At 48.4% G+C, this 57671-nt stretch carries 54 protein-coding genes and 1 pseudogene (2 of these 55 only partly in view); 29 read left to right on the top strand and 26 right to left on the bottom strand.

Annotated elements, in window-relative coordinates:
- The 10 genes from O3681_RS09970 to nagZ all read left to right on the top strand — a co-directional run.
- Positions 1-314: the 3' portion of an efflux RND transporter periplasmic adaptor subunit gene (locus tag O3681_RS09970; protein ID WP_107724159.1), read on the top strand. Its footprint begins 868 nt before the window's first position; the window shows 314 of its 1182 coding nt (coding positions 869-1182); its start codon lies beyond the left edge, outside the window; the stop codon is at positions 312-314.
- Positions 315-395: 81 nt separating this feature from the next.
- Positions 396-2333 (top strand): MacB family efflux pump subunit, encoded by a 1938-nt coding sequence (locus O3681_RS09965; RefSeq protein ID WP_371459872.1) that lies wholly within the window; start codon positions 396-398, stop codon positions 2331-2333.
- Positions 2334-2396: 63 nt separating this feature from the next.
- Positions 2397-3779, top strand: coding sequence for a TolC family protein (locus tag O3681_RS09960; protein ID WP_107724174.1), 1383 nt, complete (start codon positions 2397-2399; stop codon positions 3777-3779).
- A 112-nt stretch (positions 3780-3891) separates the two neighbouring features.
- A complete protein-coding gene (locus O3681_RS09955; RefSeq protein WP_107724157.1) occupies positions 3892-4758 on the top strand; it encodes a DUF808 domain-containing protein in 867 nt (288 codons plus the stop codon).
- Between the two features lie 55 nt (positions 4759-4813).
- Complete coding sequence (gene lnt / locus O3681_RS09950) at positions 4814-6361, top strand: apolipoprotein N-acyltransferase (RefSeq protein WP_371459871.1); 1548 nt, start codon at positions 4814-4816, stop codon at positions 6359-6361.
- 282 nt (positions 6362-6643) lie between these two features.
- On the top strand, positions 6644-7507 hold the full coding sequence (rpoH, locus tag O3681_RS09945) for an RNA polymerase sigma factor RpoH (protein WP_004519690.1): 864 nt from the start codon (positions 6644-6646) through the stop codon (positions 7505-7507).
- 148 nt (positions 7508-7655) lie between these two features.
- Positions 7656-8909 (top strand): glutamyl-tRNA reductase, encoded by a 1254-nt coding sequence (gene hemA / locus O3681_RS09940; RefSeq protein WP_003684306.1) that lies wholly within the window; start codon positions 7656-7658, stop codon positions 8907-8909.
- Between the two features lie 245 nt (positions 8910-9154).
- Positions 9155-10654 carry a DegQ family serine endoprotease gene (locus O3681_RS09935; RefSeq protein ID WP_049331212.1) on the top strand — a complete coding sequence of 500 codons (1500 nt, stop codon included), beginning with the start codon at positions 9155-9157 and terminating at the stop codon, positions 10652-10654.
- Between the two features lie 133 nt (positions 10655-10787).
- Positions 10788-12308 carry a Na+/H+ antiporter NhaC family protein gene (locus tag O3681_RS09930; RefSeq protein WP_371459870.1) on the top strand — a complete coding sequence of 507 codons (1521 nt, stop codon included), beginning with the start codon at positions 10788-10790 and terminating at the stop codon, positions 12306-12308.
- Between the two features lie 99 nt (positions 12309-12407).
- Positions 12408-13493, top strand: a complete 1086-nt coding sequence (gene nagZ, locus O3681_RS09925; RefSeq protein WP_371459869.1) for a beta-N-acetylhexosaminidase — start codon at positions 12408-12410, stop codon at positions 13491-13493.
- 78 nt (positions 13494-13571) lie between these two features.
- Here nagZ and O3681_RS09920 read toward each other — a convergent pair whose 3' ends face one another.
- Positions 13572-14318: an amino acid ABC transporter permease gene (locus O3681_RS09920; protein WP_295864283.1), complete on the bottom strand. Its 747-nt coding sequence runs from the start codon at positions 14316-14318 to the stop codon at positions 13572-13574.
- A gap of 326 nt (positions 14319-14644) precedes the next feature.
- Between O3681_RS09920 and yegQ the strand changes: the two genes are divergently transcribed.
- The gene (yegQ, locus tag O3681_RS09915; RefSeq protein ID WP_371459868.1) at positions 14645-16000 is read left to right on the top strand and encodes a tRNA 5-hydroxyuridine modification protein YegQ; all 1356 of its coding nucleotides are present in this window, start codon (positions 14645-14647) and stop codon (positions 15998-16000) included.
- 63 nt (positions 16001-16063) lie between these two features.
- Here the strand turns inward: yegQ and hemC are convergent, their stop codons facing one another.
- Positions 16064-16999: a hydroxymethylbilane synthase gene (hemC, locus tag O3681_RS09910; protein ID WP_371459867.1), complete on the bottom strand. Its 936-nt coding sequence runs from the start codon at positions 16997-16999 to the stop codon at positions 16064-16066.
- Positions 17000-17117: 118 nt separating this feature from the next.
- Here hemC and ybeY point away from each other — a divergent pair, with 118 nt between their 5' ends.
- From ybeY to O3681_RS09885, 5 genes are all read left to right on the top strand, one after another.
- Complete coding sequence (ybeY, locus tag O3681_RS09905) at positions 17118-17633, top strand: rRNA maturation RNase YbeY (protein WP_070826620.1); 516 nt, start codon at positions 17118-17120, stop codon at positions 17631-17633.
- A gap of 1 nt (position 17634) precedes the next feature.
- Positions 17635-18477 (top strand): HlyC/CorC family transporter, encoded by an 843-nt coding sequence (locus tag O3681_RS09900; RefSeq protein WP_371459866.1) that lies wholly within the window; start codon positions 17635-17637, stop codon positions 18475-18477.
- Positions 18474-19211, top strand: coding sequence for a methionine ABC transporter ATP-binding protein (locus tag O3681_RS09895; RefSeq protein ID WP_004519679.1), 738 nt, complete (start codon positions 18474-18476; stop codon positions 19209-19211). The genes O3681_RS09900 and O3681_RS09895 overlap by 4 nt, the downstream gene beginning before the upstream one ends.
- A 1-nt stretch (position 19212) precedes the next feature.
- Positions 19213-19899, top strand: a complete 687-nt coding sequence (locus O3681_RS09890) for a methionine ABC transporter permease (protein ID WP_371459865.1) — start codon at positions 19213-19215, stop codon at positions 19897-19899.
- A gap of 196 nt (positions 19900-20095) precedes the next feature.
- Positions 20096-21007 (top strand): MetQ/NlpA family ABC transporter substrate-binding protein, encoded by a 912-nt coding sequence (locus tag O3681_RS09885; RefSeq protein ID WP_070589559.1) that lies wholly within the window; start codon positions 20096-20098, stop codon positions 21005-21007.
- Positions 21008-21602: 595 nt separating this feature from the next.
- Here the strand turns inward: O3681_RS09885 and O3681_RS09880 are convergent.
- The 10 genes from O3681_RS09880 to O3681_RS09835 form a co-directional block, all read right to left on the bottom strand.
- Positions 21603-22622: an FAD:protein FMN transferase gene (locus O3681_RS09880; RefSeq protein ID WP_371459864.1), complete on the bottom strand. Its 1020-nt coding sequence runs from the start codon at positions 22620-22622 to the stop codon at positions 21603-21605.
- 118 nt (positions 22623-22740) lie between these two features.
- Complete coding sequence (locus O3681_RS09875; RefSeq protein WP_070695420.1) at positions 22741-23235, bottom strand: nitrous oxide reductase accessory protein NosL; 495 nt, start codon at positions 23233-23235, stop codon at positions 22741-22743.
- Positions 23232-24062, bottom strand: coding sequence for an ABC transporter permease (locus O3681_RS09870; protein WP_371459863.1), 831 nt, complete (start codon positions 24060-24062; stop codon positions 23232-23234). The genes O3681_RS09875 and O3681_RS09870 overlap by 4 nt, the downstream gene beginning before the upstream one ends.
- The gene (locus tag O3681_RS09865) at positions 24059-24958 is read right to left on the bottom strand and encodes an ABC transporter ATP-binding protein (RefSeq protein ID WP_371459862.1); all 900 of its coding nucleotides are present in this window, start codon (positions 24956-24958) and stop codon (positions 24059-24061) included. The genes O3681_RS09870 and O3681_RS09865 overlap by 4 nt, the downstream gene beginning before the upstream one ends.
- Before the next feature lie 56 nt (positions 24959-25014).
- Positions 25015-26394 carry a nitrous oxide reductase family maturation protein NosD gene (locus O3681_RS09860; protein WP_371459861.1) on the bottom strand — a complete coding sequence of 460 codons (1380 nt, stop codon included), beginning with the start codon at positions 26392-26394 and terminating at the stop codon, positions 25015-25017.
- A 198-nt stretch (positions 26395-26592) separates the two neighbouring features.
- Positions 26593-28560: a TAT-dependent nitrous-oxide reductase gene (gene nosZ / locus O3681_RS09855; RefSeq protein WP_036493194.1), complete on the bottom strand. Its 1968-nt coding sequence runs from the start codon at positions 28558-28560 to the stop codon at positions 26593-26595.
- 109 nt (positions 28561-28669) lie between these two features.
- Positions 28670-30964, bottom strand: coding sequence for a 4Fe-4S binding protein (locus O3681_RS09850; protein WP_371459860.1), 2295 nt, complete (start codon positions 30962-30964; stop codon positions 28670-28672).
- Between the two features lie 468 nt (positions 30965-31432).
- Positions 31433-32494: a trimeric porin PorB gene (porB, locus tag O3681_RS09845; RefSeq protein WP_107724144.1), complete on the bottom strand. Its 1062-nt coding sequence runs from the start codon at positions 32492-32494 to the stop codon at positions 31433-31435.
- A 313-nt stretch (positions 32495-32807) separates the two neighbouring features.
- The gene (gene truA / locus O3681_RS09840; protein WP_107724143.1) at positions 32808-33653 is read right to left on the bottom strand and encodes a tRNA pseudouridine(38-40) synthase TruA; all 846 of its coding nucleotides are present in this window, start codon (positions 33651-33653) and stop codon (positions 32808-32810) included.
- 227 nt (positions 33654-33880) lie between these two features.
- A complete protein-coding gene (locus O3681_RS09835) occupies positions 33881-35857 on the bottom strand; it encodes a FimV/HubP family polar landmark protein (RefSeq protein WP_371459859.1) in 1977 nt (658 codons plus the stop codon).
- A 353-nt stretch (positions 35858-36210) separates the two neighbouring features.
- Here O3681_RS09835 and O3681_RS09830 point away from each other — a divergent pair, with 353 nt between their 5' ends.
- From O3681_RS09830 to dtd, 6 genes are all read left to right on the top strand, one after another.
- Positions 36211-36744 carry a septation protein A gene (locus tag O3681_RS09830; protein WP_371459858.1) on the top strand — a complete coding sequence of 178 codons (534 nt, stop codon included), beginning with the start codon at positions 36211-36213 and terminating at the stop codon, positions 36742-36744.
- A complete protein-coding gene (locus O3681_RS09825) occupies positions 36744-37034 on the top strand; it encodes a YciI family protein (protein ID WP_004519663.1) in 291 nt (96 codons plus the stop codon). The genes O3681_RS09830 and O3681_RS09825 overlap by 1 nt, the downstream gene beginning before the upstream one ends.
- Positions 37031-37303, top strand: coding sequence for a BolA family transcriptional regulator (locus tag O3681_RS09820; RefSeq protein WP_070460214.1), 273 nt, complete (start codon positions 37031-37033; stop codon positions 37301-37303). Before O3681_RS09825 ends, O3681_RS09820 begins: the two co-directional genes overlap by 4 nt.
- Positions 37304-37372: 69 nt before the next feature.
- The gene (locus O3681_RS09815; protein ID WP_371459857.1) at positions 37373-38245 is read left to right on the top strand and encodes a peptidylprolyl isomerase; all 873 of its coding nucleotides are present in this window, start codon (positions 37373-37375) and stop codon (positions 38243-38245) included.
- A gap of 44 nt (positions 38246-38289) precedes the next feature.
- Positions 38290-39054, top strand: a complete 765-nt coding sequence (locus O3681_RS09810; RefSeq protein WP_371459856.1) for a peptidyl-prolyl cis-trans isomerase — start codon at positions 38290-38292, stop codon at positions 39052-39054.
- A gap of 98 nt (positions 39055-39152) precedes the next feature.
- Positions 39153-39614, top strand: a complete 462-nt coding sequence (dtd, locus tag O3681_RS09805) for a D-aminoacyl-tRNA deacylase (RefSeq protein WP_314597364.1) — start codon at positions 39153-39155, stop codon at positions 39612-39614.
- A 59-nt stretch (positions 39615-39673) separates the two neighbouring features.
- Here the strand turns inward: dtd and O3681_RS09800 are convergent.
- The 14 genes and pseudogenes from O3681_RS09800 to hisC all read right to left on the bottom strand — a co-directional run bounded on the left by O3681_RS09800 (position 39674) and on the right by hisC (position 50162).
- Positions 39674-40192 (bottom strand): annotated as a pseudogene (locus O3681_RS09800) (gluconokinase, GntK/IdnK-type).
- A 90-nt stretch (positions 40193-40282) separates the two neighbouring features.
- Positions 40283-41695: a GntP family permease gene (locus tag O3681_RS09795; protein ID WP_371459855.1), complete on the bottom strand. Its 1413-nt coding sequence runs from the start codon at positions 41693-41695 to the stop codon at positions 40283-40285.
- A gap of 527 nt (positions 41696-42222) precedes the next feature.
- Complete coding sequence (tatC, locus tag O3681_RS09790; protein ID WP_049331173.1) at positions 42223-42999, bottom strand: twin-arginine translocase subunit TatC; 777 nt, start codon at positions 42997-42999, stop codon at positions 42223-42225.
- 15 nt (positions 43000-43014) lie between these two features.
- Entirely contained in the window at positions 43015-43677 is a 663-nt protein-coding gene (gene tatB, locus O3681_RS09785; protein WP_371459854.1) for a Sec-independent protein translocase protein TatB, read from the bottom strand.
- Positions 43678-43680: 3 nt separating this feature from the next.
- Positions 43681-43884, bottom strand: a complete 204-nt coding sequence (gene tatA, locus O3681_RS09780) for a Sec-independent protein translocase subunit TatA (protein WP_003679438.1) — start codon at positions 43882-43884, stop codon at positions 43681-43683.
- Between the two features lie 41 nt (positions 43885-43925).
- Complete coding sequence (locus O3681_RS09775) at positions 43926-44249, bottom strand: histidine triad nucleotide-binding protein (protein ID WP_049329536.1); 324 nt, start codon at positions 44247-44249, stop codon at positions 43926-43928.
- A 117-nt stretch (positions 44250-44366) separates the two neighbouring features.
- Positions 44367-44690, bottom strand: a complete 324-nt coding sequence (locus O3681_RS09770) for a phosphoribosyl-ATP diphosphatase (protein ID WP_003679440.1) — start codon at positions 44688-44690, stop codon at positions 44367-44369.
- A 32-nt stretch (positions 44691-44722) separates the two neighbouring features.
- Positions 44723-45130: a phosphoribosyl-AMP cyclohydrolase gene (hisI, locus tag O3681_RS09765; RefSeq protein ID WP_371459853.1), complete on the bottom strand. Its 408-nt coding sequence runs from the start codon at positions 45128-45130 to the stop codon at positions 44723-44725.
- A gap of 44 nt (positions 45131-45174) precedes the next feature.
- A complete protein-coding gene (hisF, locus tag O3681_RS09760; RefSeq protein WP_371459852.1) occupies positions 45175-45942 on the bottom strand; it encodes an imidazole glycerol phosphate synthase subunit HisF in 768 nt (255 codons plus the stop codon).
- A 40-nt stretch (positions 45943-45982) separates the two neighbouring features.
- Complete coding sequence (locus O3681_RS09755; protein ID WP_070460191.1) at positions 45983-46300, bottom strand: multidrug transporter MatE; 318 nt, start codon at positions 46298-46300, stop codon at positions 45983-45985.
- Positions 46301-46477: 177 nt separating this feature from the next.
- Positions 46478-47215: a 1-(5-phosphoribosyl)-5-[(5-phosphoribosylamino)methylideneamino]imidazole-4-carboxamide isomerase gene (gene hisA / locus O3681_RS09750; protein WP_371459851.1), complete on the bottom strand. Its 738-nt coding sequence runs from the start codon at positions 47213-47215 to the stop codon at positions 46478-46480.
- A gap of 73 nt (positions 47216-47288) precedes the next feature.
- On the bottom strand, positions 47289-47933 hold the full coding sequence (gene hisH, locus O3681_RS09745; protein WP_371459850.1) for an imidazole glycerol phosphate synthase subunit HisH: 645 nt from the start codon (positions 47931-47933) through the stop codon (positions 47289-47291).
- A gap of 167 nt (positions 47934-48100) precedes the next feature.
- Entirely contained in the window at positions 48101-49057 is a 957-nt protein-coding gene (gene hisB, locus O3681_RS09740) for an imidazoleglycerol-phosphate dehydratase HisB (protein ID WP_371459849.1), read from the bottom strand.
- Between the two features lie 19 nt (positions 49058-49076).
- On the bottom strand, positions 49077-50162 hold the full coding sequence (gene hisC, locus O3681_RS09735; protein ID WP_371459848.1) for a histidinol-phosphate transaminase: 1086 nt from the start codon (positions 50160-50162) through the stop codon (positions 49077-49079).
- 218 nt (positions 50163-50380) lie between these two features.
- Between hisC and O3681_RS09730 the strand changes: the two genes are divergently transcribed.
- From O3681_RS09730 to rimM, 7 genes are all read left to right on the top strand, one after another.
- The gene (locus tag O3681_RS09730) at positions 50381-50737 is read left to right on the top strand and encodes a DUF2069 domain-containing protein (RefSeq protein ID WP_049336736.1); all 357 of its coding nucleotides are present in this window, start codon (positions 50381-50383) and stop codon (positions 50735-50737) included.
- Entirely contained in the window at positions 50734-52566 is a 1833-nt protein-coding gene (locus tag O3681_RS09725) for a Wzy polymerase domain-containing protein (RefSeq protein ID WP_371459847.1), read from the top strand. The genes O3681_RS09730 and O3681_RS09725 overlap by 4 nt, the downstream gene beginning before the upstream one ends.
- A 207-nt stretch (positions 52567-52773) precedes the next feature.
- Positions 52774-53451, top strand: coding sequence for a two-component system response regulator MisR (misR, locus tag O3681_RS09720; protein WP_371459846.1), 678 nt, complete (start codon positions 52774-52776; stop codon positions 53449-53451).
- Positions 53452-53466: 15 nt separating this feature from the next.
- The gene (locus tag O3681_RS09715; protein ID WP_371459845.1) at positions 53467-54864 is read left to right on the top strand and encodes an ATP-binding protein; all 1398 of its coding nucleotides are present in this window, start codon (positions 53467-53469) and stop codon (positions 54862-54864) included.
- A 55-nt stretch (positions 54865-54919) separates the two neighbouring features.
- Positions 54920-57310 carry a bifunctional acetate--CoA ligase family protein/GNAT family N-acetyltransferase gene (locus O3681_RS09710; RefSeq protein ID WP_107724129.1) on the top strand — a complete coding sequence of 797 codons (2391 nt, stop codon included), beginning with the start codon at positions 54920-54922 and terminating at the stop codon, positions 57308-57310.
- 75 nt (positions 57311-57385) lie between these two features.
- A complete protein-coding gene (rpsP, locus tag O3681_RS09705; RefSeq protein ID WP_003684452.1) occupies positions 57386-57634 on the top strand; it encodes a 30S ribosomal protein S16 in 249 nt (82 codons plus the stop codon).
- A 15-nt stretch (positions 57635-57649) separates the two neighbouring features.
- Positions 57650-57671: the start of a ribosome maturation factor RimM gene (rimM, locus tag O3681_RS09700; RefSeq protein ID WP_036493152.1), read on the top strand. Its footprint extends 488 nt past the window's final position; 22 of the gene's 510 nt are visible here — the first part of the coding sequence; the start codon lies at positions 57650-57652; its stop codon lies beyond the right edge, outside the window.

Here is a 57671-nt window from a genome sequence, read left to right as displayed (position 1 = left end):
TGCCGAATCCCGAAGGCAAACTTTCCATCGGTATGACCACTCAAAACACGATCGAAATCAACGGCGTGAAGAATGTTTTACTGGTACCGACGCTGACCGTGAAAAAACATAACGGCAAATCCTATGTCAGCATTTTGGGCGCAGACAATAAAGCGGTAGAACGCGAAGTGACCGTCGGCTTGAAAGACAACATGAATACTGAAATCAAAAGCGGCTTGAAAGAAGGCGAAAAAGTGATCGTTTCTGAAATGAGCGCAGATGAAAAGAATAAGAGCAGTGAACGCGCGATGATGGGCGGCGGCCCTCCTCGCTGATTGATTAAGGCCGTCTGAAAGGTTTGGCTGTGTTTCAGACGGCCTTAGTTCCTGTATTTCTATTTTTCGCCCGGAAAGATTATGAGTTTAATCGAATGTAAGAATATCAACCGTTTTTTCGGTAGCGGTGAAAACCGTGTGCACGTATTGAAAGATGTCAGCCTTTCTATTGAAAAAGGCGACTTTGTGGCGATTATCGGCCAGTCCGGTTCAGGCAAATCGACGCTGATGAATATCTTGGGCTGTCTGGATACCGCCACTTCCGGCTCTTATCAAATCGACGGCATCGAAACATCGCAAATGCAGCCAGATGAGCTGGCGGCTTTGCGCCGTGAGCGTTTCGGCTTTATTTTCCAGCGTTACAACCTGTTAAGCTCGCTGACCGCCCGAGACAACGTCGCCCTGCCTGCCGTATATATGGGCATGGACAGCAAAGAGCGCGCGGAACGTGCGGAAAAACTGTTGGGCGATTTGGGTTTGCAAAATAAAGAAGGCAACAAACCCAGCGAACTTTCCGGCGGTCAGCAACAACGCGTTTCGATTGCGCGCGCGTTGATGAACGGCGGCGAAATCATCTTTGCCGACGAGCCGACCGGCGCATTGGATACCGCCAGCGGTAAAAACGTGATGGAAATCATCCACAAGCTGCACGAAGACGGGCATACCGTGATTATGGTCACCCACGATCCGGGCATTGCGGCAAACGCAAACCGCGTCATCGAAATCCGCGACGGTCAGATTATTTCCGACACGTCTAAAAATCCGGATATTCCGCCAAGCAAAGTGGAGAGGATTAAAGAAAAAGCTTCTTGGTCGTTTTATTACGATCAATTTATGGAAGCATTCAAAATGTCGGTACAGGCGATTATGGCGCACAAAATGCGTTCGCTGCTGACCATGCTGGGTATTATCATCGGTATCGCTTCGGTGGTATCGGTAGTAGCCTTAGGTAATGGCTCGCAACAAAAAATCTTGGAAGACATCAACTCGATGGGCACAAACACCATCAGTATCTTCCCCGGCCGTGGTTTTGGCGACCGTAGAAGCGGACGGATCAAGACACTGACGATTAATGACGCAAAAGCCATCAGCCAACAAAGCTACGTCGCCTCTGCCACCCCTCAAACCAACTCCAGCGGCACCTTGACCTACCGCAACACCGACCTGACTGCCTCGCTTTACGGCGTAGGCGAACAATATTTCGACGTGCGCGGTTTAAAATTGGAAGAAGGCCGTCTGTTTGATGATGACGATGTAAAAACCGATGCACAAGTCGTCATCATCGACCAAAACACCAAAACCAAACTCTTCGGCGAAGGCGTCAATCCTTTAGGCAAAACCATCCTTTTCAAAAAACGTCCGCTAACCGTCATCGGCATTATGAAAAAGGATGACAACTCATTCGGCAATTCCGACTCGCTGATGCTTTGGTCGCCTTATACAACGGTCATGCACCAAATTACCGGCGAGAGCTATACCAACTCCATCGTTGTCAAAATCAAAGACGATGCCAACACGCAAGTTGCCGAAAAAAGCCTGACCGAGCTGCTGAAAGCACGCCACGGTACAGAAGACTTCTTTATGAACAACAGCGACAGCATCAAAGAAATGGTTGAAAGCACAACCGGCACCATGACGCTGCTGATTTCTTCCATCGCGGTCATCTCTTTGGTGGTCGGCGGTATCGGCGTGATGAACATCATGTTGGTCTCCGTTACCGAGCGCACCAAAGAAATCGGCGTCCGTATGGCAATCGGCGCACGCCGCAACAATATTTTGCAACAGTTTCTGATTGAGGCCGTTTTAATCTGTATCATCGGCGGCCTGTCAGGCGTATTGTTGTCCGCAAGCATCAGCTTGGTATTCAACTACTTTGTTACCGACTTCCCGATGAGCATTTCCATGACTTCCGTCATCGGCGCGGTGGTCTGCTCCACCGCCATCGGTGTCGCGTTCGGCTTTATGCCTGCCAACAAAGCTTCCAAGCTCAACCCGATTGATGCGCTGGCTCAGGATTGATTATATTTCAGACGGCCTATTATTTTAGGACCGTCTGAAATGCTGTTACCCGAAAGATTTTTTATGAAGACGAAACCTTTTTCCCAAGCAGCCTTATCATTGGCTATTGCCCTTGCCCTAAGTGCGTGCGCCGCGTCTAAAGCCAACCCGAACCTTACGCTGGAAGCAACCGGCCAAGTCATGAGCGCGGCGGAAACTGCCGAACGCTACAATGTAAACGGCAACTGGTGGGAAATCTACCAAAGCCCGCAACTCAATGCTCTGATGGAGCAGGCGTTGGCCAACAATGTCGATTTGAAACAGGCGGCCATCAGCGTCAACAAGGCTTTGTACCAAGCCAATATTTTGGGCGCGGATTTGGTGCCTTCGTTCAGCGGATCGTTGGGCGCGAACGCTTCTAAAAACCTGAAAACCGGCAGCCACGGCAATACCTTCAGCAGCCAGCTTGGCTTGAGCTACGAATTGGATTTATGGCGTAAACTCAGTGCCACTGCCGATGCTCAGGTATGGGAATATCAAGCCACGCATGAAGACATGGCCAACACACGCCTGACTTTGATTAATAATGTCGCCGATGCGTATTTCAATATCGCCTACCTGAACGAAGCCATCGAGTTGGCAAAAAAATCGCTGAAGCAATATCAGGAAATCAACCGCATTGCGAATGCCAAATTCCGCTACGGCCGTGCCGACTCCAGCCAGCCGACCCAAGCCAAACAGTCATTGCTGAGCGCGGAAAACAACCTGTTGTCTTTGCAAAACAATTTGGATACGCAAAAACAGGTTTTGCGTAATTTGTTGAATTTAAGGCCGTCTGAAAACATGGCCGCCGATCCGGCACAATTCCGCCTGTTGCCGGTCAAAGGCGTGAACTTGGATGTACCGATTACCGTTTTGGCCAACCGCCCCGACCTGCGCGCCGCCGAATACCGCCTGCAAGCGTCGCAACAATTGGTCAACGCGCAAAAACGCAGTTGGTATCCGTCGATTACTTTGGGCGCAAGTTTGAGTACGTCTTCCGATAAAGCGAAAAGCACGTTCAATATCCCCATGTTAGGCGGATCGGCCACCATCAATCTGCCTTTCCTTAATTGGCAGACCATGAAATGGAAAGACAAAACCGTACAAGCGGAGATGGACAGTGCCAAGCTGAATTTTGAAAAAGCCCTGACCACCGCGCTCAACGAGGTCAACACCAACTACCTTGCCTACAAAAACGCGCAGGCCAGCCTTGCCAATCAAGAACAACGTTATCAGTTGGACAAGAAAAACAGCCATTACTATCAAGTACGCTACCAACACGGTAAAAACGAACTGAAAGACTGGCTGGAGGCTTTGAATTCGGAATATAGCTCGGCTCAAAACCTGCTGAACCAACGCTATGAAGCCTTAAAATACGAAAATATGGTGTATAAAGCCATGGCAGGACGTTATACGCCGAAATAGCATTTTCAGACGGCCTTTGGTTAATTTCCGTCAACGGCCGTCTGAAAAACATTCAAGCAACTGAATTTTCATATATAATCGCGCGTTTATTTGATTTTATCCGGACAACATTATGGCCTTCGCCTCTCTCTTTACGCTTTTGGACGACATTACCGCCGTTTTGGACGACGTAGCGATGATGACCAAAGTCGCCGCAAAAAAAACCGCCGGCGTGGTCGGTGACGATTTGGCGCTCAACGCCAATCAGGTAACCGGCGTATCCGCCGAGCGCGAATTGCCGATTATTTGGGCGGTGGCAAAAGGCTCTCTGGTCAATAAGCTGATTCTGGTGCCGCTTGCACTGTTGCTTTCCGCTTTCCTGCCAGCGCTGATTACGCCCTTGCTGATGATAGGCGGTGTGTATTTGTGTTTTGAAGGCGTGGAAAAACTGTTGCACAAATTTCTACACCGCAATGAACACGAAGACGGACACGATACCGAACCTGAAGTCACAGACGAAAAAACAAAAGTGAAAGGCGCGGTCCGTACAGATTTCATCCTCTCAGCTGAAATCATCATTATTGCGCTGGGCGTTGTTGAAAAATATGACCTGATGACGCGTTCTTTGGTTATGGCCGCCATCGGTGTCGGCATGACGGCATTGGTCTATGGTTTGGTCGGCATTATCGTCAAACTTGACGACCTCGGCATGATGTTGATGCGCCAAAAAAGCGTTGCTGTGCAAGGTATCGGACGCGGTTTAATTTCATTTATGCCTTGGTTTATGCGCGGCTTGAGCATTGTCGGCACGCTGGCGATGTTCTTGGTCGGCGGCGGACTGATCGCCCACAACCTTGGCTTTTTGCACGATTTCCTCCATGCGCAGCATTGGGACAGCGGCATGATGGAACATATCGCCAATCTGGTGGTCGGAGTAGCCGCCGGCGCATTGGCTTGCGCAATCGTCCTGCCTGCAATGAAATTGTTTCAAAAAGACTGATTTTGTTTCCCTACCGTCTGAAAACTTTTCAGACGGCCTCAATACCATTTAAAGCATGAATATTTTCCGTAAACTCGAACAATATTGGCAACATCCGCTGCTTTACTGGCCGCTGGTCATCTTGATTGCCGCCGCGACACCGTTCACTTTCGCCCCGTATTATCATTTTTGGCTGATGCCGCTGTTGTTTGGCGCACTGATACGCCTGATTGAGTTACGTCCGCGCTTTGCCGTCATGACAGCCTATCTGTTCGGATTAATCGGTTATACGGCGCAGTTTTATTGGATACACACTGCCTTGCATGATGTTTCGGGTTTGCCGGATTCATACGCCATCCCCCTCACCTTCCTGCTGCCGGCTTTTCTCGCGCTTTATCCGGCCATCTGTTTTTGGGTGTGGAGAAAATGCAACCTGTCACGCTGGGCTAAAACCGGCCTGCTGTTGCCGATTTTGTGGACGCTGGCAGAATTTGCCCGCGAACGTTTCCTGACCGGATTCGGTTGGGGCGCAATCGGCTATTCCCAAATCATCAAAGACAGTCCGTTGGCAGGTTTCGCACCTTTGGGCGGCATTCATATGGTCACCCTGGCAACCGCTTTCCTCAGCACATGGCTGGTGTTGCTGATTGACAACCATGGCCGCCTGAAACACCGCCTGCTGCCCTTATTCCTTATCGTTGCGCTCTGCTCCGTCGGCTACATTTCCCAACAAACCGAATACACCCGCCCCGACGGCAGCACCAGCACGGTCGCCCTGATTCAAGGCAATATCGAGCAAAATCTAAAATGGAAGGAAGAGCAAATCATTCCGACCATTCAGAAATACTACGAACAAATCAGCAAGACCAGTGCCGACATCGTCATTCTGCCTGAGACTGCCCTGCCGCTGATGCGACAAGACCTGCCCGAAGGTATCTTGGAACAATTCGCCGAGCAAGCGCAAAGCAACGGCAGCGCGTTGGCCATCGGCATCAGCCAATATACGCCCGACGGCAACGGCTACGAAAATGCAGTCATCAATTTGAGCGACTATCACAACAGCACTTCCGATGTTATCCCCTACTACGCCAAAAACCACCTCGTTCCCTTTGGTGAATACAAACCCTTGCCCGCCATTACCGAGCGTCTCTATAAAATGATGGATATGCCTTTGGCCGACTTTCAAAAAGGCGGCGACAACCAGGCGCCTTTGGTGATGAAAGATCAAAAAGTCGCCTTCAATATCTGCTATGAAGACGGTTTCGGCGACGAACTCATCGCAACGGCGAAACGCTCCACCCTGCTCGCCAACATCAGCAATATGGCGTGGTACGGCAAATCCAATGCCATGTATCAGCAGCTTCAACAGTCCCAAGCGCGTGCAATGGAACTGGGCCGCTACATAGTTCGCGCCACCAATACCGGCGCGACCGCCATTATTTCCCCTAAAGGTACGATTGTTGCCGAAGCCCAACCGGATACAGAAACCGTCCTCGAAGGCCACGTCAAAGGCTATATCGGCGAAACGCCTTATATGAAAGCAGGCGGCTCAACATGGCTTATCAGCATTTTGGCCGTTATCGGCGTATTCCTTATCCTGATTGGCCGGAAGAAACCAGAATAAAAAAATTTTTAAGACCTTGTTATACAAGGTCTTTTTTTATTACCAAAACTATTTACATACAGAAATGTTTGTAATATACTTATCCAAAACCTAGCAAATCACTCAAATTTTCTAAGACAATCAAACCTTGAGATTCAAGCAGTAAAAACTATTGAATCTATCGTTAATTTACAGAAAAAATCCAACCCATAACAAAACAAACCACAGGCAGTGTTATACTGCTTGTCACACAATAAACAAAAAGCCGTTTTCAGACGGCCTAATCAAGGAGAGCATCCTTTTATGAATAAAGCTTTTGCATTACCCGTTATCCACAGCGGCAACGGTAGCCTCGAGCAATACATTCATACTGTCAACAGCATTCCAATGCTGACCGCCGAAGAAGAAACACAACTAGCGGAACGTCAACAAAAAGGCGATCTCAATGCCGCCAAACAGCTTATTCTGTCTCATCTTCGCGTCGTCGTATCCATTGCACGCGGCTACGATGGCTACGGCCTCAACCAAGCCGACCTGATTCAAGAAGGCAATATCGGCCTGATGAAAGCCGTCAAACGCTACGAACCAAGCCGCGGCGCGCGCCTGTTTTCGTTTGCCGTGCATTGGATTAAAGCCGAAATCCACGAATTCATTTTGCGCAACTGGCGTTTGGTCCGCGTTGCCACAACCAAACCGCAACGCAAACTGTTCTTCAACCTGCGCAGCATGCGTAAAAACCTGAATGCCTTGTCTCCAAAAGAAGCGCAAGAAATCGCCGATGATTTGGGCGTCAAATTGTCCGAAGTCTTGGAAATGGAACAACGCATGACCGGTCACGATATCGGCATCATGGCAGAAAACAACGATGACGAGGACAATTTCGCCCCTATCGACTGGTTGGCCGACCACGATGCAGAGCCTAGCCGTCAGTTGTCCAAACAAGCCCACTACGCCCTGCAAACCGAAGGTCTGCAAAACGCCTTGGCGCAACTGGACGACCGCAGCCGCCGTATCGTTGAAAGCCGCTGGTTGCAAGACGATGGCGGTTTGACCCTGCACGAATTGGCTGCCGAATACGGCGTATCTGCCGAACGCATCCGCCAAATCGAAGCCAAAGCCATGCAAAAACTGCGCGGTTTCTTGGCAGAAGAAGCAGAAGCCGTTTAAGCCTTTCTTGATAAAAAGGCCGTCTGAATCTTTTCAGACGGCCTTTTCGATGGCAAACCTCATTGCATCTTCTCCCCCAACACATTCATTTTAAAGCCCACTTAAGCTATAATACCCACCACACACACTACCCAGTCATACCATAACCATGCAACTTACCGTCGTCGGACTCAATCACCAAACCGCGCCCTTGAGCATACGCGAAAAACTGGCATTTGCAGCTGCAAATCTGCCGGATGCCGTGTCCAACCTCGCGCGCAGTGAGGCGGCGGAAGAAGCAGTTATTCTTTCTACCTGCAACCGCACCGAGCTTTACTGCGTCGGCGAAACCGAAAAAATCATCGACTGGTTGGCACAATATCACGACCTGCCTGCCGAAGAAATCCGCCCTTACCTCTACACCTTGGATAATAATGAAACCGTCCGCCACGCCTTCCGCGTCGCCTGCGGTTTAGATTCCATGGTCTTGGGCGAACCGCAAATTCTCGGTCAAATCAAAGATGCCGTCCGCGTTGCTCAAGAACAGGAAAGCATCAACACCCACTTAAACGCCCTGTTTCAAAAAACCTTTGCTGTTGCCAAAGAAGTGCGTACCGACACTGCTGTCGGCGAAAACTCCGTCTCCATGGCTTCCGCATCGGTTAAAATGGCAGAGCAAATCTTCCCTTCCATTTCCGATCTGAACGTCCTCTTTATCGGTGCAGGCGAAATGATTGAGCTGGTGGCCACTTATTTTGCCGCTAAAAATCCCAAGCTCATTACCGTTGCCAACCGTACACACCAGCGCGCGCAGGAATTGTGCGACAAACTCGGTGTCAACGCCGAAGCCTGCCTGCTGAATGAATTGCCCGATATTCTTCACGATTACGACGTGGTTGTTTCTTCCACCGCCAGCCAACTGCCCCTCGTCGGCAAAGGCATGGTCGAGCGCGCATTGAAAAAACGCCACAACATGCCTGTTTTCCTGCTGGATTTGGCCGTTCCGCGCGATATCGAAGCCGAAGTCGGCGAATTGGAAGACGCATATCTCTATACCGTAGACGACATGATGGATATTGTCCAAAGCGGTAAAGACGCGCGCAAAAAGGCAGCGGCGGCAGCTGAAAGCATGGTGGAAGAGAAGGTCAGCGAATTTATCCGCCTGCAGAAAAACCGCCAAAGCGTTCCGCTTATCCGCGCTTTGCGCGACGAAGGCGAACGAGCGCGCCGCCAAGTATTGGAAAATGCCATGAAGCAACTGGCAAAAGGCGTATCGGCCGAGGATGTCCTCGAACGCCTCTCCATTCAGTTGACCAACAAACTGCTCCACTCTCCGACACGCACGCTCAATAAAGCCGGCTCGGACAACAGCGAATTAATCGATGCCGTGGCGCAGATCTACCATTTGGATCAACACGACTGACCACAATTTAAAGGCCGTCTGAAAGAAGCGAACCGACCGACAGGTCATATTCCAAAGCTTTCAGACGGCCTTAAAACAATAAAATCCCAATTATCATTTTTTCATTTAAAATGAAATGCTTGAAAAAAAACCGTTAAAATGTAAAAATCCTATCTTATACATTTAAACAGCATTCAAACAATAAAACTGCCTGCCGGCTCAAACGCATGCCGACAATACGATAGGCACCGGCAAAAGGAACTTTCGTGAATATTAAAACAAACACATATCTGGCCCTTGCTGTTCTCTCAGCTTCCCTTCTTTCAGGTTGCGACAAAGTCAGCACCTTTTTCGACAAAGACGAAAACAAAGAACTTGTCCAACGCATAGAAACCAATACCGATGACGGGAAAGTCGGTATGTTGTTGCCCGACTTCGCCCAACTGGTACAAAACGAAGGACAGGCAGTCGTCAATATTCAAGCGACACCGGCAAAACGCACTGCGACACCGGATGACGACCACAGCATGGACCTGAGCCAATTCCCCGACAACGATCCGTTTTACGAGTTCTTCAAGCGCCTTGTTCCCAATATGCCCGATATGCCGCAAGAAGATACTGAAAGCGACGCTTTGAATTTCGGTTCCGGCTTTATTATCAGCAAAGACGGTTATATCCTGACCAATACCCACGTGGTTGCCGGCATGGGCAATATCAAAGTTCTGCTCAACGACAAACGCGAATACACGGCCAAACTGGTCGGCTCAGACGCCCAATCCGACGTTGCCCTCTTAAAAATCGAGCCGCAAGAAGACTTGCCGGTTGTCAAAATCGGCAATCCGAAAGATTTGAAACCGGGCGAATGGGTAGCCGCCATCGGCGCGCCTTTCGGCTTTGACAACAGCGTAACTTCAGGCATCGTCTCCGCCAAAGGCCGCAGCCTGCCGAATGAAAACTACACGCCGTTCATCCAAACCGACGTTGCCATCAACCCCGGCAACTCAGGCGGCCCGTTATTCAACCTCCGCGGCCAAGTAGTCGGCATCAACTCGCAAATTTACAGCCGAAGCGGCGGTTTCATGGGCATTTCGTTTGCCATTCCGATTGATGTTGCCATGAATGTGGCCGATCAATTAAAAGCCAACGGCAAAGTCCAACGCGGTCAATTAGGCGTGGTTATCCAAGAAGTTTCTTACGATTTGGCCAAATCTTTCGGTTTGGACAAAGCAAGCGGCGCGCTGATTGCCAAAATCATGCCGAACAGCGCAGCGCAACAAGCCGGGTTGCAAGTCGGCGATATTGTCCGCAGCGTAAACGGAGAAGAAGTCCGCGCCTCCAGCGATTTGCCGGTCATGGTCGGCTCGATGATGCCGGGTAAAGAAGTGACTTTGAGCATTTGGCGCGGCGGCAAACAAACCGATGTCAAAGTCAAACTTGGCAGCGCAGCCGAACAAACGGAAACTTCTGCAAAAGAGGCTGAACACCCGCAACACGATGGCGGCCATGACGGATTTACCGTTGAAAACGCAGGCCTGACTTTGCAGGTTGAAAACGCAGACGGCAAACAACGCTTAATCGTTCTGCGCGTTAGCGGTGCGGCCGAACGTGCCGGCCTCAAACGCGGCGACGAAATCATTGCCGTCAGCCAAATCAGCGTCAATGACGAATCCACTTTCCGTAGCGCATTGGAAAGCTCAGGCAAAAACGTACCGCTTTTGGTACAACGCGAAGGCAATACTTTGTTCCTCGCGTTAAATCTGCAGTAGTCCGATTTTTCAGACGGCATGATGATGTGTTAGATGATAAAATACCCATCTGTCAGAGGCGGTGGGTATTTTGTTATCCGTCTTCCAATTTAGGCCGTCTGAAAATATTTCACCGCTTATATACAATATAATTATGCAACTTATTAATTATTCAAATTCTATTTTATCCATTGTCCCGGCAGCCATTGCGCTCGCCTTGGCCATTGCCACGCGCCGTGTATTGCTGTCCCTCGGTGTCGGCATTATCGTCGGCTCATTCCTGCTGGTAGGCGGTAATCCACTCGATGCTTTGGTTCACTTGAAAGACATGGCAGTCAGTCTGACTTGGGCGGACGGCGATTGGTCTTTGGGCAAACCCAAAATCCTGCTCTTTTTGGTGCTTTTGGGGATTTTTACTTCCCTGCTGACACATTCCGGCAGTAACCAAGCATTTGCCGATTGGGCAAAACAGCACATCAAAGGCCGTCGCGGTGCAAAACTGCTGACTGCCTGTCTGGTATTCGTTACCTTTATTGACGACTATTTCCACAGCCTTGCCGTCGGTGCGATTGCCCGCCCTGTAACCGACAAATTCAAAGTTTCCCGCGCCAAACTGGCTTATATCCTTGACTCCACTGCCGCGCCGATGTGCGTTTTGATGCCGGTATCCAGCTGGGGGGCATCGATTATCGCTACTTTGGCAGGCCTTTTGGTGACTTACAACATTACAGACTACACACCAATGGGCGCATTCGTGGCCATGAGCCTGATGAATTACTACGCCGTCTTCGCATTGATTATGGTGTTTGTCGTTGCCTGGTTCTCCTTCGACATCGGCTCCATGGCTCGTTTGGAACGCGCCGCTTTGAATGAAATTCATGACGAAACCGTTGAAACAGACCATCCCAACGGCCGTGTATTCGCACTGATTGTGCCGGTTTTGGTACTGATTGTCGCCACTGTTTCCGCCATGATTTACACTGGCGCACAAGCTTCTGAAACTTTCTCTTTGCTCAGCTCGTTTGAAAATACCGATGTGAACACTTCCCTCGTGTTCGGCGGTACTTGTGGCGTATTGGCCGTCATCCTCTGCACCATCGGTACCATCAAAACCTGCGACTACCCTAAAGCCATTTGGCAGGGCATCATCTCTATGCGCGGTGCCATTACCATCTTGATTTTGGCGTGGATTATTAGCACTGTTGTCAGCGAAATGCACACCGGCGAATACCTCTCCACTTTGGTGGCAGGCAATATCCACGCAGGCTTCCTGCCCGTGATTTTGTTTATGCTCGCAGGCGTGATGGCCTTCGCTACCGGCACAAGCTGGGGCACATTCGGCATCATGTTACCGATTGCCGCCGCCATGGCCGTCAAAGTCGAGCCTTCGCTGATTATCCCTTGCATGTCTGCCGTAATGGCCGGTGCCGTATTTGGCGACCACTGCTCGCCGATTTCCGACACCACCATTCTCTCTTCTACCGGCGCACACTGTAACCACATCGACCACGTTACCTCGCAATTCCCTTATGCGCTGACCGTAGCCGCGTCTGCTGCCACAGGCTACCTCGCACTGGGCATGACCGGCTCTGCACCTTTAGGTTTTGTGGTAACCGGCATCGTGATGGTTGTGTTGATTTTCATCTTAAAAGACAAGAAAAAAGCAACTGCCTAATTCAAAACCAATATATTCAGACGGCCTGAGATATTCCTACACTCTCAGGCCGTCTGAACATAACGATTATCCAATATATACATTATTCAGGACAAAACAATGAATACGCCTCATCTTCCACGCGGCCCAGTCATGGCCGACGTCGCTGCCTATCATCTGACCGAAGAAGAAAAACAACGCCTGCTCGACCCTGCCGTCGGTGGCGTTATTTTGTTCCGCCGCAACTTTGAAAACGTTTCCCAGCTTAAAGCTTTGGTTCAAGAAATCAAAGCCGTCCGTACACCTGAACTCATCATCGCCGTCGACCACGAAGGCGGACGGGTTCAACGTTTTATTGACGGCTTTACCCGCCTACCGGCCATGAACGTATTGGGCGAAATTTGGGATAACGAAGGCAAAGAAGCCGCCTGCGCCCAAGCAGAACAAGTCGGCTGGGTTTTGGCTACCGAACTTTCGGCCTGCGGTATCGACCTATCCTTTACACCTGTATTGGATTTGGATTGGGGTCAATGCGCCGTCATCGGCAACCGCAGTTTCCACCGCGACGCCAACATCGTTACCCAGCTTGCCCTTGCCCTGCAAAAAGGTCTGAACAAAGGCGGTATGAAATCTTGCGGCAAACACTTCCCTGGCCACGGCTTTGTCGAAGGCGACAGCCATCACGTCCTGCCTTGCGACGAACGCAGCCGCGAAGCGCTCGAAGCCGCCGACCTTATCCCATTCCGAGCATTGAGCCAAGCAGGCATGGCCGCAGTCATGCCTGCCCACGTCGTATACCCGCAAATCGACAGCCAACCTGCTGGCTTCTCCGAAAAATGGCTAAAACAAATCCTACGCCAAGAAATCGGATTTAACGGCGTTATCTTTTCAGACGACCTGACCATGGAAGGCGCATGTGGTGTCGGCGGTATTAAAGAACGCGCCCGCCTTTCTTTTGAAGCAGGCTGCGATATTGTACTGGTATGCAACCGCCCTGACTTGGTAGATGAATTGCGAGACGGTTTCCACGCACCGGCAAACGCCGATTTAGCAGCACGTTGGCAATACATGGCCAACACATTGACCGTACAAGAAGCTGCCGACATCATGGCAACCGAAGAATTCCAAGCCGCCCAACAGGCGACCGCCAAACTGGCAACGCCTAAAGACATCGCAGGCGGTGTCAAAGTCGGCGAAGCATTCTGATTCAAGGCCGTCTGAAACATTGATAGCAAATAAAAAAGGAAGACTTGAAAAAGTCTTCCTTTTTTTGATTCAAACCGATTAGCGGTGTTGCGGATTGTAACGGCTTTCCAATCGCAGGAATACCCAACCCAAAAAGCTTGTCAGCACCAAATAAATCAGCGCGATTGTATAAAGCGGCTCTTCATAGACAGAATAGCGGCCGGTAATCGTGCTTTGCACATAAGCCAACTCTGCCACGCCGATGACGGAAAGCAATGAGCTGTCTTTCAACAACGTAATAAACTCACTGGCCAATGGCGGCAACATACGGCGCAAAGCTTGCGGCAAAATCACATAACGCATCGCCTGAGTATAGGTCAGACCCAAAGAACGCGCAGCTTCCATTTGACCCTTATCAATCGACTGGATACCGGCACGGAAAATCTCACAAATATACGCACCCGAGTTCGCAATCAACGCCAAAGAACCGGCAATCAACGCACCATAAGAACGGCGCAAATCAATGGCTGCTTCGCCGCTAATCAATACACCGTCGGCCGGATGAACGAAAAATGGGAACCAAACATAAGCCCAAATCACAATTTGTACAAACAATGGCGTACCGCGAAACAGCGTAACATACCAAAAAGAAATCTTACGCAACACCCAAGCCAAGGCACGCATCGGTGCACCGGCTTTTTCCGGATTGATCAAACGCGCCAATGCCAGCAGCAAACCCAAAATCGAGCCGCCTGCCGTTGCAACCACCGTCAGCCCCAGCGTCGTCAATACGCCGTATAAAAACATCCAGCGGTATTCATAAATAATGTCAAAACGAAAATCCATAACCATTCCGTCGGTCAAAATCGGTAACTAATCCGAATATTTTTTAAAATGAAGCTTGATATTTTACAAGAAAATACATTGCTTGAACGGTTTTTTGTTAAATTAATCCACCCAACCCTGCTTTTTTACATTTCCAACGTATTGCAGCCCCTTTTCACCTTTCATCATATAAGACATTTTCCGTATAAAAAACAAAGCGCAAACCCGAGACAAAATTGACCGAAACCCAAAAACAGCGGATAATCCGCCCATTCTTCAAACATCTTTCAGACGGCCTTCCCTCTTCCCTTGAGTGCCGTCTGAAAACATTTTAAAAAGCATAAAACATGAAAGCACCCGAACTCTTATTACCGGCCGGCGGCCTCGAACGTATGCGCGCTGCCTACGATTACGGCGCAGATGCTGTTTACGCCGGCAGCCCGCGTTACTCCCTGCGCGCCCGCAACAACGAATTTGCCAAACTCGACGTTCTCGAGCAAGGCATTAAAGAAGCGCACGAGCGCAACAAAAAATTCTTTTTGACCGTTAACACCCTGCCGCACAACTCCAAACTCAAAACCTTTGTTTCCGATATGGAACCCTTGATTGCCATGAAACCCGACGCGCTGATTATGGCGGATCCGGGCTTAATCATGACTGTGCGCGAAAAATGGCCGGAAATGCCGATTCACCTGTCCGTTCAGGCCAACACCACCAACTACTGGGGCGTGAAATTCTGGCAAAACATCGGTGTCGAACGCATTATTCTATCACGCGAGTTGAGCATGGAAGAAATCGCCGAAATCCGCCAAGAATGTCCCGACATCGAACTCGAAGTCTTCATTCACGGCGCATTGTGCATCGCCTACTCCGGCCGTTGCCTGCTCTCCGGCTACTTCAACCACCGCGACCCCAATCAAGGCACCTGCACCAACTCCTGCCGTTGGGATTACAAGGTTCACAACGCCACTGAAAGCGATGCAGGCGACGCCCAACTTCTGCAAGGTTTCAACTTTGAAAAAGCCCAAGAAGAAGCCAACCAAAACTTTGAAGGCATCAACGGTCAAAAACGCCATCCCTACGCCGACAAAGTTTTCCTGATTGAAGAGTCCAACCGCCCGGGCGAAATGATGCCAATTATGGAAGACGAACACGGCACCTATATCATGAACTCCAAAGACCTGCGCGGCATTGAAGTGGTTGAGAAACTGGCCAAAATCGGCGTGGACAGCCTCAAAGTCGAAGGCCGCACCAAATCGCTTTATTATGTTGCACGCGTGGCTCAATCTTACCGCAAAGCGATTGATGATGCCGTTGCAGGCCGTCCGTTTGATTACAGTCTGTTGAGCGAACTCGAAGGCCTTGCCAACCGTGGCTACACCAGCGGCTTCCTCGAGCGCCACCAAACTCAGGATTACCAAAACTACCTGAACGGCCACTCCATCGCCAAACAAAGCCAATATGTCGGCCACGTTACCGAAATTGATGAAAACGGCTGGGCGACCATCGAAGTCAAAAACCGCTTTGCAGTCGGCGATTCACTCGAAATCATTCACCCGAGCGGCAACCAAACCATCAAATTGGAACAAATGACCCGCAAAGGCCAGCCTGTCGATGTCGCCCCAGGCAACGGCATTCAGGTCAAAATTCCCAATATGCAGGGCAAAGAAAAAGCTTTGGTTGCGCGGATTATGAATCCTTAAGCATCAACAAAACAAAGGCCGTCTGAAACTTTCAGACGGCCTTTTTAAATAATCTATGCTGTTTTAAGCCTGTTCTTGCAATACGGCGGCAATCAATTCTTCCGCACCATCATCTGCCAGTTTTTTGGCGACCGCGCGACCCAAAGCATCGGCGTATTCGGCTGGGGCTTGTGCGTCCGCCTGCAAAATGATCGAACCGTCAGGATGGCCGACCAAGCCGCGCAAGGTCAGCAAGCCGTTTTCTTCAGTACAATATGCGGCCAGCGGCACTTGGCAGCTTCCGCCCAAAGCGCGCGCCAAAGCGCGTTCAGCCGTAACGCAGGCGTGTGTGGTATCGTGGTTCAATGGCTTTAAGACTTCGTACAAATCTTCGCGATGCGCTGCAATTTCAATACCCAATGCGCCTTGTCCGGCGGCAGGCAGGCTGTCGGATTCCGACAAAATCATGCGGATGCGTTCGTCCAATTCCAGACGCTGCAAACCGGCGGCGGCCAAAATAATCGCGTCGTATTCGCCGTTATCGAGTTTGGACAAACGGGTTTGCACATTGCCGCGCAAAGGTTTGATAACCAAATGCGGATAGCGCGCACGCAACTGGGCTTCGCGGCGCAGGCTGGATGTGCCTACGACGGCGCCTTTGGGCATTTCTTCCAAACGCGCGTATTGGTTGGACACAAATGCGTCAAACGGATTGGCGCGTTCGCCGATAGCTGCAAGCGCGAAACCTTCAGGCAAATCCATCGGTACGTCTTTAATCGAATGCACGGCCAAGTCGGCTCGACCGTCATACAAAGCCTGTTCCAACTCTTTGACAAACAAGCCTTTACCGCCGACTTTTGACAAAGTTCTGTCCAAAATCTGGTCGCCGCGCGTGGTCATGCCCAAAATCTCGACTTCGCAATCGGGATACAGGGCTTTCAGACGGCCTTGGATATGTTTTGCCTGCCACATGGCAAGCAGGCTTTCGCGACTGGCGATAACGAGTTTTTTCGGGTTCATAATGGTTGCCTGAAAGATGGAAAACGGCATGAAGTCTATCATATTTTGGGCGTTTTTTCAGACGGCATGAGGGTGAATATGTTATATTTACGCCTAAAAACCAAATTTTCCGGACAACATGAAACGCGCCAAACAATATCCTTTTTTATCCTTACAGCGGCAACGTTTTCATCTGAACTTTGAAAACGCTTCTTCCGCCGCCAACCTTCCTTCAGAGAATGACTTCTACCGCTGGGCGTGGTCTGCCTTGAAAAACGAATACCGCCGCGCCGACATCAGCCTGATTCTTCTGGACGAAGAAGAAGCCCGCGCTTACAACCGCGACTACCGCGGCAAAGATTACGCCACCAATGTATTGAGTTTTGCGCTCAACGAAGGCGAAATCCTGCCCGACCAGTTTTCAGACGGCCTGTATGGCGATTTGGTGATTTGCCCGCAAGTGGTTTTGAAAGAAGCCGCCGAACAAGGCAAAACACCCGAGCAGCATTTTGCCCACCTGACCATACACGGTACTTTACACCTGATGGGCTACGACCACATCGAAGACGATGAAGCCGAAATAATGGAAGCCGAAGAAATCCGCCTAATGCTGGCGGCAGGCTTCCCCAACCCCTACCAAGAGGACGAATATTAAAATGGACGGTACGCAGTCGAAACCCAAGTTTTTCGAACGCCTAATCTCCCGACTTGCCGGCGAGCCCAACTCCGCCGAAGACGTATTGACCCTGCTGCGCCAAGCGCACGAGCAGGAAGTTTTTGACGCCGACACACTGACCCGGCTGGAAAAAGTACTGGACTTTGCCGAGCTGGAAGTGCGCGATGCCATGATTACGCGCAGCCGCATGAACGTATTGAAAGAGAACGACAGCATCGAGCGCATCACGGCCTACGTCATCGAAACCGCCCATTCGCGTTTCCCCGTCATCGGCGAAGACAAAGACGAAGTCTTGGGTATTTTGCACGCCAAAGACCTGCTCAAATATATGTTCAACCCCGAGCAGTTCCACCTGAAATCCGTCTTGCGCCCTGCAGTTTTCGTCCCCGAAGGCAAATCACTGACCTCCCTTTTAAAAGAATTCCGCGAACAACGCAACCACATGGCGATTGTTATCGACGAATACGGCGGCACATCCGGTTTGGTCACCTTTGAAGACATCATCGAGCAAATCGTCGGCGACATCGAAGACGAGTTTGACGAAGACGACAGCGCCGACAATATCCACGCCGTTTCTTCCGAACGCTGGCGCATCCACGCAGCTACCGAAATCGAAGACATCAACACCTTCTTCGGTACGGAATACAGCAGCGAAGAAGCCGACACCATCGGCGGTCTGGTCATTCAAGAGTTAGGGCATCTGCCCGTACGAGGCGAAAAAGTCATCATCGGCAGCCTGCAATTTACCGTCGCACGCGCCGACAACCGCCGTCTGCACACCCTGATGGCCACACGAATTAAAGAAAACACGGATAAACCATGATTATTCTGGATCACGTCTCCAAACACTATCAAACACGCGACAACAAAGACTTTGTCGCCGTCGAGCCGACCAGCCTCGAAATCAAACAGGGTGAAATCTTTGGCCTAATGGGCTATTCCGGTGCGGGCAAATCCACCCTGCTGCGCCTGATTAACTTATTGGAACGCCCGGATACAGGTACCGTCAGCGTGTGCGGCCAAGAGCTGACCGCACTCAACGCCACGCAACTGCGCCACGCCCGACAAAACATCGGCATGGTATTCCAACAGTTCAACCTATTGAGCAACCGTACCGTTGCCGAAAACGTCGCCTTTCCTTTAGAAATTGCCAAATGGCCGTCTAAAAAAATCCAAGCGCGTGTTGAAGAATGTTTGGAAATCGTCGACTTGCAAGACCGTGCCAATCATTACCCGTCCCAACTTTCTGGCGGTCAAAAACAACGTGTCGGCATTGCCCGTGCGTTAGCGCCGCAACCTCAAGTCATCCTCGCCGACGAACCCACTTCCGCCCTCGATCCTGCTACTACACGCAGCGTTTTGAAGTGTTTGGAAGACATCAACCGACGTTTCAACGTAACCATCGTCATCGTTACCCACGAAATGAGCGTTATCCGCCGCCTGTGCGACCGTGCCGCCCTCTTGGACAAAGGCCGTCTGCTGGAAATCGTTGAAGTACACGGCAACCAAATCCATGCCCAATCCGAAATTGGGCAAGAGCTGATTCGAGAGGACTAATATGGCAGATTTAACATTTGAAAGTGCTGTTGAGACCATCGTCGGCATGAAGGGCGAAATTATCCAAGCCTTGGGCGAAACCTTTATTATGGTCGGCCTATCGACTACTTTCGCCGTTATCTTCGGTACGATTTTGGGCGTATTGCTGTTTGTGACGTCAAGTTATCAGTTGCACTACAACAAACAGCTGAATTTGTTTTTGGACAACATTGTCAACCTGATGCGCGCATTCCCTTTCGTCATTCTGATGATTGCCATGATTCCTGTTACACGCGCCATCATCGGCACGACCATCGGCCCGGTTGCCGCCTCATTGGTATTGAGCGTATCCGGCCTGTTCTACTTCGCCCGTCTGGTCGAGCAAAACCTGCGCGAAGTACCCAGAGGCGTGATTGAGGCAGCCTCCGCAATGGGAGCCTCACCCATGAGCATCATCTGCAAAGTGCTTTTGAATGAGGCGCGCGCAGGTATGGTTTCCAGCATTACCGTACTGGCTATCGGCCTTCTGTCGTACAGCGCGGCGGCAGGCATGATAGGCGGCGGCGGTTTGGGCGACCTTGCCATCCGTTACGGCTACTACCGCTATCAAATGGAAGTCATCATCTTCATCGTCGCCATCCTGGTTTTACTCGTTATCCTGATTCAAGGTATCGGCAACAGATTGGCACGCAAACTGGATAAACGTTAAACAAACCAGGCCGTCTGAAATAGATTACTATTTTCCAGACGGCCTGTTATCTATTTAGAACATATTAGGATATATATTCCAAATAAATTTACAAAAAACATCCTCATATTTCCAAAATAGATTTACAATCCCTCTTTTTTGACGGCGGCAGCTTGAGGCCGTCTGAAACCGTTTTATCATCCATTAGGAGCAAAATATGCAAATCAACACATTCTTCAAAACCCTTTCAGCCGCTGCGTTGGCCATCGTACTGGCTGCCTGCGGCGGTCAAAAAGACAGCGCGCCTGCTGCTTCTGCCGCTTCTTCTGCTGACAACGGCGCAGAGAAAAAAGAAATCGTCTTCGGTACAACCGTCGGCGACTTTGGCGATATGGTTAAAGACCAAATCCAACCGGCTTTGGAGAAAAAAGGCTATAAAGTCAAACTGATCGAGTTCACCGACTATGTTCGCCCCAACCTTGCTTTGGCTGAAGGCGAATTGGACATTAACATCTTCCAACACAAACCTTATCTGGACGACTTCAAAAAAGAACACAAGTTGGACATCGTTGAAGCCTTCCAAGTACCGACCGCACCTTTGGGCCTGTACCCTGGCAAACTGAAATCTTTGGACGAAGTGAAAGACGGCGTCAGCGTTTCTGCACCTAACGACCCATCCAACTTTGCCCGTGCATTGGTTATGTTGAACGAATTGGGCTGGATTAAACTGAAAGCCGACGTTGATCCGCTGACTGCCTCTAAAAACGATATTGCCGAAAACCCAAAAAACATCCAAATCGTAGAACTTGAAGCCGCCCAACTGCCACGCAGCCGTGCCGACGTTGACTTCGCCATCGTTAACGGCAACTACGCCATGAGCAGCGGCATGAAACTGACCGAAGCCCTGTTCCAAGAGCCAAGCTTCGCCTACGTTAACTGGTCTGCCGTCCGCACTGCCGACAAAGACAGCCAATGGCTGAAAGATGTAACCGAAGCCTACAACTCTGACGAGTTCAAAGCTTACTCACAAAAACGCTTTGCCGGTTACAAATATCCTGCTGCATGGGGTGAAAACGCAGCTGCAGGCGCTCAAGCCGAAGCTGCTTCTACTGCTTCTGCAACCAAATAAGTAACTTTTTGAAAAAAGGCCGTCTGAACATTCAGACGGCCTTTTTCTATTAATTATCTATTCCCAAAGCTCAAAACAAGTTTCTTGATTAACGCCAAATACTTACATAATTCCCTTTTTAAACCAAATCAATATGTTGTAAAAAAGTTCAATAAGAAATCATGTTTTTATTCAATAGAATCAATCACTAAATGAATTATTCTACTTTTTTATAATATTCACTAGTAATGTTCCGCTTATCCTGATATTATACCGCTCATCTAAAGACATCCGGTTATCTGCATTACAGACCGTTCATCTGAATTGCTTCAAACCACTTTGTCGGATTTTCCCATATTATGTTGTGTTTCTCCGTATCGAAGGGGTTTGAGCGGTCGAAATACCGTTTTGCTTAGATATTAAAGCTTCGTGCTTTGAAATGAGTGAATTTTTGTTTTAAGTGTCGTAATCTCTTGCTAATTACTCCCAGCTGCAAGAGTTTCAGGGTTGCCCCTTGGGCAGCCCTTCTTTTTTTATATTTCATTATTTCAATATCTTAGACTTTCCCTTATTCATATATTCAAACCAACTGGCAAAACCATTCTTTTTCTCAATCTCAAATCTTCTTCAATTCATTATTCGGCATCACCAGCCAAACCTGTGCCTTTTTAACTTGAGCCGCAGTACGGATGGCCGCTTCATCCATAATAGAAAATGCGGTAGAAAAAGCATCGGCAACTGCCGCACTTTCCGCCATAACGCTCATGCTTTTATAGCGCGGCTGGCTTCCGCCTGTGCGCGGGTCAAACAGATGGGTAAATTTGCCTGCCTCGTCCATTACCGTGCCATAGCCGCCCGATGTGGCAAACGCTTGATTTTTCATGGCAATGGTGGTCAGGATTTTGTCTTCTTGGTCAGGATTGCGGATGCTGACATTCCACTCGCGCTGGTTGGCATTATCAAAGCCGTAAATCTCCCCCATATCAATCAATGCCTGAGAAACGCCTTGCTGCTTCAACAATTCAGCTACTTTGTCGGTGATATAGCCTTGGGCAATGCCGTTAAGCGACAAGCCCATGCCTTTTTGGGCAAAACGGATTTCTTTGGTATCAAAATCGACTTTGTTGAAATCCACTAATTTGAGCGTGTCTTTGATACTGCGCTCAGATGGTGGCGTTTCGGTTTTTGGGTTTCGCCTGAAATGATCGGCATACAGATTCCACAATGGCTGAATGCTAGGATCAAACGCACCCTGCGTCAGCTGATGGATATCTCGGCTGATACTGAGCAGCTGCAAAAAATCGGATGGCGGATTTTTCAGACGGCCTTCTCGGTTTAAACGACTAATCAGGCTGTCGTCCCGATACAGGCTGAAGATTTTTTCCAACCGTGAAACTTCCGCTAATACTTTGTTGACCAATATTTCTGCCTGCTTGCGCCCAACGCCGAACAAACGCAATTCCGCACCCGAGCCTAATGCAATCCCTTTCCAGATAACAGGCTGTCCTTCTTGATTCGGACTGGCCGGATGAGTCGGCTGATTGGTTTTACGGCTGATGGCAAAAGGAATGCCGACACCGGCGGCTAGTGTGGCGGCGATGGCAAGGAAACGGCGGCGCGTTAAAGGGGTGGACATGGAGTATTCCTTGGATTTTTTCTCTTTACATTGAAAGCGGCATTCATTAAATCATCAATCGACAGCTTCCAACACAAAGGCCGTCTGAAACTGTTTCAGACGGCCTTTATTGGTTGTTTTATTTGAAAATGTATTCGTCGGGCATCTCTGCAAAACCGACTACTCTGCCGCCTTTTTCTTTGGCAAATTTTTCAGCTTGTGCCTTGTCGGCAAAAGGAAGCGCGTCTTCCGCACCCATGCCGCCGATAAAGCTGCTTTCGATGACGTAATAGGCTTTTTTCGCATCTATCCATTCGGCGTCAGCATTGGGTTTTTCCCAATCTTTGACTTTGCCCATATCGGTAACATAGATGACATGAATGCCTTTAGGCTCTTCGGGCAGCTTTGTATAACCGAACATCTGCTTAATGGTGGAAAACCAAACTGGTTTGTCAGGTTTGCCGTTCAAGAAGATTTGCGCTTTAGGGCCGTTGTGTTCAGTCAAATTCATGCTGCAGTAATGACCCACTGCGCTGTCGCTGATTTGTTGGGGCGCAGGCGGAGGGCTGTTATCCTGCTTGCTGCAGGCTGCCAATGCGATGAGTGTGAAGGTTGTCAATAGTATTTTTCTCATATTTGTCGCTTTCCGAAAAGCCAGGCGGCTAAAATCAAAGGAATGATAACCCATAATACCTGTGCCGTCAGCAAAACCGGCATAGTCAGGCTGATTTGTTCGCTCAAACCCGCCATGCCGGCATACATGGCTGTATTTTCGTAACCCGTCAGGTTCAGTAGGCGATAAATGTCTGCAGGGTTGAACAAAAGAACGGTTTCCACTACAGGCGCGGTAATGACTTGTTCGGTATCGGCAACCAAAACACCCAAAAGCGCCATATCGAAAATCACCACAAAAAACAACCATACGCCGATGGCGATACCGGCGGCGGTACCGCGTTCTTTAACTTTTGCGCTGATCAAATAGCCCATGGACAAAAAGGCTGCGCCAAGAATCACGCTGGCAGCAATCAAGAGGGCGAAAGGCTGCCATGCGGCAATATCAAAACCGCCGTTGGCAAGCTGAAGGGTAATACCTGCCAATCCGTAGCCTGCCGTGGTAGCAAGGGCAAGAATGATGAGGTGGCCGATAAATTTACCGGCAAGGATTTGGTTGCGCGAGATGGGGTAACTTAGCAGCAAAGCCATTGTACCGCGCTCGATTTCGCCAATCAGTGCATCATAAGAGAGCAACATCGCAATCAGCGGAATCAGGAAAATCGACAGGCTAGAGAGACTGACTACGGTTACCGTCAAGGGATCAACCTTGACCGAACCGGTAGGCGAGCTGCCGAGAAAGCCTAATGACAGTGCCAATGCGGCAAGCAAAAGTGCGGCGGCAAGAACCCAACGGTTGCGCAGGCTGTCGCGGACTTCTTTGCCGGTAATAATCCAAACGGGGTTCATACGTCTTCCCTCTTCAAGAATTGCGCGTACATATCGTCAAGTGTAGGCGTGTGGATATCGATGTAGGCAAGACTGCCCAAATCACCCAATTCGCTCAAAAGAGCCATACGCTCTTCTGCTTTACATTGTGCTTGATATGACAGGCTGTCTGAAAGCAGATGCCAACGCTCGCTCAACGGGCGCGCTTCTTTCAAGCAGACGTTGACGGTCAGCGGCAGGCCGCTTTGAACATGCAACTCATCCATGCTGCCGTCGGCAACTTTCACGCCGTTTTTCATAACGATGATGCGATCGGCGTGGCCGTCAAGCTCGGCCAGTGCATGGGTGCTGAGCAATACGGTTGCACCGCGCCCATTGAGTTCGCGCACAACTTCGTAAAACATTTGACGTGAAGCCGGATCAAGGCCGGTAGTCGGCTCGTCAAACAATAAAACTTTAGGCTCGCCCAACAAGGCTTGTGCCAAAGCGAGGCGTTGTCGCATACCTTTAGAGTAAGTGCCGACGCGGCGGCGTGCGGCCTGGGAAATGCCGACACGCTCGAGCAATTCGCGGTTTTTACTCAGGGGCTGTTTTTTAAGTTTGGCATAGAAATCCATGGTTTCGATACCGGTCAATGAAGGGTGCAATGCAACCGTTTCAGGCAGGTAACCGATTTGGCTGCGACGCTGCGCCCCTGCTTTACTGCCGGTCGGCTCTCCCAAAAGCATCACTTCGCCCTTGGTCGGCGTAATCAGGCCGAGTATCAGCTTCATAATGGTAGATTTGCCTGCACCGTTGTGTCCTGCCATGCCGACGCTCTCGCCAGCCTTGAGAACCAGATCGACTTGATTGACGGCCTTTTGGCTGCCAAACTGCTTGGTCACGTTTCTCAATTCAACGTGGTTGGTACTGCTCATGGATATTCCTCTAGTGAATGTTTCAGACGGCCTTTGATATTGGGCCGTCTGAAAGGTTACATATTGGCATTTCCGCCTGTCAGCGCACCGTTTTCGGCATTACCCCATTCGGATTGGTGCGTTTTTGCTTCATGCAGCAATTCGTCCTTCATGGCTTCGTATTTGGTTGTCGTTTTATTGCGGACAGGGTTCATCAAAGGCTTGCTGTCAATTACGCCGCCAGGCAGGATGGCGGGAAATTGCGATTGCGCCCATTTGACAATGCTGATGGCAGGGCTGTTCATCAATAACCGGGCGACGGGTGCGCGCCAGATGATTTGGTCGATAATCCCGTTGGGACGGTAGGCACTGTCGCCGAAGCCGTCGCCGTCAAGGTCAAAGGCGCTGTTATCGCTCCAATAGTTGCCGCGACCACCCTCGCCCCAATCAAGGAAACGGGTGCTGACGTATTTGACTTGGCTTTCGTTGTTGATAAACGAATTATTGAACAGGCTTGTGCCTTCAATGGCCGCGGTAAAGTGAATACCGATTTGACAGTTTTCAAAATGGTTGTCGAAAATTTTATTGTAGTTGGCATTGTAGGCAAACACGCATTTGCCTGCCTTGTTGATCACATTATCGTGAATTTCGGAATAATTGACGTAGTTGAGCATAATGCCTTGGTCGCGGCTGCCAACGGCAATGTTGCCATACACTTTCAGGCGTTCGGAAAACATCAGCACATAACCCATGTTGTTGCCGACGGAGATATTGTTGCTGACTTCGCTGTCATTGGTGTACATATAATGGACGGCAAAGCGCAAGTCGCTAAAGCGGTTGCCTTTGTAGGTATTATGAGTACTGGTATTTGAAAAAATACCGTCACGGCCTTTGGAAATATCGTTATCGACCACTTGCGCACCGGGCGCATTCCAGACGGTTACGCCGTTGCCGCGTTCGTTGACGCGCAGGGTTGCATCGCCGATGATTTTATTTTCCCGCACCATGGATTCTGCCGCACCGTGAATATACACGCCGACGGAATTGTCGATGATGTTGTTATGCTCCACCAGTGCGCGCGTTGCCGTCTCTTCTAAATAGATACCGGCATCCATTGCTGGCAAACTCATGCCGGAATGGGAAACAGTCAGATTGCGCAAAGTTACATCAGGCGCATGAACGGCAACCGTCCTCCCGCTCCGGTCGCCGACAATCTTGGCGGAACGGTCGGCAGGGCCTTCGATGGTAATGGGTTTGTCGATATAGAGTTTGGTTTTGTATGCACCGGAGGCAAGCTTGAGCGTATCGCCGGCTTGGGCGCGCGCCAAAGCATCATTGAGATTGTCTTGTGCGGATACGTTGATGACTGCGGCAAAGGCCGTCTGAACCATGCTGCCAAGCAGCAATACGAGTGCGGCACGTTGCCATTTGGAACGATGGATTTGTGTGTGCGTCATAATCATATCTCTGTTTCAGACGGCCTGCTTGCCGCATGATAAACCGATGCGGAAACAGGTATTTTGGTGTTATAGCAAAGCTGTCTGATGATGGCTTTCATTTTGTGGCCATATCGGCCGACAAACAACTTTGCTATAAAGGCCGTCTGAAAGAATGTTTTTTCAGACGGCCTGAAGAATTAAATCATCAAACCGAAATTATTTTGGTTTAACAATCATTTGGCCAGACATTTCCATGTGCAATGCGTGGCAGAACCATTGGCAGTAGTACCAGTGTACACCTGGACGGACAGCCTTGAAGGTTACAGAAGATGTAGCTTGCGGGCCAATCTCCATAGCAATGCCATAACCTTCCAAAGTAAAGCCGTGAGTCAAGTCTTCAATGGTCTCAACGTTGGTTACATATACGGTAACTTCGTCGCCTTGGTTCACTTCAAATTGAGGAACGCTGTAAGCAGGCGCAACGGCAGTCATGTACACGCGTACTTTGTTGCCTTCACGTACGACTTTGGCAGCTTTTTCCAGCTCAACACCGTCTTTTTGAGCTTGTTCCAAAGCTTCTTGCCAGAACCATGGGTCTTTGCGGTCCCAAGTTTTGCTTGGGTTCACTTTAGACGCGGCAACCAAGCACAAGTCGTGTGGTTCGGCAAAAGTCGGATTGTCATGCACCAGACGCATTTCGTCGCCGGAGATATCGATCAATTGGTCACACTCAGGTTTCAAAGGACCGGCATTCAAGAAGCGGTCTTTAGAGAACTTGTTCAAAGATACCAACCATTTACCGTCGGCTTCTTTGGTTTCGCCCATGGTAGTGTGGTTGTGGCCCGGTTGATAGTGAACGTCGAGTTTTTGTTTGATCGGATCGATTTTCTCGCCTTTATAGGCTTTAATCGCATCGTCAATGTTCCATTTCACCATTTGGCTGTCGATAAACAATGTAGTATAAGCATTGCCGCGACCGTCAAATGCAGTGTGTAATGGGCCAAGACCCAGTTGAGGCTCGGCTACAACAACATCGCGCTCTTTGATTTTACCTGCAAACAAGTCATCCAGTTTGCTGACATCCAATACGGTAACGGTTGGAGACAGTTTACCGTTGAGCATAATGTATTTGCCGTCAGGGCTTGCATTACAGCCGTGAGGAGAGTTAGGAACCGGGATGTAACGAGTGTATGGAGAGTTGGCTTCCGCACGACCGTCCAACATTTTCACGCCGTTAACTTCTTTGAAGTCGCCTTTTTTGATGCCTTCTTCGATGGCGGCCAGGTTAAATACCACACACCAGTCTTGTTCGTTAGAAGATGCACCTTGTACAGTCAGAGCGCGCTCAGAGTTATAGCAGGTAGAGAAAGAGTATTTACCTTGGTAGTCGGCATCGCCATTATCCAAGTTACCGTCTACCAATACTTGCCATGCGATGTCCATGGTTTCGCCGTCAACTGCAGTATAAACGGCATTCCAAGTTTTAGGATCATCCCATTTGCCTACGCCGTCAACAGGAACGATATGCTCGCCGTTGGCAAATACGTAGCCAGTTTTCGGATAGCGTTGAGGACGCAGACCGTGAACACCTGAAACGTTTGGGATTTCAACGATTTTATCGGTTTTCATCACATCCAAGCGGATACGGCAAACGCGGTTGTTTGCTTTATCGTTGGCATATGCATAGCGGCCGTCGTAAGTTTGATCGGTAAAAGACAAGTGCGGGTGGTGCAAGTCGCCGTTAGGGTAGCAGCGCAGACCGCTGTCTTGCAGGAATTTACGGGTTTCCGGCGTAATTTTTTCATTCAAAATACGCAGGCTCTCGTTGGTACGACCCCAACCGGTAGCGCTGTCCATATTGAACACAGGGATACGCATCAACTCACGCATAGAAGGTACGCCGATCAAGCGCATTTCGCCTGATTGACCGCCTGACAAGAAACCGTAGTATTGGTCAAGCTCGCCTGGACCGACTTCGGAAGTTTGTTTGCCCGGCTCGGCAGAATGAGCAGCGGCTTTTTCGGCAGGTGCAGCACCGGAAGCAGCAGCTTTATCACCCTCGCCGTTAGAGCAACCGGCCAAGCCCAACAAACCGGCACCGGCAATACCTGCACCGGAAGCAGCGGCAGTACCTAAGAATGAACGACGGCTTAAGCCGTTTTGTTCTAATTTTTCGTCTGACATACGACACTCCTTGGATAAAATCCGGCGGCCGATTTTTCAGACGGCCTGCCGATGAAAAATTTTCTAAGTCGGGCTGCCGATACAGCCCTCTTTTTTTATTGATAAATTACTACTTGTCGACACTGATTGCCGATTCTTTTTTAACAAACTGGACGACTTGTTCTTGGGCATTTTGCGTCGCTGCCGCATCATGCTGTTCAGCTTTTGCCGCTGCTTGTTTTTGTTTTTTCTTATTCGTTGCCACTACTTGAGGACAACGCGTATCGTGATGATACATTACCTGACAATGCAGACATTGGATACATTCGTTCGGATGAATGTCGCCTTCAGGTGCGATTGCCTGTACTGGGCATTCGTGTGTACAAATCTGGCATGGGTTACCGCACATTTTATAACGGCGCAGCCAATCAAACACACGGAAGCGGCCCGGCAATGCAATACCTGCACCCAAAGGACACAGATAACGGCAGAAGAAACGTTCGATGAACAAGCCTGCAATCAGCAAAGCGGCGGCGAACAGAACAAACCACCATTCACGCATGAATTTCAAAATAATTGCAGTTTTGAAAGGCTCAATTTCAGCAAATTTTTCAGCCGTACCCAAATCGTACAGGGAAATTGCCAGCAAAGCGAAGAAAATTACATATTTAATCGCACTCAGACGGGTATGCAACAAGTGTGGCACTGTAATCTGTTTCAGACCCAATTTTTTAGCGATACGGTTGGTTAACTCTTGCAATGCACCGAAAGGGCACAGCCATCCACAGAATGTACCGCGGTTCCACAACAGCATGGTCGCCGCTGTAAAGAGCCACAGAATGAATACTAGCGGATCCATCAGGAAAAATTCCCAGTGGAACTCAGTCAAAACAGCTGAGAACAACGTCAAAGTATTCACTACCGATAATTGTGCCTGAGCATACCAGCCGATATAAAACAGCGTAAAGGTCAGGAAACAAAGACGGAATCGGTCATACCATTTTTCGTAACGGACAATCCAATCTTGGAACAGGAATACCAACAGAAGAATTGTCAAAGCAATACCGACAACCACGATTTGACCTTGTTTGGCTTTCCAAACCTGTTTCCAAAGTTGGTTGGATACGCCTTCCTCAGCCGTTGCATCTTCTGCAATACCTGTACTTTCCTCCGGAGCAGAGGCTGCCGCAGCCACCGGCTCAACCGGTGCACTAATTTCAACCGGCGGTGCTTTAGGATCGTCAACGTAGTAGCCTTTTGGCAATTCATAATCCAAATCGGCAGTTACAAATGCCTTATCATTTACGCTCAATACGCGTTGAATCATCAATTGCAAACGCCATGGTTCAGCACCATCAAATTCCACACCTTCGGGGATAGTGAACCAAGAAACTTCTTTAAATGCAGGCGCACCTTCGGCAGATAAAGCAACTACACGTTCATGTTGCGCATCGGTAAAGCGGAAGCTGGTATCGCCTTGAATCATTTCAATACGGTCAAAGATACCGCCGCGGACATAACCTGAACCTTTCCAAGAATAGCGACCCTCGCCGGCCACCATCACGGCTTCTTGGCCAGGTTTCAAACGTTTTTGCAGGTTGTTCCAACCGGCTTCACCTAAAAGGCTTTTACCGATGGAAGGTTGGCTGACCAAGGCAACATACAGATCAATAAATGTATCATTACCATCGCCCTGCTCCGCATGATCTGCCACACCTGCTTTACCGCTTTTCTCAAACAGTTTATTGATTTCGTCGATAGAAATATGCAGATGACCGACGGCTTTTTGTTCCAAAAGCGCATTCCATGACAGGATATCTTGTTTGTCTTGATTGGCAACACGACGCGGACGAGTTTGAACGGCAGGTTCGGCAGACTGCTCGCCGGAAGCAGCTGCCGTACCGGCTTGAACTGCTTTATCTGTACCCAAATGATATTGATTGATTACTGCTTTAACAGAGCGCTGAATACTGTCATTGATGACCATTAGGGTTACAGTCGCACCACTAATAATATCCCCTGGTGCAACACCTGGTTGAGGCGGGTTTTTAATAAAATTTAAGCCGATATATTTGTCAATGAATTTATCGACACGGGATTGCGGGATACCGATCAGCATAATCGGCTCATGGTGCTCAACCAATTTTGCGCCGGCAATAGTGCCATCATTGGCCAATGCAACCATCGTATCGATCGGTTTGCTCGAATAACCGCGCGTATTGACTACGTCAGTTGTGATATAAACCAAGCCAAGCTGCTCTTCGCCCTTGTACACGCGAGCAACCAAGGGCTTACCTTCAGGCTTACCGTAGCGGTCAGCACCTGGGAAAATTTCAGACGGCTGAACTTTTGCCAAGAAATCAGGCAAGCGTTCCGCGTAAGCAGGCAGGCTTACCATCATCATGAAAAATACAGCGAACAGCATAAGGATTCGTTTCCAAATGCCACTTAAACACTTTACTTCAAGGCAGGACATGGCTATTCCCGATATATCGATACTCTAAACACTGATATTATATGAATCATCTATCAGCAATAATTTGATTAAAATCAAGTTTACAAATCTTAAAATCAGATTCTACATACTAATAATACTTTAGAACTACATTAGATGAACCTTTTATTATTAGGCATGAAACATAGGAAAATCAACTCAATCCAAGAATCATCCCTATATTATTAACTTATTTATAATAATACTCAAAACAATTTCTGAAATTTCATTTAGCATATATTAAATAGAATAGAACCTGACTTAAATTTCCATAGACCGTCTGAAAACGAATATCGAAAATACTTTAACCTACCCCTGCAATGACAAAATACATTTCTTACAAAAACAAAAAGAGCCTGTATAAAACAGGCTCTTTTTTCAGACTAATCTTAAGCCAGATTAGAATTTGTGACGCAGGCCAACAGTACCAGCAGTTTTCTCGTATTTGTAGTCGCCTTTGCCTTCTTTCAACCAGCCGGCAGACAACAGGGCAGAAGTGCGTTTAGAGAAGTCGTAGTCAGCACCAACGATAACTTGGTTGTAAGCGCTGTTTTTTTGTTTTACGCCATCTTCTTTAGCTTTGAAGCCGTGAGCGTAAGAAACACGAGGAGTTACGTTGCCGAAGCGGTAAGCAGCAGTCGCACCAACTTCAGTACGTTCGTTTTTCTTAGCACCAGCTACATCAGCTTTGAAGCCTTCGTATTGACCTACAACAGCAACCATCAGGTTGTTAGCATCGTAACCAGCAGTCAGACGGTGTGCTTGGTGATCTTTGTAAGCACCAGCAGCCAAAGTAGTGTTGCTGTTGAATGCATCCAAGTAGCCAGCATCCAAGTCAGCACGTTTAGCGTAAGAACCAGCATAACGACCGAAGAAGCCAGAGTTTTCGTAGTTCAGGCCCAAATCGTAAGATTCACGGCTTTTCACAGTGTGAGTGTATTTGTCGCCAGGGTTAGCATTGTCGCGAGGTTGGTATTGTACGCTTGCACTGAAACCACCAAATACAGGAGTGTCGTAACGTACAGATACTTTACGAGTATCTACACGTTTAATTTTACCCAGTTGCAGAGCATCTGCGTTAGCGGCACCAGATTCCCAAGGGTCGAAGCTGTCACTGCTGTCTTTCAGAGCAGTGTTCAGGTTACCGGCACGAACTTTACCGAAACCACCTTCCAAACCGATGAAAGATTCACGGTTAGCAAAACCAGAGTCACCACCGGCGATAGAAGTGTTTTGTTCAACTTGCCAAATAGCATTCAAGTTGCTACCCAAATGTTCGTGGCCTTTGAAGCCGATGCGAGAACCGTAGTCAGCAATCTCAGTAGCAGTTTTAGAAGTAGCTTTACCCACTTTTACTTTAGAAATTTCAACGCCGGCTTTAACTTGACCGTACAGAGTCACATCAGCCATAGCTGCAACAGGCAGAGCTGCCAAAGTCAGAGCAATCAGAGATTTTTTCATTGCTGTATTCCTTTTCTATTGTGAAGAAATAACTTAAGCAGACCGGACAATCCGCTTAGGCTTACATTATCGCTGGAATCAGCGATTCCATGACTGTTACTATAATTGCTCCTCTCTAAAAAAACAAACTTTATTCAATCCACCCCCACCACCCTTGAAACCCAGCAAAGGCAAACACAGCCTAAAAAAATGAAATTTATTATTTAAAATCAATGATAAATTTCTTTTAAAACCAATTGTGCATTTTTACAACACTTTATTAATTTACACATCAATCCAGCTATTTTGTTGCTTTTATACCAACAATCCGCAGTTAGCCCGTCTGAAAATCATTACCTAGAACGCTCATCCACTCGGGTAACGATAGTTTCTTCACGCCAAACTCATCAGGATAGTCAACACCTGTTAAATACAGGCCATCTGACATAAAAGTTGGCGGAGCCTTCAATCTACTTTTTGCATGAAAGACTGACTCAAACTCATCCACACTGATTCTGCCACTACCCACATACACCAATGCTCCCATAATATTGCGTACCATATGATGTAAGAATGCATTTCCATGCAAATCAAGGCACAGATAGCGAGCAGTTCCACTAATACTTGTACTATATAGTGTCTTTACAGGAGATTTCGCCTGACATTCAGCTGCTCGAAAGCTAGAAAAGTCATGCTCCCCCTCCAATAAGGCAGCAGCCTGCCTCATCAGATTTAAATCTAATTTCAAATGCGTCCACCCTACTCTACCAACCAATAATGGAGAACGAACCGGTGAGGATTCCAATAAATAACGATAATGACGGCCATAAGCATCAAATCGGGCATGGAAATGAGGTGCAACTTTTTGCGCAACCAACACAGCAACACCATCAGGCAAATGTGCATTGACCCCCCGCACCCATGCTTGCTCCGGACGATTTACTGATGTATCAAAATGCACTACCTGGGCAGTTGCATGCACACCCGTATCCGTCCTTCCCGCAACAATAGTATTAATTTGCTCCTCTGCTATTGAAGACAACGCCTGCTCTAAGGCCGTCTGAACAGTCGGCAAATCTCCAGCCTGTTTTTGCCAACCATAAAAACGACTACCGTCATAAGAGAGGGTCAAAGCCCAGCGCTGCACCAGATGCCCTGTTGTATTTACTTGTTCAGTCATTTCTTATACTTCTTGTAAATTGATATTGTTGCCTACGCTCAAGTAACAAATATTAAAAAGGCGTGATTAACACACGCCTCCATTTTGTATTTCAGACGGCCTTCATCTTCAACCATCATATAAAGCTGAAATCTTACCCAACCAATAATAGACTCAGCCAAAATCTTGCTTTTTAATTTACCATAAAAAAGATGCCGTCTGAAACGGCATCTGCATTTGACTGGCACTTACGCGCCAAGTTCTTTCATCAGTTTTTGGGCTTTATGCAGAATATCGCCTTCAGCCTCCTCAATCAGCCCTTGCAATGTTTCTCGAGCCGCTTCAGGATCACCGATTTCGATATACATCTTAGCCAAATCATATTTGGCTTCAAACGGTGCAGTCATGCCGACTGATTCTGAAACAAAGCCTCTTTCACTATTGCTTTGATCAGCGGCTACTGAAACATCTTCAGCTTCCCATTCCAATGCACCTTCTTCAATCACAAACTCGGAAGCAGCTGCTTCTTTCTCTGCTTCTTCTTTGGTTTCTTGAATTTGCAAGTCTTGATCTTGCTTGACATCAAATGGCAACGCATGGCCGCCTGAAGCTTCAGGGGTTTCTACCGTAAACTCAAGTGGCTCTTCATTTCTTAACTCGGAGACCTTTTTCTCTGCCGCCAAATCAAACTCAGCAAATGTATTTACCTGCTCTTCTTTACGTTCAGGCATAACAACAGATACTGGCTGATACGGATTTTCTGGTTCAGGCTCGTACACGCTTTCCGTTGATTCGATATTGTCCCAATCAGCATGGCGACGTTGCTCTGTCTCAACATCATGCGTTACTGCACCTGAAAGAATACCTGCCTGACTATTGTCAATCTTACCCAAATCAAGTTTGACATCATCAATATTGGAAGATTCTTCTACCTCTTTGATAACCACATCATCTTCAAAATCGTCTTCGATAAACAGACCGTCTTGAGTTTTTTCAGACGGCGTTACTTTAGTTGCAGCAACCGCAGCAGTTGAAGCGGCAACATTTTTCTGTACAGCCTTCTCTTCATCCTTACGGCTTACAGGTGCCGCTTCCGGCTCATCTTTACGTTTACCCGCAGCTTTTAACAACAACCAAGCAGCAATAAGAGCCGCACCGCCTGCCAATAACCATTTCCATAAATTGCCGTCTGATTCGCCTTCTGTTTGCTCCGCGACAGAATCCGTGGTTGCAACAGGCTCAGAAGCCACTACGTTCTCTTGAGCATCAGAAGCCATAGCTTCTTGAATATCGGACGCAGGAACAGTCGATGCGGCATTTTCATTAACCACTGCAGATGCTGCTTGTTCTGCTGAAGCTTGTTTCACTTCTTCCTGTTGCTGTGTATTTACACCAGCATCTTTAACCTGAGCTTCCGTTTGAGCCTCAGGCTGAACAACAGGTTTTTCTGTTTTAGCTTCTGTTGCATTGACGGTTTCATTGCCTTTTTCTGCCGCTGTATTGGTTTTAACAGGAGCAGAAGCAGCTAAGCGTTGCAATTCACTACGATTTGGAATATTCAGCACTTTACCTGCCAACATACGGTTGGCATTGTTATCAATAAACACATCCGGATTGGCATTAACCAATGCTTGAATGGTTTGATCCAAGGTCATACCTTGCGGACGGATGCTGGACGCAATGGCAATCAGGGTTTCACCCGTACGCACCAAATGCTGTCTACCTGAACGTGCAGCTGTGTCGTTTTTAGCAGAGGCCGTCTGAACTTGTTTTTTCTCAGCCTTACGCTGCACATCCTTACGCGCTTGAGCTGCCTGATTACCTACTGCTTTATTGTTTTTAGTTGCAGGCTGTTGGGCATTGCGTGTCGGCTCGAAGGATTGGGATTCGGCAGTTTGACGGGGGCGGACGGATGCCGCATCTTTAGCGTCGTATCCGGCCGGATCGATGATAGCAGTGTATTCACGCGATTGCGCGCCGACACCTACTTGGAAAACCAAAACAGGATCTTTGATGGCTTTAGAGGAACGAATGGTAACGACTGCCTTATCGCCTGATTTGCGTACCGCCGCGCGCAAATTACCATTTGAAATAGTGGCCTTACCGCCATTAAGCAGAGCCTGAGCTTCCTCGCCAGTCACAGTGATACTGCCTGTAAAAGGCTCACCCAAATGAGATTGAACATTCAAGCCGCCCAAACCTGCAGAGGCACTGAGCGATGTCATTAAAGCGATAGAAGCTGTAATTAATTTAATATTGTGATGTTTTTTCAAAACTGATCCCCTGTTCGGAAATTATGGTACTGACCAATGTGCGCGCATTTAACCATATATTTACTAGATATTACGTCATGATATATTTTTAACCCATTCCTGCCAAGCAATAGAGGCTATTCAGCCTAAAATTCCTTAGCAAATCTATTACTTTTGCATGCTTGTGTTTCTTTTTTACAAATTCCGCCAACCCAAAACAAATATTTCATATGGATATATGTGGTATTAAAGTCATAGGGAAAGGTGCAAAAAAACACATCTCCCTGTATGATTAGCATTTACTCAATTAGTTTCATCATTAATATATGAAGGTTTTGAGCGACTTATTCGCCGTATTCTTATTTTTCATCACATACATCATCACCAAAGACATGATTGCCGCAACGACTGTTGCGGTTATAGTCGGTATTGCCCAAGCTGCGCTGACCTTTTGGAAACACCGCAAGCTGGACACCATGCAATGGATCAGCCTGATTTTAATTGTCTTTTTGGGCGGTGCAACGATTCTGCTGAAAGACAACCGCTTTATCATGTGGAAACCGACCGTTCTGTTTTGGATCGGCGCAATCGTCATGCTGTTTAGCCACCTTGCCGGTAAAAACGGGCTTAAAGCCGTCATGGGCAAAGAAATGCAGCTCCCTGATTTTGCATGGACACGCCTGACTTATGCATGGATTGGCTTCCTGATTTTTATGGGTGCGGCCAACCTCTTTGTCTTTACGTATTTTCCAGACCAATGGGTCAATTACAAACTATTCGGCACATTGGGTTTCACAATCATTTTTTCCATCGCACAGGGCATGTATCTGATGCGTTTCCAGTCTAAGGAGGATCAATAATGGAATATTTTATGCTTTTGGCTACTGATGCCGAAGATGTCCACGAAGCACGCATGGCAGCACGCCCTGCTCATTTAGCACGCTTGGAAGAATTGAAAGCGCAAGGCCGTCTGCTGACTGCCGGCCCCAATCCTCTACCAGACAATCCGGAACGTGTCTCCGGCAGCCTGATCGTGGCTCAATTTGAATCTTTGGACGCTGCACAAGAATGGGCTGAACAAGACCCTTACGTCGATGCCGGCGTATACGCAGAAGTATTGATTAAACCCTTTAAAGCCGTATTCAAATGAGCAATATGCGTCAAATTATCGAGGAACGCCTGCAGGCGCTTGAGCCTGAGTTCTTCGATTTTGAAGATGAAAGCCACCTGCACGCCGGCCATGCCGGCAATAAAGGCGGCGGGCATTACGCTATAGTGGTGGTCAGCAACGCATTTGAGAACATTGGCCGCCTCCAGCGGCAACGTATGATTAAGCAGCTTTTGCAGGACTTGTTTTCAGACGGCCTGATTCATGCACTCAGTATCAAAGCGGCCACGCCGGACGAATACTTCCATTAAGATTACTACTCAAACTTTGATTTCTAATCATTAATTCACTTCCAATCATTAATTTAAAAGAGAAATACGATGAAAAAAACCTACTTTGCTTCAACCTTGATGCTTGCCCTGACTTCCGGCACCCTGTTTGCCCAAACTTTGGTTACCGTCAACGGCCAAGCCATCGACAGCAGCGTTATCGATGACCAAGTTGCTTCCGTACGCGCCAGCAACCCCAACGTTCAAGATACTCCTGAATTGCGTCAAATGCTGACTGAACGCCAAGTTATCAGCACTGTGGTTACCCAAGAAGCCAAAAAATTAAAACTGGATCAAAGCGCTGAATTCAAAACAGCATTGGAACAGGCGCGTGCTGATGCCGCCAAGCAAGGTGCAGATAAAAAAGCCACATTCAAAACCGAATGGGCAGTTTTCGAAAATGATTTGTTAGGCCAAGCGTTCGCGGCACATATCGTCCGTCAATATCCTGTCCAAGAAAAAGACGTCAAAGCCGCTTACAACGACTTCAGCAACTTCTATAAAGGTACTCAGGAAGTCCAACTGGGCGAAATCTTAACCGACAGCAGCAGCAATGCCCAAAAAGCCATTGCCGATTTGGACGCGAAAAAAAGCTTTGTTTCGGTATTGAACCAATACTCAATTGATGAAGCAGCCAAAAAAGCCGGCGGTATCCCTAAAGCTTATGTTCCGCTCAAAGATTTGCAAGAATCAGCACCTCCGCTTTATGCAGCCGTCAAAGACCTGAAAAAAGGCGCGCACACTAAAACGCCGCTACAAAACGGTAATCTGTACGCCGTTTTCTACGTCAATGACCGTCGCAACGTTACCGTACCTTCTTACGAAGCCGCTAAAAACGAGATTGGCAGCGACTTACAGGCAGCCCGTGTTGATGCGGCCATTCAATCATTGCTGAAAAAAGCCAGCATCAAAGTCAACAAATAATATAACGTGCCCGCGGTGATAGCGGCGGGCAATAAGGAACTCACATGAACATCAAGCCCAAAACTGCCGTTTTGGCTATCCTTGCCCTGTCAACCGTCGGTTTGGCAACCGCCAAAGCACCTGATATCGATCCCGCCCGTATCGACAGCATGGTTGCCGAAGTATTGAGACAGGCCGACCAGCATCCCAACCAAACTGCCAAACCCGATGGTCAGGCAATCCGCAAAGATGTGGTTACACGTTTGCAGACTTTGGAAATTTTGAAAAATGAAGCCATCAAGGCTGGTTTGGACAAAGATGCGGAAGTGCAGAATCAGTTTAAAAACGTTGAAGCTGAGTTCTATGCCAACCAATACGCTGCTTATCTAGAACGTCAAACCGCAGTTGACGATGCCGAGTTGCGCCGTTTCTACGACCAGCAAACACGCATCATCAAACTACAACAAGTCAGCTTTGCCTCAGCCGACGAAGTACGCGCCGCGCAAGAACTGCTGCTCAAAGGCTTGTCATTCGAAGAGCTGATGAAGCGCTATCCCAACCCAGAACAAGAATTTGACGGCTTCATTTCTCCGCAACAGCTCTCTCCTCAACTGGCTACCGCTTTTGCCGACATGAACCGAGGTGATGTAACGCATGAACCGGTTATAATAGGAAACCGTTTTTACCTGTTTAAACTCAGTGCAGTAGAACGCGATCCTAAAGCCAAACCTTTCGAACTGGTGCGTAATCAGCTTGCCCAAGCTGTCAAACGGCAAAAAGTTAATAATCAGATCGAACGCATCTTAAAAGAAAATGGCATTAATCCGTAAATTGATTCAATAGTTTCAGGCCGTCTGAAACCATATTTGAACCCAGAGGGCGTATCTTGCGCCCTTTTTTCTACAACTCCTTGTATTCACAAAACATTATGCGCGCTGTCATTCAAAAAGTTACCCAAGCCAAAGTTGACGTTTTGTCCGAAGATTCCCGAGAAACCTGCGGCGAAATCAACAACGGATTTATGATATTACTCGGCGTTACCCACGCCGACACGGAAGCAGACGCCAAATACATTGCGGACAAAACCGCCAACCTGCGTATCTTTGAAAACGAAAACGGCAAATTAAATTTATCGCTCAAAGATGTCGGCGGCTCGATATTATTGATTTCCCAATTTACCCTTTTCGCCGATGCACGCAGCGGCCGCCGTCCGTCCTTCTCCAATGCTGCCCCTGCCGAACAAGCGGATAAGCTTTATCAATATACCGCGCAACTTTTACGCGAACATGGACTGACTGTCGAAACCGGCAGATTCCAAACCCATATGCAGGTTTCCCTTTGCAATGACGGGCCGGTTACCTTACTGCTTGACTCGCAAAAAACATTCTAAATCCCATCAAAAAAGGCCATCTGAAATATTTCAGACGGCCTTTCCATTTCTGATCATTACTAAATTAAGCCTTGTGCTTTCACCCAGTTCACAATATCTGCCTCAACGGCCTCAGGCGAACCCGGATTGTCGATTTTGACACCGTATTCATCTGCACCCAGCTCTTCCAAAATCTCCAGCTGCGAATCCAGCATACCGGCTTTCATATAATGCCCCTGACGCGACAGCATACGTTCAAGATTGATTGCTTGAGGCGGAGTCAGATGAATAAAAGCCACCTTCCCTTCCGCACCACGCAGAATATCGCGATAGTGATGCTTGAGTGCGGAACAAGTAACGATGGAATATTTTTCCCCGTTTTTTGCCTGCTCCGTCATCCAGTCACACAAATTGCCCAGCCATGGGTAACGGTCTTCATCCGTCAACGGAATACCGGCACCCATCTTATCGCGGTTGGCTTAGGTATGGAAATCATCGCCTTCGGCATACGGGCATTGGTTGAGATATTTTTGCAACGAGAGTGCGGCCGTGGTTTTACCGCAACCGCACACGCCCATCATGACAAAATGTGTCGTCATTTTTCTACTCCTTGTTTATCTAGATTTTAACGGTATTTAAAAACGGGCGGATTGTGTTATCTCAAAAACACTATCCACCCGTTTTCCCGATTAAACCAAAACAAACAACACTGACGATAAAGCAAAACCGATGAATGCGATAAGTGTTTGGTTGACCGTCCATGTCTTCAAGGTCGTCGGCACATCCATATCCAACAGACGGCCGACAAGCCAGAAGCCGGAGTCGTTAAAGTGGCTGCAACCAACGGAGCCTGCCGCCGTAGCTAATACTACGCAAGCAATCTGCCAATCGCTGAAGCCTGCCGCTGCAACGGCTGGTGCCATCAACGCGGCAGCGGTAGTCAATGCAACGGTCGCAGAACCTTGCGCAATACGCAAAGCCAAAGCCACCAAGAAACAACCCAGCAAAACAGGAATACCCAAGTCAGCCATACTGTCTGCCAAAGCCTTACCGATACCGGAGGCACGCAACACGCCGCCGAACATACCGCCCGCACCGGTAATCAAAATGACCGAACAAACCGAACCCAATGCACCATCGATGGTTTTCTCCAATGCGCTGGCTTTTTCACCACGTTTACCACCCAATACATACATGGCTACCAAAACGGAAATCAGCAAAGCAATCGGTGTCGAACCGATCATGCGACCAAATTGCACCCAACCTTCGTCTGCGCTGACGACTTTCTCGCTGATTAAAGTGGATAAACCAGTATTCAAGAAAATCAACAACATAGGAATCAGCATAATGCCGACGACGGTAGATGCTTTTGCAGGTGCTTTCGGCTGGTCGTTATCTTGCGTACCGCCACTGATCAGATCAGGAACAGGTACATGAATGCTGCGACCTAAAACTTTACCCAATAAATAGCCGCTGAAATACCAAGTAATCAAGGTAACAGGCAAACCTAAAATCAGCAGTTGACCAATATTTGCGCCATAAAACTCAGAAGCTGCAATCGAGCCGGGATGTGGCGGCAGGAAGACGTGCATGACCGAAAATGCGCCAATAGATGCCAACGCATAGGGCAAAACAGTTTGCTTCATGCGGCGTGCCGTTGCAAACACAATCGGCAACATCACCACCAAGCCGGCATCAAAGAAAATTGGAAAGCCAAAAATCAAAGAAGCCATGCCTAAGGCAAACGGCGCACGATTCTCACCAAAAATCTGAATCAGCGCATCTGCCAAAGACTGAGCACCACCGGAAGTTTCTACCAAACGGCCGAGCATTGCGCCCAAACCGACCAGCAACGCCACGTTGCCGAGTGTACTGCCGAAGTTTTTGACCAATACATCATTAACAATGCTGCCCATAGGCAGACCTGTTACGATGGCAGTTAGCAGGCTGACCAATACCAACGTCAGCAAGGCATGAACGCGCAGTTTTACAATCAAAATTAAGATCAGCAAAATCGCTGCTGCGGCAATACCGAGCAAGGTACCGGCACTCAGCGTTTGAGTCCATCCATTTTGAAGCCTTTCTCTGTAAGGAAAATACAAACTTATTAATGTTTCTTAACACACGTAGATCAGATAACACATTTCACTATGGATTCATACGGCTGGATTTAGTCAAAATATAAACTTCTCTTTTTCAAAATCCTTTTTGCAAGATGCTTGATAACTAAGAATAGCAAAGAAAAAACAAAGGCAATAAAAAGGCCGTCTGAAACGTAGTTAATTTTCAGACGGCCTGACATCATTCTTCTCGATAAAATAGAAACGAATATTTTTTCAATTACCTAAAATCAAGTATTTTCGGCTTATGCCTTGGTAAAAATCACCCCATTTCCCAAACGTAATTCCGGCAGTTTGGTATTAAAATCCAGCCCATTGAGGCATGAGGGACTGTTACGCATTACTGCTTCGATTTCGGCAAAATCCTCGGTCAAAAATTTTAGCCGAATCAAAAGAATCTGGGCAGTAATGTTTTACGACTCCCCAAACATCCATCATGCTTTTTCTTAAAAACTGAAAGTGCCATGATACAAAGGCCGTCTGAAAAATTCTTCAGACGGCCTTAATTCTTAAACTTCTGCCGGTGGTTGCGGTGTATCCTCATCTTCCTGCTGCGTTTTCGCTTTGGCAAAACGACTGAACCAAATGCCTGCCTCGTAGAGCAGAATCAGCGGAACAGCAAGCAGGGTTTGAGAAATTACGTCAGGCGGCGTGATGATTGCGGCCACGACAAACGCACCGACAATCACATACGGACGCGCATTCTTAAGCTGTTCAGTCGAAACAATACCCATTTTTGCAAGCAACACCACAACAACGGGAACTTCAAACGTCGTACCGAATGCAACAAACATGCCCAAAATAAAGGACAGGTATTTGTCGATATCGGTCGCCATATTGACGCCGACAGGGGTTACCCCGGCCAAGAATTTGAAAATAACGGGGAACACCAAAAAATAGGCAAAGGCCATACCAACGAAGAAAAGCGTTACGCTGGACAACACCAGCGGCGTAATCAAGCGTTTTTCGTTTTGGTATAAGGCAGGAGCAACAAACGCCCAAACTTGATACAGCGTGTGTGGCAACGACAGCAGAAACGCCGCCATCAAGGTAACCTTGACCGGCACAAAAAACGGCGCAATCACATCGGTTGCAATCATGCTGGTATCTTTAGGCAGATTGGCCATTAATGGCTCGGCAACAAAGGTATAGAGCTGCTGGGCAAACGGCATCATGCCCAAAAAGCAGACAACAATACCGATGACGATCCACATCATGCGGCGGCGCAGCTCGAGAAGATGCTCGATAAGCGGTTGGACGGGTTGTTCGTGTTGAGGTTCGGACACCGGTTGACTCACTTTTTACTTACGGACGCGCAGTTTGGGCTTGGCGTGGAATTTCGGGCGCATATCGCGTTTGCGGCTCATCGCCTGCTTACGCAAAGAAGTCGTATGCAGCGGAGGAACATCGGCAACAGGAGATTCGATATAGCTGACTTCTACCACAGGAGCAGGTGAAACTGAAGCCGTCAAATACTCACGCCAAGCGCGGTCTTGCTCGGATTCGGCATTTTCAGCTTCGACAAGCTCTTGGGTTTGCACTGCCCCACCCTGCTCAGAAGCTTGGATTGCGCTTTCATTCTCAGTGCTGTTTGAAGCCAGATCAGGCAAAGGATTGCCCAACTCATCCACACCGAAATCGGCAGGCGTTTTCTGTTCGGGCAGGCGTTCCCACGGCTTGAGGCCGTCTGAAATATCGCTCAGATTTTTTTGTGCATCGTTGCCCAAGTCTTTGATACCGTCGCGAAACTCAGATGCGGCAGTTTCAAATTCCTGCTTCACCTTGCGCAATTCATCCAACTCAGCCTGAGTGTTGAATTCCTGCTTGACGTTATTGACGAATCCTTGCAATTTGCCGACCAAACGCCCGGCCGTGCGCGCGGCTTGCGGCAGACGTTCGGGACCAAGCACTATCAGGGCGACAACGCCGACCAGCAGCAGCTCGCCCAAACCGAAATCAAACATGGATTATGCTTTGTCTTCGTCTTTTTTGTGTTCGATGACTTCGTCTTTTTTGGCATCTTTGCCGTCTGTACCTTCGTTCAGGCCTTGTTTGAAGTCATGCACTGCACCGCCGAGATCTTTGCCGACGTTGCGCAATTTTTTGGTACCGAATACCAAAACGACGATAATCAGTACGATAATCCAGTGCCAAAGAGAGAAGCTACCCATGATAAATCCTTGAATTTGTTTAATTTAAAAAGAGATAATAACTATGCGGGCGTACCCATGATATGGATATGCAGGTGGAAGACTTCCTGTCCACCGCCTTTACCTGTGTTGATCAGGGTTTTGAAACCGTCGGTCAAACCTGCCTCATGGGCGATTTGAGGAACTTTCAACATCATTTTGCCCAACAGGGTTTGATGTTCGGCAGTTGCGTGTGCCAGTGAATCGAAGTGCACTTTCGGAATCAGCAGCAGATGCACCGGAGCGGCAGGACGGATATCTTTGAAACAAAGCATCTCATCGTCTTCGTAAACGGTTTGTGCCGGAATATCTTTGGTTGCGATTTTGCAGAAAATACAATTATCCATAATGGCTCCAATGGCCGTCTGAAAACGGGCATAACGGGTTTCAACCCAAAAAGTGAAATCGTTTTGCCCCAAGAGACGGATTCTGAAACAGGTCAAATGCGAGATTGTAATATAAATTCAAGATTCTTTGCGAGAAGCTTTTTCCACTAACCCCGACAAACCTTGACGGCGCGCAAGCTCATTTACCACATCTTCAGCGCGCAATCCGTGATGCGCCAATAAAACCATGGTATGAAACCACAAATCCGCCACTTCGTAAACCAAATGTTCGCCACCGCCATCTTTAGAGGCCATCAAGGTTTCACCCGCTTCCTCGATGACTTTTTTCAAAATCTTGTCTTCGCCTTTGTGCAGCAGTTGGGCGACATAAGAAGCATCAGGATCGCCGCCTTTGCGCGAATCGATGACGTTTTGAATTTGGGTAAGGATAGTATCGGTCATGGTCGGTTTCTCTTATTTTCTTTCAGACGGCCTTAAGAATGTTTATGTCCGTAAATTGCTTCTTCGTCTTTCAACACAGCATCCACTATCTGCCATGCGCCGTCTTGCCAAACTTTGTAAAAGCAGCTTTCGCGCCCAGTATGACAGGCAATGCCACCGTTTTGTTCAATCAGCATGACCACTGCGTCGCCATCGCAATCCAGGCGCAATTCGTGTACTTTTTGCGTATGTCCGGACTCTTCGCCCTTCATCCATTGTTTTTGGCGGGAACGGCTGTAATAGTGGGCAAACCCGGTTTCTACGGTTTTTTGCAGGGCTTCGGCGTTCATCCAGGCAACCATCAGCACACGTTGTGTCTGCCAATCTTGGGCAATCGCGCAAACCAAACCTTTTTCATCAAATTTTACGGCATTCAGCAGCGTTTCGTTTATATTCGACATTCGCGTTTTTCTCCCATATTTTTCAGACGGCCTTTGGATAGCAATCACAAACGCACTTCAATTCCTGCTTCACGCATGGCCAGTTTTGCTTCGCGGATACTCGCTTCGCCAAAGTGGAAAATACTGGCGGCCAATACCGCATCTGCTTTTCCTTCTTTAATGCCGTCCACCAAATGCTGAACCGAACCGACACCGCCGGAAGCAATGACCGGAATATCGACCGCTTCGCTGACCGCGCGTGTCAAAGGCAGGTTGAAACCTTGCTTGGTACCGTCCCGGTCCATACTGGTCAGTAAAATCTCGCCCGCACCGCGCCGCTGCATTTCGACAGCCCATTCCACCGCGTCCAAACCGGTCGGATTACGTCCGCCGTGGGTAAAGATTTCCCAACGGGTGTTTTCAGGGGTGATCGCTTTGGCATCCACAGCAACAACAATCGCTTGCGAACCAAAAAAACCGGCCGCTTCATTTACCAAATCAGGATTGGTTACAGCGGCCGTATTGATGCTGGCCTTATCGGCACCGGCATTAAGCAGACGACGGATATCGGCAACCGTACGCACACCGCCGCCGACCGTCAATGGAATAAAAACTTGTGATGCGACTGCCTCAATAACGTGCAAAATAGTATCGCGATTGTCGCTGGAAGCGGTAATGTCCAAAAAGGTCAACTCATCCGCACCTTCATCGTTGTAGCGTTTGGCAACGTCAACCGGATTGCCTGCATCGCGTAAACCCAAAAAGTTGACACCTTTTACCACGCGACCGTCTTTTACATCCAGACAAGGAATAATTCGTTTTGCCAATGCCATACTCAATACCTCTTATCCGTTATCAGGCCGTCTGAAACCGTCAGGCCAAAAATTTGCTCAACCAATCCGGTAAATGTTGCAACAGCTGAAAATAACCAATGCCGGCCATCATCGCCAAAACACAGGAAATAATGAAATTGCTGTCAATGCGGCCGACAATGGAAAAAATCAAACCGGCAAATGCCCATATTATCCCGTTGAAAATCATCCAATAGGTATCGATAATCGGCAAATCAAACGCCGTCAGCTGCCGCAATATCACAGCAATCAGTGTAAACCACAAACTTTCGCTTAGCGGATACACTTCGCGGTCGGATGACCAGATAATCCAAAAACCCAAAACAAACGCTTCAAGCATACCAATCCCTTAATAAAATAAGATATTGAGTGAGTTGTTTTTTATAATTATTTCAGACAGATTTTAAGTCTAAGGACTTTGCAAAATGCCGCCTTTGAAGGCATTTTCAGCTATACGTCAACTCCTGCGCTGTTACCCCTTGCAAAGCCTTAATCTGCATAATTAAACGCACTTAGGTCAAACCAAAGAATCGGCCAGTTTTTGTGCCTGTGCGAAATCAATACTTCCCTCATAAATTGCGCGGCCGGTAATCGCACCGCTCACACCCTCTTTTTCAACGGCACACAATGCGTGGATATCGTCCAAATTCGTCAAGCCGCCGGAAGCGATAATCGGGATATTCACAGATTGAGCCAATTTGACGGTAGCCTCGATATTCACGCCGCTCATCATGCCGTCGCGACCGATATCGGTATAAATAATGCTGTTGACGCCATCGTCTTCAAAACGCTTGGCTAAATCGACGACATGATGCTCCGTTACCGTTGCCCAACCGTCTATCGCCACCATACCGTCTTTGGCATCCAAGCCGACGATAATCTGACCTGAAAATGCCTTACATGCTTTGCGCACAAATTCAGGATTTTTTACCGCAGCCGTGCCGATAATCACATCGGTCAGACCCAAATCCAAATACTTTTCAATGGTGCCCAAATCACGGATACCGCCGCCAAGCTGTACCGGAATATCTTTGGCTACGGCGGCCAAAATTTCTTTAATCGCCGGAAAATTTTGAGGAACGCCTGCGAATGCGCCGTTCAAATCAACCAAATGCAAACGGCGTGCGCCTTGATTGCGCCAATGCAACGCCATCTCTGCCGGCGAATCGGAAAACACCGTCGCCTGCTCCATCAAGCCTTGTTTTAAGCGGACACAGCGTCCTTCTTTCAAATCAATGGCAGGTATCAACAGCATTTTTTTCTCCTCTATTCAATTTCGGTATATTTTACACAAATTAGCGATTTTTAGCAGATTTATGTTAAAAACCTCAAATCTGCCAATTTAAAAAATTACGCAGCAGCAGCAATCCTGCCTGATGGCTTTTTTCCGTGTGGAACTGTGTGGCAAACACATTATCTTTACCGACAATGCAGGCAAATTCACTCGGATATTCGCTGACGCCTAAAACAATCTCTTCATTTTTCGGTGCAAAATAATAGCTGTGAACAAAATAAAAATACTCGTTCTGCCCAATGTCTTGAAATAAAGGGTGTGGACGGGTTTGGCGCACTGTATTCCACCCCATATGCGGCACTTTCAGACGGCCTCCTTGCTCATCGGTTTGATTGGGCAAAAACCGTTTTACTTGCCCTTCAAACCAGGCCAAACCATCTGTATCGCCTTCTTCACTGTGTTCAAACAATAATTGCGCACCTACGCAAATGCCAAAAAACGGCTTGTTTTTCAGGCCGTCTGAAACCGCCTCACCCAAACCGCTTGCCTTCAGCGCCGACATACAATCCGGCATGGCACCCTGCCCCGGAAAGATAACCTTATCTGCCGCCATCACCTCTTCGGGCCGCGAAGTCAGATAAACCTCGGCATTTTGATTGGACAAGACCTGCGCCGCCTGAACAGATTTCAATACTGAGTGCAGGTTTCCCATTCCATAATCGACAATCGCTACTTTCATTGTTTCTCCTCAGGCCGTCTGAAAACATTTAATGATTAATATAATAATAAGAATGATTGTAGCAAAAGATGGTTTAAAACAAAATATTGCCACCATACAAGATGAATAATAAAGGCCGTCTGAAATCCCGATCGGTTTCAGACGGCCTTTATTATTCATACGATACCTTATTCTTCAGATGTAGCTTCCGCTTCTTCTTGAACAGATTCTTCACTCAGCGTGCCTTTGGTAGAAGGCGTTTGACCAATCATACGCGAATCGTATTCGACCGCCATACGCAATGCGCGGCCGAAGGCTTTGAAAACAGTCTCGGCTTGATGGTGCGCATTACGGCCGCTCAAGTTATCGATGTGCAAGGTCATCATGCTGTGGTTCACAAGACCATGGAAAAATTCTTCAAACAAATCAACATCAAAACGGCCGATCAGGGCGCGGGTAAAATCGATGTTGTACACCAAACCAGGGCGGCCGGAAAGGTCGATGACTACACGGCTCAACGCTTCATCCAGCGGAACATAGGCATGGCCATAGCGGGTAATGCCGGCTTTATTGCCAAGCGCTTGTTTCAGGGCCTGACCCAATACGATACCGATGTCTTCAACCGTGTGGTGATCATCAATGTGCAAATCGCCTTTGCAGGTAATATCCAAGTCAATCAAACCATGACGCGCCACTTGGGCAAGCATGTGTTCAAGGAAAGGAACGCCGGTATCCAAGCGGTATTTACCGGTACCGTCAAGATTGAGGCTGACGGTAATTTGGGTTTCGCTGGTATTGCGGGTAACGGTAACAAAACGGCCTTCGGTTGAAACACCAGTTTCTGCTGCTTCGACAGTTTGTTTTTCCAAACGCGCCGCTTCAACCGCTGCTACTTTTTCTTGATCTTTGCTGTGATCCCGGTTCAGCCAGCCTTTGCGTTTGTGCATACCGGATTCCAACTTCGCAGCCAGGCTCGGACGAATGCCGCGTGCAGACTCATCGCCTGCTTGTTGTTCCAAACGGCGCTTGAGCTGAGACAAAGAGGCGGAGTTTTCATAACCGCATGCGCGTGCAAGCTTGGTTAATGAGCCGGCTTCTTCAACCAGTAACAGAAAATTGGTCAAATGCAATTGAGCTTTATTCATAATGATAGTTTCCTTGAAATCAAAGATTGGGGTAAAGGTTTTTAATAACGGCCAAGACGGCATCATTTTGCTCTGCCGAGCCTATGGTTATGCGGACACACTGATCCAAAAGCGGATGGCTGCCATGCAGTTTTTTAATCAGTATGCGGTTTTGCTTCAATGTTTCAAACAGCTCGTTCGCATCAGAAACACGAACGGTAATAAAGTTGGCTTCGCTTGGAAAAACTTCCAAACGGTTTAATTTCAACAATTCATTCATCACGCGCGAACGCTCGTTTTTTAATGCATCAATGTTTTGCTGAATGATTTGATGATGTTTCAATGAGAATTTTGCCGCTGCCAAGCTTAATTGATTCATATTATAAGGCGGAAGAATTTTAGCCAGTTCACCCATAATGCTTGGACTTGCCGCCGCATACCCCATCCGCAAGCCGGCAAAGCCGATTTTACTGATGGTGCGCATTACGACCAGATTTTCAACTTCGCCCGCCCACGGAAGGAAGCTGTCATGATGAAACGCACCATATGCCTCATCGACAACCACAATGCCGGTAGCCGCACGAATAACCGCCTCTACTTCTTCTCGTTTAAAGCACACGCCGGTAGGATTATTGGGATAGGCAATAAAAATTAATGACGGCTGATGTTGCTCAATCGCAGACAAAACGGCAGGAAGATTTAAAGAGAAATCCGGATTTAAGGGAACACCGACATATTCCATGCCATAAAGCGCGGCATTATGACGATACATAACGAAACTTGGCTCAATACCCAATACACGCGCATTTGGTTTGGCAACCAGCATAGTCAAAAACTGGATAAGCTCGTCTGAGCCGTTGCCCAATACGATTTCCGCTTTATCGGGAATACCGAAAACTTCCCTCAATTCTTCATAAATACCGCTCTTGGCAGTATGAGGATACAAATGAATCGGTACTTCTTTTACTATATCCGCCCATTCTGACAACAAAGATTCATATCCGGCGAAAGGATGATGCGGACACTCCATAGCGTCCAACTTAATAAAACCTTCTGGCAAATCGGCAACCTGATAGGCTGTCATTACTTTAATATCATCACGGATAACATCAGCAACGCGATTCATGGTTTTCTATCCTCCTGAGATAAAGTATTTAGAATAATAGCACAATCTTTATTAAATATATATATTAATAAGACTATAAAACAAGATAAAGTTTCATTCGTTTGAAGAAAAAACAATAAATCCTTTCTTCAGCATCTTTAAGCAATATTCTTGGCTTACCCTGCCTTTTTAGCGGTATAATTTTAAGTTTTCCAGTACGGCTTTGCGCCCTCAATATTGTGAACAATACCCGCTCCCCATTGCCTTATCTTGCAACTTCCATAAGCCTTATCCTGCTGATTCTGCTTTCCTTGTCATGGGAATTGTGGATCGCGCCATTGCGCGAAGGCGGCTCATGGCTGGCACTGAAAGCCCTGCCGCTGTGCCTGCCGTTGACCGGCATTTTGAAAAAACGCATCTACACTTATCAATACAGCTCCATGCTGATTCTGATTTACTTTGCCGAAGCCTGTATGCGCCTGGCTGACACAGCCGTCGCCAGCCGGATTTGCGCCGCCGTTTCCGTATTATTGTGCATTGCCTTTTTCCTCGGTTGCCTTGCATTTATCAAACAACAAAAACACACATCGAAATGACCTACCACACACTTTCAGACGGCCTGACTGAATCTCCAGTGAAAACCTTTTGGCCTTTATGGCTCAGTTTTCTTTGGATTTGTGTCGTCCCTTTTCTCTCACTCTACCGAGTCGGCCCACTGCCCAGCTTTTATTTGGAAGCCATCTCACTAAGCGGCTCATTGGTACTGACATTGATTAGTGCACACAAAGGCCTGCTGAATATCCGCCTTCCCGCACTGAGTATCGGCTTGTTTGCCATGGCTGCATTTTGGTCGCTCCAAGCGCGCTTCATGCATTCGACCTACCCCGGCATGAGCGATATTACTGCCTGGACCTTTGTCATTTTGGCACTGGGCGCATGGTCGGTTCGCGGCTGGGTAACGGCCTACGGACAAGAACGCGTCGTCAGCATCTTCGCTTGGTCTTTATTGATAGGGGCAACCATACAGGCCGTCATCGTCTGGCTGCAATTTAAAGGATGGTCCAATGTAGAGTGGTTGAACGGCATCATTGCCCGAAGCAGCGGTACCGTAAACGGCCAACTCGGCCAGCGCAATCATTTGGGACATTATTTAATGTGGGGCATTTTGGCGGCATCCTATTTATGGACGGCGCGCAAAATGTCCAATACAGCAGGTTTTCTGTTTGTATTGGCTTTGACCGCAACCCTCGGCCTTGTCAACTCACGCACCATCTTAGGCTATATTGCCGCCCTATTCCTGATTATGCCGTTATGGTTTTGGCGTACCCGTTTCCAACACAAACGCGCACTGTGCATTTTCCTTCTGACCGCAATCCTGGCCGCCGCTTTCCAATTCGGCATGGGCAGCCTGTTGGATTTGTTTGGCAACATCAAATACGAAACCGCTGTCGAACGCGCAGGCACCAGCGGTTTTGAAGGCTCCATGCGCCAAATCGAATGGAGCAAGGCATGGATTGCCTTTCAATCCGCACCTTGGTTCGGCCATGGCTGGAACAGCTTTGCCCAGCAAACCTTTCTGATCAACGCCCAGCAACAATATTTCCCCAACAATATCCTCGGCGTACTGTTTACCCATTCGCACAATATCGTCATGCAGTTATTGTCCGAAATGGGCATTGCCGGCACCTTGCTCGCAGCCTTAACCCTGCTTACAGCTGTGTGGCGACTGTTGGGCCGCAACCAAACACCGGCCTCGCTGTTTTTACTGACTGCAGCCGCCGTCAGCCTTTGCCACAGCATGCTTGAATATCCACTTTGGTATATCTACTTCCTCACCGTATTTAGCCTGATTCTGTCGTTAACACCCTCTTATCCGAAAGATGTTTCAGACGGCCCTGTATCTACCCGAATCAGACAATGGGCAGGCGGTATAGCTGCTTTATCGATTTTAATCGGCATGGCAAACCTCAGCTGGGAATATCAAAATCTGACCCAATATAGCCGTGTAGGGAAAACCGATGATCAGCAAACGGTTCAAAACAAAATCGACGGCTTGCAACGACTTTCCAAAGAAAGCCCCATGCTTGCCTATTACGCCGATTTGAGCTTGAGCAAACGTGCCGACCCGACCGATGCCTACATCCGTCCGTGGGCGGAAGAAGCCGCACTCAAAGCCCTGACCTACCGCCCCTACTCCAGCGCCTACCAAGTCGGCCTTTACCTCTACCGACAAGGCAAAAAAGAAGAAGGTGCGCAATGGATGCAGGCAATGCAATATTATTATCCTTATATGATGTATTTCTACGCTGACAAAATACGCAGTCACCCGGCATTCGCTCCCTTGCTGCCCAAACTTTTGTCCGATTGCAAAGACTTCATCAACGCACCGAAACACCAAACCGCCCAATCATGCGACAAACCCTGAACAAAACACGCCCAATTGTCAGTTTGTCCTTACAGGCCGTCTGAAAATGTAAAGAGCGACAAGTTTCTATGCAAAAAAGCGCAAAAGCACAGAAAATTACGCTATCAACAAAAGCAGATTGCATGTTAAGATTGAATACAACTCTGTTTTAATCGCCGCACCGCCTATTTAGTGCCACGGCGCATACAATCACGAAAAGGAAATTCCATGAGTCGCGTATTACTCGTAGATGACGATGCCCTCTTGACCGAATTGCTGACCGAATACCTGACTGCCGAAGGCCTCAACGTTCATAGCGTTCCCGACGGCGAAGCCGGCGTTCAAGAAATTCTGACCGGACAATACGATGTCGTCGTATTAGACTCCATGATGCCTAAAATGAACGGTTTGGACGTACTGAAAAACGTACGTACCCAAAGCACCGTGCCCATCATCATGCTGACCGCGAAAGGCGACGACATCGACCGCATTATCGGTCTGGAAATGGGTTCGGACGATTACGTACCGAAACCATGCACACCGCGCGAACTCTTGGCGCGTATCAACGCCATCTTGCGCCGTGCGCAACACAGCAACGAACAAAACAACGCGCCTAACAGCATTTCTGTCAGCGACGTTGTCCTGTACCCTGCCAAACGCCAAGCCAGCATCAAAGACACTCCGCTCGAGTTGACCAGCACCGAATTCAACCTGCTCGAAGTTTTGATGCGCCACGCCGGACAAGTTGTCAGCAAGGAAACTCTGTCTATCGAGGCACTCGACCGCAAACTGGCTAAATTTGACCGCAGCATCGACGTACACATCTCCAGCATCCGCCACAAATTGGGCGATGCTTCCCTGATTCAAACTGTACGCGGCTTAGGCTACCTGTTTGTTAAAAACTAAAGATTAAACAGATCAATGAAACTGTTTCAACGCATCTTCGCCACATTTTGCGCAGTCATCGTCTGCGCAATCTTTGTGGCGAGTTTTTCATTTTGGCTGGTACAAAACACCCTTGCCGAAAACCAATTTAACCAACGCCGCACCATCGAAACCACATTGATGAGCAGCATCATCTCCGCGTTTAACTCGCGCGGAGACAGCGGTGCGCGCGAAATTCTTTCCGAATGGAAAAACAATCCGGTTTCCAATGCCGTCTATGTGATTACCGGCGACGATAAAAAAGATATTTTAGGCCGAAACATCGACAGCCTCTCCATTGAACGCGCCCGCATCTTTGCCATCAACAATCCCGAATCCGATTTAGCCCACATCGAATACGACCGTTTCGGCGAAGAATACCTCTTCTTCATTAAAGGCTGGGACAACCATCAAGCCCAACGCCTGCCCAGCCCGCTTTTCATTCCCGGCCTGCCGCTCTCACCGATTTGGCACGAATTTATCATTCTGTCTTTCATCATCATCGTCGGCCTCTTGATGGCATATATCCTTGCCAACAACATCACCAAGCCCATTAAAATTCTTGGCGGCGGTATGGACAGGGTAGCCAACGGCGAACTCGAAACCCGCATTTCCCAGCAAGTTGACGACCGTGACGACGAATTGTCCCACCTTGCCGTACAGTTCGACAAAATGGCCGAAAAATTGGAAAAACTTGTGGCCAAAGAGCGTCATTTGCTCCACCACGTTTCTCATGAAATGCGTTCGCCGCTGGCGCGCATGCAGGCAATTGTCGGCCTGATTCAATCTCAGCCGCAAAAACAAGAGCAATACCTCAAGCGGCTTGAAGGCGAATTGGTGCGCATGGATACTTTGGTAGGTGAATTATTGACCCTCTCCCGCCTAGAGACTTCCAATATTCCTTTGGAAAAAGAAAACCTCAAACTCGTTCCTTTCCTAACCAACTTGATTGAGGACAACCAAAGTATTGCCCACCAAAACAATCAAAGCGTTACCCTGAGCATTGACCCTAAAATCCCTGAAAATGCCGTAATCAGTGCCAACGAAGGCTATTTATACCGCGCCTTCGACAACGTTATCCGCAATGCCATCAACTACAGTCCGGAAGGCAGTACCATTCAGGCCCATATCGGACAAGACAACAAACACTGGATTATCGATGTTACCGACAACGGCCCGGGTGTCGATGAAATGCAGCTTCCGCATATTTTCACTGCCTTTTATCGCGCCGACTCCAGCGCGCACAAGCCCGGTACAGGTTTAGGGCTTGCCTTGACGCAGCACATTATGGAACAGCACTGCGGTAAAATCATTGCTGAAAATGTCAAACCCAACGGCCTGAGGATGCGTTTTATTCTTCCCAAAAAGAAAGCCGGAGACAAAAAAGAAGTCTAAAAATAAGGCCGTCTGAAACTTTTCAGACGGCCAAAAACACAAATAAGGAACCATCATGAGTGCAACCGTCCAAACCGGCTACTTCTTCATGCCTGAACACATCATCCTCGTCGGCGCCAGCGAACGTCCGCACAGCCTTGGTGAACGCATTTTCAGCCACCTGCTCGGTTCCTCATATCAAGGCAAAATCACCCCCGTCAATCTTCGACACAGCAGTGTCGCTGGTATTCCCTCCTACTCCAGCCTCAGCAAAATCCCGGGCCAAGCCGATTTGGTTGTTGCCGTTATCCCGCCCGACCATTACGACTCGCTGTTCAAAGCCTGCCGTAAAAAAGACCTGCGCCACATTATCCTGATTCAAGATTGGGAAAACCTGCCACCCGAATCCTGTAAAAATGCCCGTTCCATCATTCAAAAATATCACGGCGACGAATTGAATATCACCGTATGCAACAGCGCAGGCATCCAACTCCCCTCGCTCAACCTCAACATCGGCACCCAAGCCGACTATCCGGCCGGCCATATCGCGTTACTGACCGGCCACAGCACCGTCAGCCGCAACATCAACCACCTGCTGAACACGCTGCACCAAGGCGTATCACGCCACATCAGCCTCAACTATGACCTAAGCCCCACTACATCCGCCGACTGGCTCAACCGCTTCGGCCACAACCGCCATACCAAAGTTGCCGTGATCCACTATAATCCGACCGAAAACCAACGCGAGCTGTTCAGTGCCATCCGACACTTTACACGCCACACTCCGCTTATCCTGTTGTCCACACACTACACCGACTACACAGACAAAGCCATCCTGCGCAGCCTCAGCCGCCATTGCAATTTCCAACCGGTATTCAATACCGCCGAGCTGGAAGCAGCCCTAAAAGCCCACCTTTCCGGCATTCCCGTCATTACCAATCCCACCATTCTGTCCGACACGCCGATAGAATGGCTGCGCACTACCGCCAATGCCTGCGAATTGACCCTCGACCTCCCAACCGATGTACCATCCATCCGACAAGGCTGCATTGGCAGCAACCCCACGCCTGCACGCATCCACCGCTTGGCACTCGAACAATTACAAAATCCGCATACTCAAGCCCTGCTCGGCATTATTTCGCCAGATACTCCGGATGCGTACAGCATTCATCAAACTCTGGATAATTTGGCACAAAAAACCAGCAAGCCCATTCTCATCAGCTATCGTTTTTCAGACGGCCTGACTCGGTTTAACACGCCGGAAGAAGCCTTGCTGACACTTTATTTCCGCAATCAAACAGCCTATTTGCAACAAGTACAAAATACCCCTGCGCCAGCCAAAACAGGCCGTCTGAAAACACCCAAAAGCAAAAGTATCGATAAATCCATTGCTTCCGGCCAAACCGAACTGATAGCGGAAGCCCTATACCTGCCTCCGTACCAAACCCAAAAACACAATGCCGTCCAGTTCCGGTTCAGCCGCCATGCCATTTACGGCAACATTCTTTCCGCCCATTACAACGGCAAAACCGAAGTCGCATTACCTCCATTTACCACACTCGATATCCAGCGTTTAAGCCAATTTGCAGAACTCGACAACACTTCCGTTCTCAATCAATTCCTGCATTCCCTAAACACGCTTATCCACAACAACCAGCATATCGGCGACATCATCCTCAACTACAACGGCAGCCAATACAGCAGCACCATCATTCCCGAAATTGTGGAAAAACCAGCCGCGCCGACAACCAAAATCCCCAAAAAAGCCGTCCAAACCTTAGAACAGGCCGCCGCTAAAATGCAAAGTGCCGCCGCCTACCTCCAACAAAAAAATCCGGTCGCAGCCGAATTCCTACGCAACACTGGCGAAGCCGCTTCCGAACTGCTGCACCCTAAAACCGAAACGCCCGAAATACAAAACGTACTCGCACCCTACCCGAGCCAAACCGATACCTTTACCCTGCCCGACGGCAACACACTGCACATCCGCGCACTAGAACCTGAAGATGCCGAAGCCAAACAAAAATTTGTCCGCCAATTACCCGCGGCCGACCGCTATACGCGCTTCATGACCCATACCAACGAGTTGCCACTGCCCACGCTCGCACGGCTGACCCGCCCCGATTTCCATACCGAATGCGCATGGGCCGCCTTCGCTTCAGACGGCCGTATCGTCGCAGTCAGCCGTTACAGCCGCATCAATCGCAATGAGTGCGAGTTCGGCATTACATTGGCTGCCGAAGCCCGCAAAACCGGCTTGGCCGGCAAAATGATGAGCCTCATTATCCAAACTGCCACACAACAAGGTTATCAAACCATGAATGCGGAAATCCTCAAAGAAAACACACCGATGCTCAAACTCGCTGAAAAATCAGGATTTACCGTTACCCCGTCGGAAACCGACCGCGGACTGTATCAAGCAAGCCTCGATTTGAACGCATGGCAAAACAGCAACAAAAACAAATAAAAACTTGCATAACCCGTGTGAAATATCCTAAAATTAGCGGTTTCTATATACCCGCATTTTTCAAAAGGACTCAAAATGGTAGTTATCCGTTTGGCTCGCGGCGGCTCAAAACACCGCCCTTTCTTCAACGTAGTCGTAACTGACTCTCGCAACCGTCGTGACGGCCGCTTCATCGAGCGCGTAGGTTTCTACAACCCCGTTGCCAACGAAAAACAAGAACGCGTACGTTTCGACGCTGACCGCATCAATCACTGGGTCGCTCAAGGCGCGAAAGTTAGCGATGCAGTTGCCAAACTGATTAAAGAGCAAAAAATCGCTGCTTAATCAGCTGAAACGACCATGACAGACACTCAAAAACGGG

The organism is Neisseria sp. 27098_8_158 (assembly GCF_041433145.1).
Taxonomy (GTDB): domain Bacteria; phylum Pseudomonadota; class Gammaproteobacteria; order Burkholderiales; family Neisseriaceae; genus Neisseria; species Neisseria subflava_E.
The sequence above is the reverse complement of the archived record's forward strand: the minus strand, read 5'-3'. Positions and strand labels throughout refer to the sequence as shown.

Bases quoted from the DNA above. Each gene is read 5' to 3' on its own strand.
- O3681_RS09825 (WP_004519663.1), top strand. From the start codon at position 36,744: ATGGAATATTTTATGCTTTTGGCTACTGATGCCGAAGATGTCCACGAA.
- hemC (WP_371459867.1), bottom strand. From the start codon at position 16,999: ATGAACCCGAAAAAACTCGTTATCGCCAGTCGCGAAAGCCTGCTTGCC.
- O3681_RS09835 (WP_371459859.1), bottom strand. From the start codon at position 35,857: ATGACATCGCTCAGTGCCTCTGCAGGTTTGGGCGGCTTGAATGTTCAA.
- nagZ (WP_371459869.1), top strand. From the start codon at position 12,408: ATGAATACGCCTCATCTTCCACGCGGCCCAGTCATGGCCGACGTCGCT.
- O3681_RS09895 (WP_004519679.1), top strand. From the start codon at position 18,474: ATGATTATTCTGGATCACGTCTCCAAACACTATCAAACACGCGACAAC.
- hisI (WP_371459853.1), bottom strand. From the start codon at position 45,130: ATGTCGAATATAAACGAAACGCTGCTGAATGCCGTAAAATTTGATGAA.
- O3681_RS09960 (WP_107724174.1), top strand. From the start codon at position 2,397: ATGAAGACGAAACCTTTTTCCCAAGCAGCCTTATCATTGGCTATTGCC.
- misR (WP_371459846.1), top strand. From the start codon at position 52,774: ATGAGTCGCGTATTACTCGTAGATGACGATGCCCTCTTGACCGAATTG.
- O3681_RS09810 (WP_371459856.1), top strand. From the start codon at position 38,290: ATGAACATCAAGCCCAAAACTGCCGTTTTGGCTATCCTTGCCCTGTCA.
- O3681_RS09900 (WP_371459866.1), top strand. From the start codon at position 17,635: ATGGACGGTACGCAGTCGAAACCCAAGTTTTTCGAACGCCTAATCTCC.
- hisH (WP_371459850.1), bottom strand. From the start codon at position 47,933: ATGAAAGTAGCGATTGTCGATTATGGAATGGGAAACCTGCACTCAGTA.
- rpsP (WP_003684452.1), top strand. From the start codon at position 57,386: ATGGTAGTTATCCGTTTGGCTCGCGGCGGCTCAAAACACCGCCCTTTC.
- O3681_RS09830 (WP_371459858.1), top strand. From the start codon at position 36,211: ATGAAGGTTTTGAGCGACTTATTCGCCGTATTCTTATTTTTCATCACA.
- porB (WP_107724144.1), bottom strand. From the start codon at position 32,494: ATGAAAAAATCTCTGATTGCTCTGACTTTGGCAGCTCTGCCTGTTGCA.
- O3681_RS09955 (WP_107724157.1), top strand. From the start codon at position 3,892: ATGGCCTTCGCCTCTCTCTTTACGCTTTTGGACGACATTACCGCCGTT.
- O3681_RS09725 (WP_371459847.1), top strand. From the start codon at position 50,734: ATGACCTACCACACACTTTCAGACGGCCTGACTGAATCTCCAGTGAAA.
- O3681_RS09775 (WP_049329536.1), bottom strand. From the start codon at position 44,249: ATGGATAATTGTATTTTCTGCAAAATCGCAACCAAAGATATTCCGGCA.
- hisA (WP_371459851.1), bottom strand. From the start codon at position 47,215: ATGCTGTTGATACCTGCCATTGATTTGAAAGAAGGACGCTGTGTCCGC.
- O3681_RS09710 (WP_107724129.1), top strand. From the start codon at position 54,920: ATGAGTGCAACCGTCCAAACCGGCTACTTCTTCATGCCTGAACACATC.
- O3681_RS09860 (WP_371459861.1), bottom strand. From the start codon at position 26,394: ATGACGCACACACAAATCCATCGTTCCAAATGGCAACGTGCCGCACTC.
- hisF (WP_371459852.1), bottom strand. From the start codon at position 45,942: ATGGCATTGGCAAAACGAATTATTCCTTGTCTGGATGTAAAAGACGGT.
- ybeY (WP_070826620.1), top strand. From the start codon at position 17,118: ATGAAACGCGCCAAACAATATCCTTTTTTATCCTTACAGCGGCAACGT.
- O3681_RS09875 (WP_070695420.1), bottom strand. From the start codon at position 23,235: ATGAGAAAAATACTATTGACAACCTTCACACTCATCGCATTGGCAGCC.
- hemA (WP_003684306.1), top strand. From the start codon at position 7,656: ATGCAACTTACCGTCGTCGGACTCAATCACCAAACCGCGCCCTTGAGC.
- O3681_RS09890 (WP_371459865.1), top strand. From the start codon at position 19,213: ATGGCAGATTTAACATTTGAAAGTGCTGTTGAGACCATCGTCGGCATG.
- O3681_RS09870 (WP_371459863.1), bottom strand. From the start codon at position 24,062: ATGAACCCCGTTTGGATTATTACCGGCAAAGAAGTCCGCGACAGCCTG.
- O3681_RS09930 (WP_371459870.1), top strand. From the start codon at position 10,788: ATGCAACTTATTAATTATTCAAATTCTATTTTATCCATTGTCCCGGCA.
- rpoH (WP_004519690.1), top strand. From the start codon at position 6,644: ATGAATAAAGCTTTTGCATTACCCGTTATCCACAGCGGCAACGGTAGC.
- O3681_RS09715 (WP_371459845.1), top strand. From the start codon at position 53,467: ATGAAACTGTTTCAACGCATCTTCGCCACATTTTGCGCAGTCATCGTC.
- hisC (WP_371459848.1), bottom strand. From the start codon at position 50,162: ATGAATCGCGTTGCTGATGTTATCCGTGATGATATTAAAGTAATGACA.
- O3681_RS09965 (WP_371459872.1), top strand. From the start codon at position 396: ATGAGTTTAATCGAATGTAAGAATATCAACCGTTTTTTCGGTAGCGGT.
- yegQ (WP_371459868.1), top strand. From the start codon at position 14,645: ATGAAAGCACCCGAACTCTTATTACCGGCCGGCGGCCTCGAACGTATG.
- O3681_RS09820 (WP_070460214.1), top strand. From the start codon at position 37,031: ATGAGCAATATGCGTCAAATTATCGAGGAACGCCTGCAGGCGCTTGAG.
- O3681_RS09885 (WP_070589559.1), top strand. From the start codon at position 20,096: ATGCAAATCAACACATTCTTCAAAACCCTTTCAGCCGCTGCGTTGGCC.
- O3681_RS09865 (WP_371459862.1), bottom strand. From the start codon at position 24,958: ATGAGCAGTACCAACCACGTTGAATTGAGAAACGTGACCAAGCAGTTT.
- truA (WP_107724143.1), bottom strand. From the start codon at position 33,653: ATGACTGAACAAGTAAATACAACAGGGCATCTGGTGCAGCGCTGGGCT.
- O3681_RS09755 (WP_070460191.1), bottom strand. From the start codon at position 46,300: ATGCTTGAAGCGTTTGTTTTGGGTTTTTGGATTATCTGGTCATCCGAC.
- nosZ (WP_036493194.1), bottom strand. From the start codon at position 28,560: ATGTCAGACGAAAAATTAGAACAAAACGGCTTAAGCCGTCGTTCATTC.
- O3681_RS09920 (WP_295864283.1), bottom strand. From the start codon at position 14,318: ATGGATTTTCGTTTTGACATTATTTATGAATACCGCTGGATGTTTTTA.
- O3681_RS09815 (WP_371459857.1), top strand. From the start codon at position 37,373: ATGAAAAAAACCTACTTTGCTTCAACCTTGATGCTTGCCCTGACTTCC.
- hisB (WP_371459849.1), bottom strand. From the start codon at position 49,057: ATGAATAAAGCTCAATTGCATTTGACCAATTTTCTGTTACTGGTTGAA.
- O3681_RS09770 (WP_003679440.1), bottom strand. From the start codon at position 44,690: ATGACCGATACTATCCTTACCCAAATTCAAAACGTCATCGATTCGCGC.
- O3681_RS09850 (WP_371459860.1), bottom strand. From the start codon at position 30,964: ATGCTGTTCGCTGTATTTTTCATGATGATGGTAAGCCTGCCTGCTTAC.
- tatA (WP_003679438.1), bottom strand. From the start codon at position 43,884: ATGGGTAGCTTCTCTCTTTGGCACTGGATTATCGTACTGATTATCGTC.
- lnt (WP_371459871.1), top strand. From the start codon at position 4,814: ATGAATATTTTCCGTAAACTCGAACAATATTGGCAACATCCGCTGCTT.
- O3681_RS09880 (WP_371459864.1), bottom strand. From the start codon at position 22,622: ATGTCCACCCCTTTAACGCGCCGCCGTTTCCTTGCCATCGCCGCCACA.
- dtd (WP_314597364.1), top strand. From the start codon at position 39,153: ATGCGCGCTGTCATTCAAAAAGTTACCCAAGCCAAAGTTGACGTTTTG.
- tatB (WP_371459854.1), bottom strand. From the start codon at position 43,677: ATGTTTGATTTCGGTTTGGGCGAGCTGCTGCTGGTCGGCGTTGTCGCC.